The organism is Alkalihalobacillus bogoriensis ATCC BAA-922 (assembly GCF_000621445.1).
Lineage (GTDB): Bacteria > Bacillota > Bacilli > Bacillales > Bacillaceae_F > Bacillus_AO > Bacillus_AO bogoriense.
Window position 1 is genome coordinate 115,343 of sequence record NZ_JHYI01000013.1, and the last position, 57,671, is coordinate 173,013.

The following is a 57,671-nucleotide window of genomic DNA, read 5'->3' on the forward strand; positions in this document are numbered from 1 at the left end:
ATATCCGTATCAATAATGCCAGGTGAAAATGACATCACTTTAACAGGATAGGTCGCTTCAGATTGTTCCAATGCTACTGTTCTTGAGTATAAATCAAGGCCCGCTTTCGCACTGCAATATGCACTCCAGCCAGAAATTGGATGTTTTCCTGCTCCAGAAGAGATGTTAATCACTTGCTTTGTCCCATTAAACGATAGCGAACTTTTAATAAAAGTCGCTGTTAAAATAATTGGCGCAACTAAATTCACGTGAAAATGTGTTTGCACTTCTTCAGCTGTACATCGCTCTGCTCGTTTTATTGGCTGGACTATACCTGCATTATTGATTAACACCAATTCATCTACGTCTTGTTTCCAAATTTGTTCAAAAATCGACTTCATTGTGCTTTCTACAACCAAAGAATCGCTTAAGTCTACTTGAAACCAGTCTATGCGACAATTTTTAGTTTTAGCATGCTGAATTAGCTCTTCATTTTTTGACCTCGCAATACAATAAAGATGGTTCCCTGCTTCAATAAAAGTTGATGTTAGCGCTGATCCAAGTCCTCTTGAAGCGCCAGTAATAATAATATGTTTCACGTTTTATCCCCCCTTGAAACCTTTTCTTGTCTTTTTTTAACATATAAGAAATTATAAAAATTTTGGTATAGCAGTGCAGCTTTGAAAGCTTATTTCTAGAAGATCGAAGGCTCTACACTTCGCTTGAAAGAAAAGACGCTCCCGCGTTTTTTATTCATTACTTTAGACTTGCATTCTCTTAAATTTAGTACAAGTAAAGTTCGACAAAAGATGCAACTTCCCTTTATAATTTTCCGCAAAAAAACACATCTTTACAAAAGATGTGTCTTTTCACATAATTCCTATTTTTTTGTGTAGGTAAAATGAAGTGTTCTATCCTTTGACAGACCCTGCTAGAAGTCCCCTTACAAAGTATTTTCCTAAGACGATATAAACCAATAACGTCGGAAGAGCGGCCAAAAGTGCCCCAGCCATTTGTACATTCCATGCTACAATTTGACTTCCGGATAAATTTTGTAAGGCAACCATTACGGGTTGTTGCTTATTGGTCGTAATACTAACAGCAAATAAAAATTCATTCCATATATTTGTAAATTGCCATATCCCGACGACAACAAATCCAGTTATCGATAACGGGATAATAATTTTCCAATAAATTCGTAAAAAGCCTGCTCCATCAATTTGCGCGGATTCTAATAAGTCTTTTGGAATATTGGCATAAAAGTTACGGAACATTAGTGTTGTAATCGGAATTCCGTAAACAACATGAACAAATATCAACCCAGAAATACTATTATAAAGACCAATATTACGCAAAAACTCAATTAATGGAATAAGAATACTTTGATAAGGTATAAACATCCCAAACAGTAAAGCAGTAAAGACCCATTCTGACCCTTTGAACTTCCACTTTGATAATACATACCCATTCATAGAACCAACAAATGCTGAGATAATCGTGGCAGGAATAACTAAATATAAGCTATTTAACAAGTTTGGTGCTAATCGTTCAAACGCATACGCATACGAGCTGAAATCAAGCGCAGATGGTAAGTTCCACATATTAGCTAACGTCACTTCATCAAACGGTTTAAAACTCGTTATAACCATAACGTACAAGGGCATAATGAAAAACAAACTAAACATGAATAGAATAGTATACAATAACGTTCTTGTTCCTATTTTTTTTGCCATCATTATGCATCCCCCCGTCTGTTTTTAATTAAGTATGGTACGATAAAAATAGCGACAGAAAGAAGCATAATAATCGCGATGGCCGAACCATTCGCATAATAATTTCCACGGAACGTTGTTTCAAACATATAAATTCCAGGTACATCTGTTACAAAATTTGCACCTGAACCTGTCATGGCAAAAACTAAATCAAATATTTTCAGTGAAATATGTGCCATCACGATAATGACACTTACTGTAATTGGAGCTAATAAAGGAAAAATGACTTTTCTGTATATTTGCATTTCAGATGCGCCATCGACACGTGCCGCTTCTCTAACATCTTCTGGAATCGCCCGTAGCCCTGCTAAATACATGGCCACAGCAAATCCTGTCATTTGCCATACAGCTGCAATGACAACAGCTATCATGGCCACTGGTATACCAAACTCTATATGACCCCACTGTAAGGAAGGGATAATCGTCGTATCTATATACCACATCGGTTTTACACCGAAATTTTCTAAAAATAAGTTCACCCCTGTTGATGGGTTTAATAACCATTGCCACACGACCCCAGTTACGATAAAAGATAAGGCCATTGGAAAGAAAAAGATGTTTCTAAAAAACGATTCGCCACGAATATTTTGATCAATTAATATGGCAAGTAGCTGACCTAATATAATCACTGATCCAATAAATAAAACGGTAAAAAATAAAGTATTTCTCATATCTGACTGGAAGCGAAAATCATTAAATAAGTAAGTATAGTTTTTAAAGCCTGCAAATGATAAGTCTTGAACAATCGAATTCCAATTACTTACGGAGACATACCCCGTCCAACCGATAAACCCGTAAACAAAAATCCCGATTAAAATTATCGAAGGTGCAACAAATAGGATAGATAGAAACCGGTCACTCTTCCAGTTGATTTTACGTTTTTGTTTAATTTCTGTCGCTGTATTGAATTGTTCATTCACCTTCATAGCAACCCTCTCCCTTTACACGCATTCCTTATCTCCCTTGTATAAGAAAAACGCGGAGCGTCTTTTCTTATCTTTTAAATGAAGGGAAGAATCAAATCTTCCCTTCTCTTTCCTCTTTTTTATAGCTCACCAGCTGCATTCGTCAATTGGCTAATAAACGACTCAACGTTTTTCTGCGTGACAAACATCGTCATCGCATCATTGACTCTTGTTAAAAATCCTTCATTTGCCGCAGAACCGTGCGCTAAACTTGCTGCAAGACTATCTGATTTAAAATCTTCCATTGTCTCTTGACCATAACTATCATATTTTGAAACATCTGCATCAACGCGTGCAGGGATAGAACCTTTTAGTGGATTAAATGCATCTTGCCCTTCAACTGAAGCAAGTACTTTCAAAAATTGTTTCACTGTATCTTGATTGTCTACCCCTTTTGGTAAGCCAAACGTATCGGTGACTACCATAAATGTTCCTGCAGAATTCGGTGTCGGAGCCCATCCATAATCCGTACCAGCTTCTAATCCAACTCCATCAAAGTAACCTTTTGCCCAATCACCCATGACGTTCATTGCCGCATCACCTTCGGCTACTAATTGAGCAGCATCTTGCCAGTTACGCGCACTATGGTCATCATTAACATACTCAAGCATTTTCACAAAAATCTCAGCTGATTCAACAACACGCTGGTCATCAAAGGCAACTTCCCCTGTCCAAAGCTTCTCATAGTCTTCCGCTCCGAGGACACCTAATAAAATGCTTTCAAACAAATGTGTTGCTGTCCATGATTCGCGATCACCAAGGGCTAATGGAGTAATTCCATTTTCTTGTAATGTATCTGCTACTTCAAAAAATTCATCAAATGTTGTTGGTGCTTCCAACCCTAAATTATCGAAAACTTCTTTGTTATACCATAAAACATTTCCTCGATGGACATTAACTGGGACAGAATAGATTTCTCCGTCTTTACTGACTAAGTCAATTAAATCCGCTGGAAACTTATCAACTAAATCATTTTCTTCAAAAAACGAAGTTAAACTATCCATTTTTTCCGCTGCCACCCAGCTATCATTTAGCTCTGCTCCTCCATGAACTTGGAAGGTGGAAGGTGGATCTCCACCTTGCATACGACTTACGAGTACAGCTTTTGCATTTGTTCCAGCACCACCAGCGACCGCAGCATTTTCAACCTGGATTTCTGGATATTGCTCATTAAAGACATCAATGAGTGCTAATAATCCATCTTCCTCTCCTGCTCCAGTCCACCAACTAAAAATTTCTAACGTTCCTTCTGTTCCACCAGCTGCTGGTTCTTCTGTTTTTGTATCATCCCCAGCCGGTTCATTCGATGTCGGTTCTGTAGAAGAATCATTTCCTCCACACGCCGCAAGCATCAGTAAAGTTAGACCCATAAGTAAAACTAACCATCTGTTCTTCATAAATTTCATCCCCCTTTTTCGATTTATGGAAGCGTTAACAATTATGATTGTACCTTCTTTTTCTCTTTAAGAACTTGTAAAGGTTCTGTAACATATTACGTCTTGCTTACCATCTTTACGTCAATTCCTTGACTATTGTAAGCGTTTCATTTTTATTAGCATTTATTTATGTCTACTAGTAAAATATTGTGATTTTCAGATAAAGGACAGTCCCCTTTTATGCTCGCTTCTATTGAAAACCTCATTCGTCTCACTTCTTTTGTCCTCTATCCTTCCGATGAAGGACACTTCTTCTTCTTGTCTCACTTCTTTTGTCCTTCATACATTATCCGAGATGCCATCAAAAAAACGACCCTTCCGCATTTTAGAAGGATCGCAAAGCGCTAGTTCGATATTTGTTGGTGACGATAGTCGCTTGGTGAAATTCCTGTCACTTTTTTAAACACACGACTGAAATAGTTCGGGTCTTTATACCCGACGTCAAAGCATATTTCTTTTACATTCCGTTTCTTTGACTTCATCAGCTCTTTCGCTTTTTCTACTCGAAACTCTGTTACATAATCAATAAAAGATTGGCCGCACCTTTCTTTAAACACTTTACTAAAGTAGTGCGGACTTAATTCCACTTTTTCGGCAACTTCCTCTAATGTTATTGCTCGTTCATAATGCTGGCTTATATACTCTTGTGCACAAAAGATGACATCATGGCTTTTAGAAAAGTGCAAGGAATCGATGACTTGTGCTACTCTCTTTACTTCATCATACATCCCTTTTTGAAGCTCCAGCATTGATTTTGATTGAAGGAACGAACGATGTAATATAATTTCGGGATACATATCATGGACTTTACGGCTTACTAGCACGACTAATTCTAATAGATGTTCTTTAACGTTCTCTATTTTTCCATCACAACGAACCAACAGTTCATCCATATAGAGTCGATATTGCTCTTTCACTTTCTCAACATTCCCTTTGACTACTTGGTCGATTAACTGCTTTTCAAGCTGATATATAACATCCGTTTGAAAGGTTGCCTCGTTATTTAACGGTTCATAATACACACACATAAAGTCTCGTGGGGCTTGTGTTAAAGCGAATAAAGCTTCATGGTACGAGTGTACAAATTGTTCAATTTCATCATACGGAGTGCCAATTCCGATCGTCACTCGAATTTGAGGCGAAAGCCGCTTCGCTTTCTCCAAAAGTTCTTTTCCATATAAAAGCGTGCGACTTTTAATCGAGACTCCTTTTCCCTCATCACCTATTTGAACAAGAACAGGAATTTGGTCCATTTGAAATGTTCCGAGATAAACTTTCGGAAATACACGATTTAGCTGCGTTTGTATTAACGTCATCATTTGCTTTTTATCGACTGCATTTAACTTTTCCGCCGAATGTCCATACAAACACTCCAAGACAATCACAAAGCTTGTTTGGTCATACAACCGCAACCAATCCTCGCCTTCTAATTCATCTTTTGCTTCTGAATCCCCCACTAATAAACTCGTAATCACTTTTGATTGCACGATAGAAAGGGCCCGACGATAATTATCCTTTAATTCTAATGTCTCGTTCCGCTTTTCTCGAGCTAGTTCAATTTCACGGATCGTTTGCATTAGCGCTTCTTTAATTTCTTCTGTTGTACTCGGCTTTAACAAATATTGCTTTACCCCAATTTTCATAGCTTGTCTTGCATATTCAAACGTGTCAAAGGCTGAAACCATAATGACTTTTGTTGTTTGATACATTTTCATAATTTCTTCTGCTGCTTCAATCCCATCAATCCCAGGCATCTTAATATCCATAAATACAATATCTGGTCGGAACTGTTCAGCTTGTAAAATCGCTTTTCGTCCATTTTCTGCTTCTTCCATCTCAATAGTAGGAAATTGATCTTTTATTATTTTTCGTAACCCTTGCCTTTCAATAACTTCATCATCGACAAGCAATACTTTATACATCAACATCATCTCCTTCTATTCTCGACTTTGGTAACCGCAATTCAATGACTGTCCCGTCATGTACTTTAGAATAAATCGTAAACACATCTTCACGCTGATAATATAATTGTAATCTTCGGATGACATTGCCAAGGCCAAGCCCTGTAGAATGTCCAGTTGATACATGCTTTTTCTCTTGGTCTAAAAATGATGCACGAACTTCGTCTGTCATTCCAATGCCATTATCACGAATTTTAATTAACACATCTTGATTATCAATATAAGCTTCAATTTCAATATGACCTTCTTTTTCTAATGGTTCAATTCCATGAATAAAGGCATTTTCTACTAATGGCTGTAACGTTAAAATCGGTATGCGTAATTTACGACATGAGTAGTCTACATTCACCGAAAAGTTCACGCGTTCCCCAAAGCGGGTTTTCTGGATAAAAAAATATTCTTCAACAACTTTGATTTCATCTTCTAGCAATACAGGTTCTTCGATTCGGCTTAAATTATAGCGTAATAATTTAGAAATCGAATTGATAAGCTGATACACCTTTTCAGAACCTTCGATATAAGCAAGCTTCGCAATTGTATTTAATGTATTAAATAAAAAATGCGGGTTGATTTGACTTTGTAAGCTTTTTAACTCAATTTCTTTTACTAACTTGTCTTGTTCCGATTTATCTTTAATTTGTCTAACTAAATACACAAGGTCCTTCCTCATTTTGTTAAATGTCGACGTTAAAAATCCAAGCTCATCATTCCGATAAGACACAAGTTCTTTCCCATCTAATTTCCCACCCGCAATCTCTCTTGCTGCTGCGGTTAAACGATTTATCGGTCTTGTAATTCCGTTACTAAACAAGAGCGCAAATAAAAACCCCATAAAAAACGTTCCCGAAAACATCGCAAATCCCATCGATTGCATATAGTGATTGCGGTGATTCATTGCTTCATAATATGAGTGAAATTGTGTTAATTCATCATTAACAATATTTAACGTATTTTCTTGAATGAATCCTAATAGTTTTAAAGATTCTGCTTGTCGAACGGAATAACGTTCAATTTCCTCATTCATAAACATCCCGATTGTCATATCACTTTCTTCAATTAAACTTTCAATCATCCGTTGATAATTTTTTACGATGACATAGTTATTCGTATTCATTAATTCCGTATCTAAACGAGCTTGAGCGAGTTTCAACTGTTGTCGACTTTCATAAAATTGCTCTAAGTCTTCAGGTGTTTTTTTAATTAAATATGTATTCATCGAGTCATACGCTTCATTAGAAATTTGTGAAATATCATTCAATAAAAAGAAGCGATTTAATATATGATCATATTGCTCTACTGTTTGCTTATGATTAATAAATAAAAAGAGAGAAAGACTATTTAAAGTTAGAAACAGGAGAACAAAAAATAGCATGAGTTTTGTTTTAATTTTATTCATCCATCTCACCTACTCTCCTCTTTATAAATAACTTCTAGAGATGTATAATTTATTTTTGGAATAGGTTGACCTTTCATCGTTTCCACTAATAATGAAACCCCTTGATAACCCATCTCATAAGGTTCTTGTTTTAATGTCGCAAATATCTTCTCTTGCTCCATTAATTCCATTGTTTCCTCTAAATCGTCAAATGCAAAAATGAGGATGTCTTCTTGTAGGTTCGCTTTTGTAACTGCTTGTGCTATCCCAATACCATCTAGTGCACTAGTCCCGAAAAAAGCGGTCACCTCCGGATGATTTCGCAACATTTGATAGGTTTTTTCTGCTGCTTGAATTTGGCTTATATTTGAGCTTTCCATCGCCACTACTTCAATGTCTGGATAGTTTTCAATAACATCCAAAAACCCTTGAACGCGTTCCATTAAATTATTGGCATATAAAATCCCAGTAACAATCGCCACTTTTGCTTCTCCATTTGTCGCTTCTGCTAGAGCTTCCCCCATTTGTTTTCCAGCTTCATAGTTATTTGTTCCAACATAAGCGACTCTCCGACTATCTTCTAAATCCGTATCAATCGTAATAACCGGAATGCCTTTGCTAATGGCTTTATCAATCACTGGCTTAAACTCACGGTTTGTGAGCCCTTGAGTTAATATACCATCCACTCTTGCCGCAATCGCCATTTCAATCAATTTCGTATGTTCGTCAATATTCGTTTGTTTCGGTCCAATAAATTCAAGAAGAACATCATGCTCCTTTGCCGCCGTTTGAGCTCCTTCAAGCACTTTCTTATGATAAGGATTATCAAACTCCTGACCGATTAACACAAAATGATAGTCATGGCTTAGCTTTGCTTGTTCGGCTGTAACGGTTACAGTATAGTTAAGCGCTTTCATAAAGTAAAAACATGTAAAGCCAAAAGAAACGACAATACAAACCGAAAGAACAATATAGAAAACTAGATTCTTATTCATGGATTCTTCCCCCATTTTCTTTTTTTGTTTGAATCCATTGTTATCCAATAGTTTATCACGAAATGTAAGAAAACGAATAGAAATAACGACTTATATGTAAAAGATCCCACCTTCATTTTCACAAACAAAGGTGGGATAAACCATTATTGTTTCACAACGGAATGTTGTTCAAATACTTCTGTCAACAATGACATGCCTTTTTCTATTTTATCAGGAGTGGAATGTGTAAAATTCAATCGTAGTGTGTTTTCTTTTCCTTTCCCTGCATAAAATGGTCCTCCTGGAACATACGCTACCCCTTTTTCGACAGCAACAGAAAGCAACTCAGTTGTATCTACATGATCAGCTAACTCTAACCAGAAGAACATCCCACCTTTTGGGACGACATAAGATAACCCTGGAAGATTAGCCTTTTCTAATTCCCCTAACATCACTTTCATTCGCGCATAGTACTCTTTCTTTAGCCGTTCAATATGGCCGTCCAAATCAAAATCTAAACATAAATGATAGAGTGCTTGTTGTGCTAATGAATTCGAATGGAGGTCATTAGCTTGTTTTGCTTGAGCCATAATACGAATTAGCTGATATGGACCTGTAATCCAGCCTGTTCGTACAGCAGGAACCGCAGTTTTAGAAAACGTACTCGTGTAAAGAACATGTGTACCGTCATCTAAAGAAGCAATCGGATGATACACTTCCTCGTCATGAAATTGAATATCACCATACGGATCATCTTCAAAAATGACGACATGATATTTATGAGCCAATTCGAGTAATTGCTTTCTTCGTTCCATTGACCATACTTTCCCACTCGGATTGGAAAATGTCGGGACAACATACACACATTTCGGTCGATATCGCTTCATTTTTTCTTCTAAATCATCTGCAATCATCCCATGCTCATCTGATTCAACCCCAATGACATGGGCTTCGTAGGACTCAAATACTTGCAATGCTGCTAAATACGTCGGGTTTTCAGCTAAAATGACATCACCCGGATTAAAAAACACTTTAGCAAATAAATCAATCGCTTGTTGAGAACCTGTTGTTAATAACACATCATTAGCTGAAAAGTTGCTGATTCCTTTTCGTTTCATTCGATCAACAAGAACTTCTCGTAACGGCATAAACCCTTCTGTTTCATTGTATTGTAACGCCTTTTTCCCCGATGCAAAGGTTTTATTATATGCTTCTTGCAACCCTTCGAGCGGAAACAACTGCTCATCTGGTAATCCTCCAGCAAACGAAATGACATTTCCTTGATTCACGACTTTTAAAATATCACGGACCGCTGATGACTGTAAATGCCGAACTCGTTTTGAAAATGCGTATTTCATTACACACCCACCTTAATAATTTTCCGAATTTTAAAATAATACTACCTTAATTACAAGAAAAGTCAATTCTTTTTCGGGAAAAACTCTATTATTAGCAAAAGAAAGTCGCCTACATTTTCGCTGGTGCTTGTATGCCTAGTAATCGTAAGCCTTCTTTTAATACGACGGTAACCGCGTAAACAACAGCAAGTCTCGTAGATTTCTGTTCGGTCTTTTCTAGAATTTTCGTTGTCGCATAATATTTGTTAAATATTTGTGCAAGATCGACAACATATTTGGCAACAACCGATGGTTCATTATGACGATAAGATCGTTCAATTACTTGAGAGAACTTCATTAACTCCTTTAAAATCGGCCACATGTCATCCTCAACTTTAAGGTCTACTTCTGAAGGTGTATATTCTCCTTTCCGTAACAAAGAACAAGCTCTTGCATGTGTGTATTGTACATAAGGACCGGTTTCACCTTCAAACTGTAACATGTCTACTAAGGAGAACTCGACATCATTCATTCGTTCATTTTTTAAGTCATGGAACATAATCGCTCCAACACCAACTTGTTTTGCCACTTCCTCTTTATTTTCCAATCCTTTGCTTTTCACATCCATTTGGCTTTTCGCTAGAGCAATGGCATCGTCGATTACTTGTTCCAATAACACGACTTTTCCTTTACGTGTGGACATCTTTTTCCCGTCTTTTAACATCATTCCAAACGGCACATGAGTCATTCCTTGTGCCCACGAATATCCTGCTTTTTCTAATACTAAAAATAATTGTTTAAAGTGCAGGCTTTGTTCATTCCCTACAACATACAAGACTTTATCAAATTGATATGCTTCTTGACGGTATAGTGCCGCTGCGACATCCCTTGTAGCATAAAGCGTTGCTCCATCTGATTTTTTTAATAAACATGGTGGCAGGTTTTCGTCAGTGAGCTCCACAACTTTTGCCCCATCAGATTCAGTGACTAACCCTTTATCTTCAAGAATCGTTAACGCTCGGTTCATTTTATCATTGTAAAAGGCTTCACCATGATAGGAATCAAACGAAATTCCCATCAGCTCATAAATCTCCATAAACTCTTTTAAAGATTCTTCTTTAAACCATGTCCACAAATGCTGGGCTTCTTTATTTCCTTCTTCTAACTTTTTAAACCAGCTTCTTCCTTCCTCAACTAACGTTTCATCAGCCTCAGCTTCTTTATGAAATCGCACATATAAAGATAAAAGCTCCTGAATCGGGCGCTCCTTAACTTTCGTTTCCTCGCCCCAAAGTCGGTAGGCTGCAATGAGTTTTCCAAACTGCGTTCCCCAATCACCTAAATGATTGATTTTCACAACGTTAAAGCCACATTTTTCATAAATTTGTGCCAATGCATTACCAATGACTGTAGAACGTAAATGGCCCATGGAAAATGGTTTCGCAATATTTGGTGAAGAAAAATCGATTACCACTGTTTTTCCTTCACCTATTGATAATTGACCATACGTTCCTTTTGTTTCGATAATTTTCTTAACGATTGTTTCACCAACTTTTTTCTTTTGTAAAAATACATTCACGTAAGGGCCTGTAGCTTCAACTTTTTCAAATAGCGGATGTGTGATTTTATTCGCGATATCCACAGCAATTTGCTGGGGAGCTTTTCGAAGCGATTTAGCTAGACTAAAACATGGAAATGCTAAATCTCCCATCGTGTCATATTTCGGTCGTTCGATTGCTTCAAAGATGACTCCTTCCTCGATTTTGTTGTCACATGCATCATATACACATGTTGCGACGAGCTTTTTATAATCCATCTGTTTCCCTCCTTCAACATAAAAAAAACTCGCCTCTTCCTAAAGAAGAGACGAGTTTAATCGCGGTACCACTCTACTTGTAGTTTAATAACTACCAGCTTTCTTTAATAACGAGGATGTCCCCGGCAAGCTCTACTCCACTGTTCAAGCTGCTTCTCCAAAGTGCGCTTCATTATTTAGTGTACGTTAGGCTTCCACCGTCCCTAACTCGCTTTCGCATTTCTAAATAACTACTTTCTTTTTCATAGAATGTGTTCTTTTCATTTTCTGTTATTATACTCATTTCAAAAAAAATTGCAACTACAGAATTCATTCTTCTTTTTTCGTTAATGTAATGACATTTATTTCTGGAGGATTAAGAAACCGAAATTTCAAAAACGAAATCGCATCACTACTTCCTAAGCCAGCACTGACATATTGTTGGATTCCGTTGTACTCCCATAAGCCCTTCACCCGGTCTTGTGGAGGGAAATAGCCTGAATTATCATACCATGGTTCAGGAACAAAAAGTGCTCCAACAAACGGAAAGCGAATTTGGCCTCCATGATAATGTCCTGCTAGAATCAAGTCGAACTCTCTCATCGTTAACAACGGATCATCTTCAATCGCATTCATTCTCCTATCCACAATCGGATAATGGGTTAACCCTATCATCACATCGGATTTGGCTTGGTTATAAAAGCTGTTCATCTCGGTGGCTAATGTTTCATGATAGTCATAATACTCTTGAAACGTTTCAAATTCATACCCTATTTTTTTTGCAATTGCATCTAAGTAACTATCTTTCTCCTGGATCGCTAATTCAAATTCAACAAACGACAACCGTGCTTCACCGACATTAACAGAATAGACAGCATCAACCCAATGAACTCCTCTTTCTTCCATCCCAAGGCGAAATGGTGTTTTTTCAAATGGTTGGAGAGGGTGTGGTCGTGTGTATCCTAATGGATCTGTATTTCCAGGAACAAACAATGCTACGTCTTTGTTCGTTATTCCATCTAGTAACGTGAAAAACAACTCATATTGGTCACTTTCGCTATTATCAAGCATATCACCTGTAAATAAAATCGCATGGTAATGTTGTTCGTTAATGAGGTCGATTAACCTCTTCTGTTGTTTTCCAAACTCTTTTTCATGCAAATCTGATATTTGTAACAATGTAAAGCCTTCTAGCTGTTCTGGTAAATCACGGATTTCAACTTTTTCGTGAACGACGATTATCCGTTCATTATCCCAAATCGTATAACTAATTAGGAAAAGGATAAACCCTACGAACACTGTGAAAATTATTTTTGTTACTTTCCTCACCATTTCCTCCTAATATCTATGACATTAATTCCGCTTGTTTTGAAAGCAAATGGTTAAATCGGCCATGCTTTTCTTTCGCAAGAGCCTCAAACTCCCCTCGTTGTATGACTTGACCTTTTTCAAGAACAACAACTTGGTCAGCATGTCGGATTGTTGATAGACGGTGAGCAATAACAATAACGGTCATTTTTCCTGTTAATCGTTGCAATGCTTCTTGAATCTTCACTTCATTTTCAGTATCTAAAGCGCTTGTCGCTTCATCTAAGATGAGTACTTTCGGTTGGCGCAAAATCGCACGAGCTAAAACGACCCGTTGTCTTTCTCCACCAGACAAGCGAACGCCTCGATCACCAATTTTCGTATCTAACCCATGAGGAAGTTGCTTTACAAAATCAGCCGCTGAAGCAAACGATAACGCTTCCCACAACTGTTCCTCTGTCGTATTTTCATCTACAAGCTGCAAGTTTTCTCGAATACTCGCATTAAATAAAAATGGCTCCTGAGGAACGTAACTTATCGAGTTACGCCATGCTGGTAATGTGGACTTTGTTAAAGGTTGACCATCAATAAGAACTTCTCCCATTTGTGGTTGATTTAACCCCATTAACAAATCTATCAATGTACTTTTCCCGGCCCCTGACCGACCTACTACCGCTGTCATTTTCATTGACGGAAAAATCACATTAATATTTTCTAGCGCATAGGACGGACTCTCCTCATGATAGCGGAAATACACATGCTGACATTCAATACCTTCAGTTAATGCTACTCTTTCCTTTGATTTCCCTTCGATTTTATTCAGTTCTGCCGCTTGTTTTGTTTCTTGTTGTAGTCGAATGACATGACCGAAAGCGGGAATTGCCGAAGCAATATGTTCAAGCGAGGATTGAATGCCTGTTACCCTTGGCCACAGTCTCGAAAAAATGATGAGAATGACCATTAATTGTGCTCCTTGACTGTTAAATAACTGAACCGAAACAAAAATAAATAAAGCAATGAACAAGGTTGAGGCTACTTTATAATTAAATTGAGAAGCGGTTTTTAATTTCGTATACGCCACTTGCTCTTGATGCAATTGTTTTGTAATGTCTCGATACCAGTCCATCCTCGATGCTTCTAATGTATTGCTTTTTATATCTTTAATACCGTTCATTTGGTCTGTAATTCCACCTAAATAATCTTTCCCTAACTCATATGTTCTGTTTCCTAACGCAAGAGACTTCGATAAAAATTTACGTGAAAATAACAAAAGAAACATCCCACACAGTAAAACAAACACGGTAATCGATGGGGATAACCAAAACGCTAGTAATATTTGAATAATTGTAAAAATGAAGGAGGTTATAAGCTGTAAAAATGCATTTGTGCCAGCACTCGCTCGGGCAATTTCTGCTGTTATAATATTGATTAAGTCTGATTTCCTATTTTTTAAAAAATATCGCCAATTGGCATTAAGAAGGAGTTCATACGTTTGTACTCTTAGATGACGGAGAAACCCATGTTGGATTGCTGCATTTTTAATACTTACAACCCGTTGAATCCACTGATGACTTATCGATAGGACAATAAACAAACTTAATATAATAGCAAGACCAGCTGTTGTTGGTAATGCTTGAAAATAACGATAAGCCGCATCAAGTGGCGTTCCACTAAAATCTAATTGAACGAGTCCTGTCATCCCAAGTAAAGGAACTAATAATAATAACCCAATTCCATCAAGTAAACCAACAAAAATCATCGCTGCCATATTCCAATATAATGTTTTTCCCGCATACTGTTGGATTTGTTTATAAAAATAAAAAAGAGACTTCATTTTGCATACCTCCCTGTCGCGGTAGGCTTTTTCATTTTACGCCAAGCCCATAGAAGCGGACGTAGCGGGAAATATAAAAAGTGTAATGATTTTGGTAATGGTAATGTGGCTGCATCTTCTGGATAGGGGAAAAACCAGCTAGCAACATATAGTACTTTTCTTTCCATTGACATTAACGAATACAAATGACGACTATGAAAAAGTGAAACATCTTTTGGAAGAGGTGGGGTATGAAGATTGACCTTTCGTTCAAGATAAAACATCGCTTCTTCTGCAAGCTTTTGTACCCGTTCTTTTTCTAAAAACCACTGTAATTCTGTCGGTATTTTTGTATGAAACAGCTTGTTACTCAATAACATCGCCTGTCCAACAAGGTGAACGGCTTGTTGTTCAAACACCTGGTTTGTCTTCACGATAGAGTCCTTCACTTTTAAAAAACGGTCAATATCCGCTAACCAGCGCAGACGTGACCAACCATGCCTTGCCCCATGTGACACAAGAAAAATAAATAAATCTTCTTGACCTAAAAAGTAAACAGGAAAAGTCGTAAGAGTGCTTTGTTGTTTACGTTCCCACAATTTATAAAAATGAGGTTCTTTTCCTGGACCAGGATGTAACCTCCAATGAATTTCAAGTTTAATCCCTGTAACAGGGTGATAATACGTGACATGATGATGGCGCCACCGCCAATCTTCAAGTACCGTTTCAATATAATCATCTTTTTCATACCCTTGTTCAATAAGCAGTGCTTCCGCTTGTGGCAATTTTTGAATGGGGATTAAAAAATCTAAATCTCCTGATGTACGCATAGATATATCCCCGTATAAATACTGTGCAATTACAGGTCCTTTAAGAAATAGTAATTCAATCTGATTTTCTATAAATAATCGACTAACACGCTCCATTTCAGCACTTAACTGAAGCATTTGAATCGTATTTCTTTTATAATAGGAACCTAGTGTTTCAATAACAAACGAAGGTATAACAGTAGAGTTCAATTGCTTTACTAATCGATATAGCGACGGATATAGGCGGTGGTGTAAAGCGTAATCAATAAAAGTGTTCCAATCTATTTCTTTATCAGAAGCTAGTTTTTCGATTTCTGATATTGACGATTGTTTAATGATTTCAATTAATAATTTTACTTCTTTTGGTAGTGTTGAAAGGTTCACTTTTGCCTCGTTATTCATTTTGCACACCCACACCTTCTATCTTTTGATTAACAAATTTTTGTGCAAATGTCGCTACTACAGTAAATTGCTCTTTCCCCTCAGAGCCTGTAATCACGTATGGTCCACTTCGTAACCATGCGTGTGCGATCATATTTCCACCCTCGTCTTTACCCGTTCCTAAATAAAGGGTGCTTTCAATTTTTCGGCGTTTTAACATTTTCATCGCTGCAATCGCTTGGACAAGGCATTTACTTTCCCAAAACGTATAACGACTCATTATTGTAATCGTATCAGCCACTTGCATTTGTACTTCTTTCCTCTTGCCATCATGTGTGTAGCTCGTTTCATTCATATGTTCACCTAATGTAGGCGCAACCTTTGAAAATGGGACAAGCTTTATAATACGAGCCCAACCTAATAGAAAGTAGGCTTCTATCATCATTAGCTTTGTTGTTCTTTCTAATGATAAAAATGTCCTTAGTTTCTGCATCCTACTTCCTCCTTTTCCAAATGAAAATATAAGCTTCTCTATACGTTTGTTTCTATTAACCCTTCACTTTGTAGTTGATTTAAAAATGAAAGTACTTGTTGCTCACACACTTCTTTTTCCACGTCATAGTCAATTAGAAGACGAGACACAATATCTGTAATAGAAGTAGGTGTTGTAATAAGTTCCCAAATTTCTCCTCCCATCAACCCTAAGTTAAAATACTTTCCTTTCGCTACACTTAACATAACTTTTTCTCCGTCCATGTCAGTGACAATATTTCCTTGTCCTTGTACAACAGTATTTGATAATGTTAATCCATCAATTTGATTCACAATAATCCCCCATTTCAATCGTTTCTATAATCGTTTCTACTAGTTCATGTGCGGTAAAAACAGTTGATGAATTTGGGCGCTCTAGTTGATATAGGTCACAAGCTTTAATAATGTTGGCTGAAAACGCAAAATGCCAATCCATTAACTGTAATTGCGGGACCATAAAGCCTCGATACGTATGGTAGAAAAGCTTATGAAATCGTTCTAGCTTCGTAATCGGCTTCAATGTCACTCTATCCGTCTCTGTTTTCACAAGCTCAAATATCCCTTTTAACGGTAACGCTTTTTGTTCAAACTGTGATAAAACAGGAATCGCAAATTTCGTTTCTCGTTCTACGATCGGACGATATGCCTCCGCATCCATTCCAAATTCGTCTAAGCTTTGTATCCAAAGCTTTTGCTGTGGATAAGCAGGTGTCACTACAGGGGCTTTGTCAGAGGATAGTGAAAGTGCAATAACGTCATCAGTTAGGAGCTTATATCCTTTACTTAAAAATGCAGCCGCTAATGTTGATTTCCCCGCTCCTGAATCACCAACAATCGCATATGCATTTCCGTTTATAGCAATGGCACTTCCGTGTAAAGGGAGGACGTTTCGTTGCATTAACAAAATTCCCATGCAGGTGCCGAGTACATAAATTCTGATATGATCTTCTGAAACGCCGGGCATTGGAGAGATAGTGATTCGCTCCCCTTGTTGAATACTGTAAATCGCCACATCGGGTACATGAAATAAACATTCCGTTTCGTTTATAAAAAAGTAATCATCTGGACTTGCATTTTCATTCCAAACCGCTGTTAAATCTGACAGTGTAATATAAAGGTCAACATTCCCCAGTTCATAAACTGTCATTTTATGTAACTCTGGAAGAGGAAACTCACTTACAATGCGAAGTCCAAAAGCTTCATAGCCACAATTTTTTTTCGTTGTCTCTAGCATACAATCCCCTCCACTTCTTCTTTCTAAATTTTTTCCCTTATACTTTTTAAGTATAAGGGCTTAATTATCTCCTTTAGCTATCAAGAGGATTTCCTCCATTGTCTAAACAACTAGCATTAGAGCGACCAGGATGAGTTTCAGATTTCCCATCAGAAACATCAAAACAATCAGCATTGGCATTTCCAGGCCCATTAAATGTCATACTGACATCAAGTGTTTCTAACATTGGTTGGTTCCATGTTTTCTTCATCTTTATCACCTCCCTTCAAAAATGATGATGAAAAAAGCGAGCAACTATGAAACAACGAGTTGCGATTTTATATTCATCTTTTGTTATTAACTCTGGTTCTCTTTTTTTCTCAAGAACTGATATTGAGTTTTTTAGTTTTTTCATATCTATCATTTCTTTTAAAACAGAATCGTTAGATATTTGCTTTAATTCATGTATAAACTCATTCCAATGTGGTTGCATTCTTTGAATCGTATCCGCACCTTGAAACCCTCGTTGATGTTGGTTGGTGATAATTTTTTTCGGAAGTCGGTGATTCATCGCTCTTCGAATTAATGATCTTTCAATACCTTTAGCAACATATTGTTCTTCTGGGACAGCTAAACAAAACCGTATAACTCTTATATCATTTGTTGGGTCCCTATCCCATAACGAGTAGCGTAAAGATAATTTCGTTCCAGCTACCCCACTTTTATTCCAAGGAAACAGCTGTTGATAATACCAATTCCGATAATTGTTTAAGCCTTTGACTGTTACTCCAAATTGGTCCATATGATAAAGAGCTAATTTATCGTAAACTTTTGTTTTTAAAGAAAATCCTTCATTAATAATAGCTAAAGAGTTTTGGTCAGTTTGCTGTTTATATCCTCCTCCAAAGGGAAAAGGAAATGCTTTTTTTGCTATATAGGGTAGAACTATTGATTTCCCAGTTCGATGCTGGTGACAAAACTCGTTTAACTGTTGATTTAATCGCATCCACTTCAGCTTTTTTAGTAAATTAGTATAATACTCATATGTTAAATTCCAAGATCCCCAAGATATTGAGTGATTTCCTCGTGCACCATTTAAAAGCACTTTCACTCCCTTTTTATGGGCTCTAGAAGTGATTCCATGTAGCCAATAGGCATTTTCAAAAAATTTATAAGGCATTTCCAAGACAGATAGAAACTCTTCGACTTCTTCAAGCGGATTTTTATTCTCAAACGATAAATATTCATCTTCAATATTCCCTACAAAATTAACGGTTTCTTTTATCCACGATCTTTCATCTGGAATATAATCATCGGAAGTCCAATCCGTAAATCCTTCCATTGGAACAGAGCTAAACGTATTCAATTTCTTATTTTCCTGCTTTAATGCATTTGCTGCAAAATACACAACTGAACCTGAATCAAGTCCACCGCTTAAATGGGAACCAACATGGCCTAGCGTTCTTAGCCTACTTTTTACAGCCTGATTTAACACATCCCGAAAAGCTTCTTCATACTCTTCATTATTCTTAAAAGTTAGTCTTTCAGTTTCTGGGAAGGTGAAATATCTAGTAACGGTTACTCTTCCATCCTTCACTGACAAGCAATGAGAAGGGGGAATTTGATAAATCGATTGATACGGTGTCGCATTCATATCTACCGCTTCTACCATCGTTGGTATAGCTAAAAACTCAGCTAACCACTGTTCATTCATGCTCTTTTTAATAAAAGGTAAAGTGAATAGCGGATTTATTATCGTACAAAAAGCAAAGAAGTTTTTATTATTAAAGAAGTAAAGGGTTCGTGCTCCAGAAAAGTCTCTCGCACCAAACAACTTTTTTTCTTTTATATCCCAAATTATAAATGCAAAATCTCCAATAAGATGTTTTGGTACATCTTCTCCCCATTTTGCATAAGCCAATATAATAAGTTGACTATCTGGCATTGTTTTTCTCATTGAATGCGGGATTTGTAATCGGTCAAATAACTCATCACGATTATCAATGATTGCATCCGAACAAATGACAAGTTGCCTTTCACTATCGTAAAAAGGTTGTGGTTCATGTTTCGATTCCGGTGTAATCCATTGGTGTAAACAAGAGAGAAACACACCTTCATCTTCCCACTTATTAAAACTGTCAAAAGGAAAAGATGACATAACGTCCATTACATTAGAACCGTATGATTCAGGTATTGTTGAATGTTGGTGTGAGATGATTCCTAAAATGGCACTCATGTCTGTTTTCTCTTCCTTTCTCTCGTTCTTTTTTAAGAACATTCAAAGTATAAAAAATGGAGGTAATTACTTTATTACCTAAAGTCGCTTTTTAATATCTAATTTCTTTATATTGAACTACCAGATAAAAAATAAAATGTAAAATTATATCAATGATGTTCTTAATAAAGAATTCTATATTAATAAAATAACATAATTTCTAAACTTGTCAACAGGTATAATCAAATAAGAAAAACGCGGGAGCGTCTTTTCGTTTCAAGCGAAGTGTGGAGCCCTGCCCGCTTTTAACAGTGAACCCCAAGTGCTCTTCTAGAATAAGCTTTCAAAGCTTCACTACTAGACCAAATTTTTATGCTTTCTTATTTTTAAAAAAAGAAAGCCTCCGTAAGAGGCTTATATTTTATTAATGAAAAAAAATTACTCTTTAACTCCATGTCAAATCTTCTCTCGGTGTTCCATCTGGATAAGTTTGGTCAAGATGATCCCCATTATTTGGATTAGCCATCGTCATTTGTACTTCTAACACTTCTAGTGATGGTGTTTGCCATTCTTTTTTCATAACATCACCTCCTTTCAAGAAAAAGTTTTAATAAAACGAGATAATATAATCGTTCTCATTAATAATTTTATATGTGTATTCACAGCGTCATTAGAATCGAATTCTCTAGTAGCGATGTTCTCGCGTGCTTGCTCTATTACTTTAGCATTGACGTACTTAAATAACTCTTCATCCTCTTTCAACTCATCTACCTCTACTAAAAATTTTTCCCAATGTGGTTTCATTCGATGAAGCCAGTCAGTCCCTTGTACGCCACGATTTTTTTGATTTAAACGAATTCGATTAGGTAAGTAATGCTCAGTCGCTCTCCGTATTAATGCTCTATCAATACCGTCTTGAACATATTGTTCTTCTGGTACGGACAAGCAAAATTGAATCACACGTTTGTCATTTGTTGGATCTCTTTTCCATACTCCATGTTGTAATGACAGTTTACAGTCCAATGTATTTGTTGCATTCCAATGGAAAACATCTTGAAAATGCCTTATGCGAAGTTCAAACATATCATTCGATTGAAACCAACCAGTCTCACCTATTCCGAATTTCTTTAGCTTTTCATACACGTTTGTCCTCTCAGCAAAAGCAGGATCAATTATTGTGGGCAGTGTATAATATGAATTATTTGAGAACATTCTTTCTACAGAAGGAAAAGCTAGCTTCAATATTGTTGGAATTCTTCTAAATCGAGCGCCACCAGCACGTTGGCTATACATATGTAACTCTTTTGCAAGTCGAATCCACCTTAAACGCCTTACTAGCAAGGCGTAATAACTAAGAGCATGCCCCCAAGAAATCGTGAAATTCCCCCGACCGCCTGATAATAGAATTCCAATGTCTCTTTTTTGGGCTTCTTCAAACATCCCTTTGACCCAGAAAGAATTTTCAAAATATTTATAGGGCATTTCTATGTCTGATACTAACCCATCGATCATGGAGTATGAATCTTTTTGGTTAAAATCAAAATAAAAATCTTTAACTCCCCCAACAAAACGAACAGTTGATTGAACATTCGGCTTTTCATTTGCCACTAAATGTTTCGGAGTAAAATCGGTAAAATCAGCTGGTGGAATATAACTAAAGGTCATTAGTGATTGCTTTTTAGACTGTAACTCTTTTGCTGCAAAACTTACGACAGAGCCCGAGTCAAGACCGCCACTTAAATGGGAGCCAATTTTTCGAAACGTTCGCACTTTAGATTTCACCGCTTGTTGAAAGACATCATGAAAAGCTTCAACATATTCATGATCCGATTTAAATTTCATTTTTTTAGTTCGTTGAAATGAACAATACCTAATTTCCTTTACCTTATTCTCATTGCAAAAAATACTATGAGATGGTTGAACTTGATATATATTTTGATATGGTGTAATTGAAGCATTTGCGGTATCAACTACAGCTGTTATCGCTAAGTATTCTGCTAACCAATTTTCATTTAGAATTTTTCTTTGCTCAGAATAACAAAACAGCGGTTCGATCGTTGTACTAAAAACGATAATATCGTCATTGTAAAAATAATATAATGTTCGAGTTCCAGAGAAGTCACGAGCAGCAAAACAATTATTGTTTCGCTCATCCCAAATGACAAAGGCATAGTCACCAATTAAATGTTGCAGACACTGCTCTCCCCATTTGTCATAAGCTAGTAAAATTAACTCACAATCTCCTATGCTGTTTCTCCTCTTTCTTTCAACCTGCAGTAAATCAAATAACTCATCCCGATTATCAATAATTGCATCTGCTGTAATCGCTAATTTTCTTTCTTTGTCGTAATATGGATTTCGTTCATTAATTGATTCTGGCGTAATCCATTGAGCATGACAGCCGAAAAAAATCTTATTATTGTAAATTGTTTGGTGAGCGTTAGCCGGATACTTTTTAAAGCAAGCCATCATATTACTAGCCTTCTCTATATCGATGTCATTTTTTCTTCTAGAGAATATCCCTGCTATTGCACTCATCACAAACTCACTCCTTTGTCCAACCACTTTTCTTGTTCTTTATTAAGTACGACATTTCCATTAAAATTCCTTTTTAAATTAAAACTTTTTTTGTTACACGGATTGTATTTCTTTTTCATAGCCTAGTGGATTTGTTTTTTGCCAGCGCCATGCATCTTCACACATTTCATAAAGCCCTTTTGTTGCTTTCCAATTTAATTCCTCTTTTGCTTTAGACGGATCCGCATAACTTACTGCAATATCCCCTGGTCTTGGATCAACAATTTTATATGGAATAGGCTTTCCGATGACTTGTTCAAATGCTGAAACAACATCCAATACACTATAACCAATTCCTGTTCCTAAGTTATAAGCATGAACCCCGTTATTTTGTACAACAGATTCAAGTGCGCGTAAATGACCGTTTGCCAAATCGACAACATGAATATAATCTCTTACTCCAGTACCATCATGAGTCTTATATTGATTTCCAAATACTTTTAATTCTTGTAATCTACCAGATGCAACTTGAGTAATAAAAGGCATTAAGTTATTAGGAATTCCATTCGGGTCTTCACCAATTAACCCACTTTCATGTGCTCCTACTGGATTGAAATAACGAAGAAGAGCTATACTCCACTTTGGATTCGCAATGGACAAGTCTTGTAATATTTCTTCAATCATTTGCTTTGTTTTTCCATATGGATTTGTCGCTTGTAGTGGCAAATCTTCCGATAAAGGAACTGTTTCCTGTGCACCATAAACCGTTGCAGATGAACTAAACACAATCTGATGAACACCGTATTTTTCCATGACGTCACAAAGTAATAAAGTCCCCGTGATATTATTATGGTAATACAAGAATGGCTTTGCTACTGATTCCCCAACTGCTTTTAATCCAGCAAAATGAATCACCGCATCAATTTGATGCTGAGAGAAAATCGTTTCTAGTAATTGTCGATTAAGTAAATCGCCATGAAAAAACTTTATATCTTTACCTGTAATTTGTCTAACACGTTGTAGAGCTACATGACTACTATTCGATAAGTTATCAATGACTGTAACGGTATGACCCGCGTTTAATAACTCAATACAAGTATGTGAACCGATATAGCCTGAACCACCTGTTACTAGAATGTTCATGGACTTTTCCCTCCCCTTAAAAATAAAAAAGCTGTTATGTAATTAACATAAAGCTTTTTTAAACAGGTATTTTATTTAGAAGCTTTAACAATAACTTTTTAGGCCCTTGTTTCTTATAAATGCGTTTCCCTTTGTTATATAAATAGTCTACATTTTGACTTTTTATAGCCTGTAAATATTCTTCTGGCAAGACCTTATTAGCCGCTTCATTTTTTGTACACTTCAATACAATCGGATGATTACAATATTCTTTAATTTTCAACTTGATTTCACTTTCATTTTTACTACTTAAAAATAAATTATATAAACACGTTTCAAATGTATTTAATAACATGATACTAATTCCATTCATCTCTTTTTGAAATGTCGGTTGATAAAATTGTTGAATGACTTCTTCTTGGATTAAATATCCATTAATCATATCTTCAAAAAGATAGGGCATAAACTTACTCGTAAAACCACCTGTACGATAATAATAAAGTGGCTCATTAATAACTTTAACCTTGTTTACATTCAATAATACTTCCATATTATAAAACAAGTCTTCACCCATAAATTTTATTTTATCTAAATATCTACCAGATGTTATTAACTTCTCTTTTTTATAAAGTTTAGCGAATAGGGATGGTGAAAATGCATGCCCATGAAGAAAGGCTTCAACAAGCTTATCTTTAATTTCATTTCCTTCATAAACTTTGTTATTATAATAGTGACTTTCATTTGCTCGCTTAAAAATATAGCCATTACCGAATACTTTATATGTTTGACAAGCTGTAACATCTGCTTGATGGAGTACTATTTCACTGTATAGTTTTTCAGCCATTTTTCTATCTATCCAATCATCGGCATCGACAAACATTACATAAGGTGAAGTTGACTCCCCCAAACCCCGCCTTCTTGTTTTAATACTACCTTCATTCTTTTTTTCAATCAGTTTTATCCTTTTATCCATCCTTGCATACTCTCTACACAACACCGCACTGTTATCTGTCGACCCATCATTTACTAATATAATTTCAATGTCTTCTAAACTTTGAAACACTATAGACTCGATACATCTTTTTAATGCTTTTCCAGGGTTATAAATTGGAACAATAATGCTAACCTTTGTCATTTTCCCACTCCCTTACTTCCCTTCACCAACAGTCAAGAGGTGTTCTTCAAATTGTTTTATGGTTTTATTATAGGTGAAGTAACTACTTCTCTTTGCACTTTTCAATGCAAAATATTCAATTTCGCTAGGATTACTTAGAAAGTGTCTCATACCATCTCTAATACCTTTTTCACTATTTTCAGTTAGAAAACCGTATTCTCCATTGTTAAGAAGTTCAACAGACCCGCTGCAATTTGTACTAATAACTGGTAAACCTAAAAGGATTGCTTCAGCAATTGACATTGAAAACCCTTCTGTTAAAGATGGTGATATATATATATTAGCTTTCTTCATATATTTATAAGGATTTTCTTTAAAACCAAGGAAAACTACTATATTCCTTAAAATATTGTTTTGATTTACAAATTCCTCTAAGTTCCTCCTATCAGGTCCATCTCCAATTAGTAGTAAATTAAAGTTGTATCCTTCGTTTATCAGACATAAAGATGCCGCTAACAGCCTTTTAATCCCTTTTTCTTGACTTAATCTAGATGAACAAACAAATGTTACTTCTCCGTTAAATTCATAGTCTTTAACATTTTCATTTGCAATTTTCTCAAGTTCAGAACTGTTAATCGGATTATATTGAACATAACACCTTTCTTTTATATTAAACTTACTACAAAAATTAGCTTTTGCATTGTTAGTTAATAGCAATATTCTATCAAACTTATAGTAAGCTCTTTTTTTATTTATCGCTTTAATTGTGTTCCATAGAGATTTTTTTTCACTCCTAAAATGATCTAACCCTCCATGTACCCACATAATTTTTTTACATTTCAACAAGCTAATTGGATATGTAAAAACATCTTTTGTTGTTATGACAACATCATACTCATCTTTACATATAAGCCTTTTAAAGATACTTGGAAAAAACATTAAAAGGTAGTAAATAACCCTTTTCATATACCAAGCTACATCACCATTAAATAAGTATATAATTTTTATATTCTTTGGTAACTTAGATATATTGACCTTATCGCCATCTACTTTATATAAGATAAACAACGTAATATCAAACATTGTACCTTTCAAACCATTTAGTGTATTAACAAGTACCTTTTCCACACCACCAATTGCCATTACATCTGTTACAAAGAGAATTTTCTTTTTATTCACGTTATACTCCTTTTTTAATTAAAGTAATTACATTATTGACAGTTTATCTTTATATTGAGATGATATTAATTTTCCTTTATTTAATGTAAAAACAATATCACACTTCTCTATTGTACTAAGTCGATGTGCAATAATAATAAGCGTTTTATTTCCCGTTAATCCATATACAGCCTTCATTACCTCATTTTCTGTCTGATTATCTAACGCCGATGTTGCTTCATCCATAAATATAATTTGAGGATCATGATACAATGCACGAGCAATTCCAATTCTTTGGCGTTGACCACCTGAAAGTCTAACTCCCCTTTCACCTACAATTGTATTTAACTGTTCTGGGAGTTCTTTCACATAATCCATGAGTTGAGCTTGTTCAAGAGCTTTCCATACTGCCGATTCGTCAATTTTATCTTTATCTATACCAAAAGCAATATTTGAGCGAATGCTTTCGTCTGATAAAAAGATACTTTGAGGTATATACCCAATATTTTTTTGCCAGAATGATAGTTGAGTATCTAAAAGAAGCCCATCTACTAAAATTTCACCCTTATTAGGTTTTAGTAACCCTAATATAATATCCACTAATGTCGTCTTTCCCGCTCCGGATTCTCCAACAATACCAACTGAAGAGCCTATAGGAATTTGCAAATTAATCTCCTTTAACGAAGCAGTATTTTGTAAAGGGTATTTAAACGAAACATTCTTTAATTCTATCGAGTGCTTATATGAGGTCTTTTCTATTAAACCCTTATTCTCTTTTTTATCAAGCAATAAATTATTTGTGTATACCCCCTCATATAAATCCCTATACACAATAGATAGTGCAGGTTGACTATAACGGATTGTATTAACCATAGAGATCACTCTATTAATTGAAGGCATTAAACGAAACGCAGCCATCGCAAACAATGCTAATGTTGCCAAGAGATTCGATGTATTAGTTCCTTGAAAAATAATGATTACCATGGTTATTAACACAACAGTAACTACAATTGTCTCTATAAAAAGTCTAGGTGCATGTTCTAACATATTTTTGAATCGTAAATTATTTGCACTAATTTGACTATATTTAGTATATGCATTAACAAAAAACAACTCTTTTCCAGTAACTTTTACTTCTTTACTTGCACCTAAACCTTGGTTCACCCATTTAATCATTTTGCCCGTCACTTCTTGTTGCTCTTTCCCTAAACGTGAAACTTTTTTTCGGAAAAACTTAAAAAATAAAAAAACACTACCACCTAATAATAAAGTAGCAGTTAGTGTAGCTAATGGTGCTACTGTGAGTAATAAAATTAAAATACATATTATTACTAGGAATTCAGTAATTAAATAAAAAGATGACATAACAATCCCCTGAAAAACTTTAGGAACTTCCTCGTTTACATTTCTCAATAACAATGCCGAATTTTGTTGGATATGAAATAAGTAGGGCTTAGATAGATATTCTTGAAATAAATTTCTTGATAACTTCACTTGTTGATTTAGCACTACTCGATTCTGTATATAGTAGAAGAGAAGTAAATACAAATTCTTAATTATATAAATACTTAATAATAAAACTGCTAAGAAGAATGTAAAACTAGCTGTTGACTGAAAATTAAAATATTCATAGACAATGGACAACGCTCTTTGTTCTTGAATTATTTCAGGGTTGGTCACAACACTAACAAAGGGGACAATTAACCCAATTCCTACAGTCTCAAAAAAAGCAGCTATAATCATTAAGAAAAAAATAAGTATTAATTTCTTTTTTTCTTTTTTGTTAAATAACCTTAATAGTTTAATAAATGCTTTTTTCACTTTACACACCCTAACCTTTTAATTAATTTGTTGTCAAAAGGGCTTCAATTTTTAATATTTCACTTTCAGTTCCAACACTCTCATCCTTTAAATTTTCAATTATGTTAGAACATAGTTCCTTATTATCTATCAGCTCTTTTATCCCTTTATATAAGGATTCAAAATCCATATCTACTATTAAGCCGTTAGCTCTATTTTTTATCTGGTTTTTTACAACAGAAAAATTAGTAGCCACTATTGGCTTTTGTAAAATACGTGCTTCTGCAATCGCTAACCCGTATCCCTCATTTCGAGAAGGCTGAACGTATAAGTCACACTGCTTTAAATAGCTGTAAGGATTTTTAGTAGTTCCTAGAAATATAAAAGATTCTTCTAGTTTGTAATCCTTTACTTTTTTACTTAATTTTTCTCTAAGAGCACCTTCTCCTATTGCATACCATTTAACCTGATAACCATTCTCCTTTAATAAATGACAAGCTTTTATTGCCATATCATAACCTTTTTGATGAACTAAACGTCCTATGGTAAGAATTTTAATACAATCGGTTTTATCACTGAATCCTTTATCTTGATTTGTCATTTCTAAAATTAATGAAGGAGAAATAATATCATAAATAACCCTAACTTTTGACTTTTGACAAGGTAATTCCTGAACAAACACTTCTTTACATAATTCTGAAACAGCAACAATATTATAAAAATGTTTATAAAAATCTACGTCAAATCTTTTATTATAGTTTGCTACTTTGTAATTTGTATTAACCCAAGCTATTTTTTTTGTTGCAGTTACTTTTTGTGCAACATAGTATGTAGGCATTCCTTGACTATATGCAATAGCTATATCATATTGATTCTTATGGTTATCGACTTCAGATGAAAACCATTTCCATGTTATTTGCGACTTATGTAACTCTACAAATGGATTTCTGTAAAATATTGCTGCTAGTAATCTCAATATCCCCAACTTCATTTTTCTTTCAAAAAATAGTTTTTTTATCGGAACCGTAAACTTCTCCATAAACCTGGGCCTTGCTAGAACCTTTACTTCCTTGGGAAGTAAGGGCAAATATAACCCTTTTGGAACAAACATCAATAACTCAACGTCAAACTTACTATAATCAAACGAAGAGAGGAGAGAGATTAAGCTTTTTTCAGCTCCACCACTTCCTAATGAATCAATTACAAACAATACTTTCTTCCGCATTATTAAATCCTTTCTCATGATCAAGAACTTTCTGAAGAAATTTTTTTGACACCTCAATTTTATTAGCCATTATTTCTCTACAATCGTCAAAATCAATCGACTCATTAAGCAAATCTTCATTAAATGAATTAGTAATAAGTCTATCTTCTAAATTAAGGGCTCTTAATAAATCTCTCATCCTTGTATTAATTGCTTCTTTTCTATTTACAATCGCAAAGTCCTTCTCAAAGATGATAGAAAAAACAATTGAGTGGAATGAATTTGATATTACAAAATTTGCATCTCGGATTAAAGAAATAAAGACATCTGGTCCATCATATATAAAAGATTTATGAGCGTAACTCACCTTTGTTGATCCGATAGCATAAATCTTACATTTTCTTAACTTACTAATACTTAGTGCAATTTCCTTTATAATTTCACTATCTTCAAAATCATATACTACTAAGAATCTTTCAGACAATTTTGTTTGTGCAAGATTATTCCAATCATTTCTATTAAGCAAAAAAGCTGGATCGACAACATTCACAACATCTTTAATGCCCATTTTCTCTAATAGTTTAACACCACTTGATTCTCGTACACTAATGTAATCAAGGTTATTAACCCTTTCCTTAACAATTGGTTTATATTCATTTCGGATATCATCAGTTGCAAAACTAGCGGCGTAAGATGCCTTAATTTTTTCACTAGGAACAAATTGCAAATAAAATGCAGGATCTTTCCCATTTTCATGTAAACAATTCCAAATTTGGTCACTGCCACAAAGAAAAACATCGGCCTCTGGTGTATCCTCTTCTAATTGTGAATTGGTTTCGTATTTCTTCGATGTTAGCTTTAAATTGTTTGAGGTAAATTTATCGAAAGCTTTCTTTCTCTTCAATCCTGGTACTCTTAAAGGAATTTTAAGTGCCAAATAAGTATATTTTATAAGTATGTTTTTTTCCCACTTTGGGTTATCTACACTAAATAAATTATAATGATTACTTAAATAATTCGGTTTATAGTTAATTATCTCAACTTCATGTCCACAATTAAGAAGATATTTCATTAAGGCATACGCTTGTAAGGAAGCACCGTGGTTGTATACATCATGGCATGTTATCGTACATATTTTCACTAATTTCACTACCTTCTTTAATTAAATGATAAAGTCGATTTATCTCTTTTTCGTTCCCAAAACTCAGACTTAAACAATTTTTTATTATAGTCTCTCTTCTCTCTTTCTGAAGATATAGTTCTTCAATGGATTTTGCGATACCATTAAAAGATAACTCACCAATAATGCTACCATCAAATCCTTCTCGAACTTGACTAGCGGCTGTTTTATAATTTGTGATTAGTACTGGTATGGCTAAAATCTGTGCTTCCACTACTGTCACCGCCTTCCCCTCATACCGTGATGGCTGAACATACAAATCAGCAGCCTTCATATATGGATAAGGATTGACTTTTTTTCCGAGAAGGATAAAGCAATCTTCTACACCGTTTTCTTGAATCATTTTCCTTAACATAGCCTCGTCGCCACCATATCCAACGACATACCATGCAATATCGTTGTATCCTTTTTCCTTTAACTTTTTCATGGCCAATATCGCATTATCAATTCCTTTTGCATGAGACAATCGTGCGACTGTGACGATTTTAAATCTTGGGTCTGAATCCATTGGAAACGGTACATCTTTATCTGCCATTTTTTTAATAAATTGCGGGGACGTAAGGTTTTCCATAACGGAAACTTTCTTTTCAAGCATTGGATATTTTTGAAGAAAAGCATCCTTACACGCATCTGATACAGCGATTATATAGTCAAAGCGACTCCACATTTTGATATCTCGTTTCACATTTGTTGTAATTGTAGAGTAATCCGTATGAATCCAGGCAATCTTCTTTTTAGCCGCTACTTTTTCAGCAACAAAATCATGTGGCCATAAATAACTAATCGCTACATCATATTCTTTCTTTACTTTAGGTAAGAACGGTAAAGTATACTGCCACATGAGTTGCATTTGGATATACCCAGGTTCTTTTATCTTTTTCCGCTTTCCGTCTAGTTCAGCGTGGATTTTCGACAGCACTCTTGAGCAGCCAATTCCTATATAGCCATCCTTTACTGTTTCAGAAATGGATTTCCGAAACGTCGTATAAGGTTTACATTCTTCTAGTAGATTGACTTGCTGTGGTAAAAGTGGAAAAAAATCGCCTTGGTGGCGATGTAAGAACAAGTCAACTTTATATGTTTCATAATCAAAATTTTCTAGTAAACTGATTAAACTTCTTTCGACTCCTCCAATTTCCATGTCGTAAGAGGCGATTAGTATGTCCTTCATCTTTATCCTCCTACACTTTCGATACTATTTTGCGAAGGCGGGCTATATTCTGACCTCCGATGACTTTTGCTAATGTTGTTTTCATATTACTTTTCACTCTAGCTTTTAACGGTAGCCAGCTTTTGTAGTAGTGGTGCATCGCATAGGTTTCCTCGGTCTTAAACGTCTGACAATTAATATAGTCGTAAGGTGAAAAATAGGTTTGTGGATAAATAGTCCCTACGCCATCGATTGTTTGTTTTTGCCCATTTTGGACGAGACCTTTTGCTTTCAACATTTTCGTTACAACAGCTACATTCGTTATGTCATCGACTGAATGGTCTTCCTTTATAAATTCTCTTTTCTCATAGGAGTCGAGAAATGATTTAATAAAAGGGTGATGTTTTCGTGCTCCAATTGTACTTGTGGCAATGAAGTTTTCTTGTTCAAATCCCCAAAACGAATCTTCTTGTAAAAACGGGGTAAATGACTGAAAAACTTCTACATCAGTATCTAAATAAATCCCTCCATTGTGATATAGTGCGTGAACACGAATGTAATCACTAACAAAGGCATATTTTTTTTGGCTATACGCCTCTTTCACATATTGGTTTGAATCAAGATTGACATTCGATTCATTCCATTCTTTTATTTCATAGTCTGGAAGATGTTTTTCCCAACTTTCGAGACATTTTTTAACTAACGCTGGCTTATCATTTCCGCCAAACCAACAATAGTGGATGATTTTTGGGATTTGCTTCTCGTTTATAGCCATCTTCTCACACCCCTCTACTTAACCAACTTTTATATTTTGTTTATAAAATGACTTCACACAATGGATGACCCGCTCTAAATCTTCTTCACGTAAATTTGACCCTGATGGAAGACAAATGCCGGTTTCAAATAGTCGTTTCGCAATATCCTCATGTTTGTCATGTGAATAAAAACGAGTTCCCTCAAACAACGGTTGTAAGTGCAACGGTTTCCAAACCGGACGAGCTTCGATATTTTCTTCTTCCATGACGACTAGCAAATCAGAAACGGAAAAGCCGGTTAACTGTTCATCAATCGTTAATGCTGATAACCAACGATTAGATTTGGTTCCTTCTAGTTCAGGCATAAAAAAGAGCCCTGGAAGATGGGCTAAATGTTCATAATAATATTGAAAAACTTCGCGTTTCGCTTGAACCCGTTGTTCTAACACTTCAAATTGTCCTCTACCAATGCCAGCCAACACATTGCTTAAGCGGTAATTATAGCCGCGCTCAACATGCTCATAATGAATCGTTTTTTCTTTTGCTTGTGTCGCCAAAAATCTTGCTCTAACAATGGCTTCATTATCATTTGATACAAGCATGCCACCACCAGATGTTGTAATGATTTTGTTTCCATTAAAGGAAAAAATCCCATAATAACCAAACGAACCACTTGCCCTTCCTTTATATTGAGAGCCTAATGATTCGGCTGCATCTTCAATTAAAGGGATTCGATATATTTCACACAATGACATAATCTCATCCATCTTTGCACTTTGACCATATAAATTCACTACAATTATGGCTTTTGGAAGCTTTCCTTCACTCGCTGCTTCCTGTAAAGCTTTTTCTAATGCTTTCGGTGACATATTCCACGTTTCTGGTTCTGAGTCAATAAAAACCGGCTCTGCGCCTTGATATAAAATAGGGTTTGCACTCGCTACAAACGTAAGCGTAGAACAAAAAACGATATCCCCTTTTGTAATATTTAATAAAGAAAGAGCTAAATGAATCGCAGCAGTGCCCGATGTAAGAGCAACGGCCCCTTTTACTCCAACATAATCAGCTATTTCTCTTTCAAATTCATCCACATTCGGTCCGAGTGGTGCAATCCAATTTGATTCAAATGCTGTTTGAATGTACTTCTGTTCATGACCACTCATATGGGGGGAGGATAAATAGATTCTTTTTTTATCAACTTCATTCAACAACTTTAAACACCTCCCACTTTTGTGTGCCAATAATTTTTGCCGGTACACCAACCGCTGTAGTATATGAAGGAAGATTCGTTACAACAGCAGCTCCAGCACCAACAATGGTCCATTCTCCTACTGTAACATTTGGGATAACTGAAGCACCAACACCTAACTGCACACCTTCTTTTATTTCAACTGTACCTGCCGCTGTCGCATTTGGTGAAATATGAACATAATCTTCAATGATGCTATCATGTTCAATCACAGAATTTGTGTTTACAATAACATGTGAACCAACTTTAACACTCGCATTAATCGTCACATTTGCCATGACAACTGTTCCACTTCCAATCGCTGCACTTGGGCTGACAACAGCAGAAGGATGAACAAGAGTGACTACTTGAGCATCGGTAAGTTGAAGTTGTTGTACGATTTTTTTACGAGTTTTATTGTTTCCAATCGCTACGACTACTTTAGCAGGTGAACATAAGTGATGAATGTCTTTAAAAGCAGCTAATGGTCCATAATATAGACTATCTTGTTTGTCCATGTCAGGGAATTTATCATCGACATAGGCCACGATTTCATAACCTTTATTAGCTTCAATAATATCGCGAATTACTTTGCTATGTCCCCCATGTCCAATTACAATTATTCTCATCCCGATCCCTCATTTACAGATGAATTTCCACTGAATTTTTCGACTGTCACATGACCTTCCTGGTTAATCCCTTCCGACTTTATTACTTTAGCAACGGTCATAAACAAGATTTTCAAATCAAGTAAAAAAGAATAATGGTCTACATACCAAACATCGAGCGTAAATCGTTCTTCCCATGACACTGCGTTACGGCCATTGATTTGTGCCCATCCTGTAATACCTGGACGTACTTGATGACGTTTCCGTTGTTCTTCGGAATACAAAGGCAAATATTCCATTAAGAGCGGACGAGGTCCGACAAGACTGATATCCCCTTTTAACACATTAAGTAGCTGTGGCAATTCATCTAAGCTAAACTTTCGTAACAATAGACCAAATGACGTTACTCTCATTTCATCAGAAAGTAAATTTCCATCCTTGCCTCTTTCATTTGTCATCGTTCTATACTTAAACAATGTAAATGGCTTTTCATGTAGTCCTGGTCTAACTTGCTTAAATAAAATCGGTGTTCCTAATTTTACTCTTACTAATACTGTGACAATTAAAAAGAGTGGCAGCAGTAAAACAATTAGAAAAAAAGAAACGATAATATCAAATAATCGTTTCATGTCCATCCCCCTTTTTAATTTGTGACGTTCTGTTTTACCATTTGTCTTAGTCTTTGTTCAATTTCTTGTACAACATCTTTTGTGTTTACGTGCTCTTCTTTTGTTGATTTTTCATGAATTTCTATGAGTAATTCTAATAATTTTTGTTGTGTGATATTTTTTAATAGTGGCATATGTTGTTTCCTCTTTTTTTATTAAAATGAAAAGTAATTGCTTTGATATATAATATTTAAAGACATTGCTTGTTCATAATAAAAATATATAAAATAACAAACAAGTATCCCCAGGTAAATTAACTTTTGATCTTTATTAATAAATAGCTTTACTATCCATCCGATTAAAATTAATTGATATAACCCAAAATAGATTGCAAATCTTGCAAAAATCCAATTTTGTGTAGATACTATCATAAAAAGCATTGCAATAACCGACATATTCACAACTACATCACTATGTTTGAACATCTCTTTCAGCTTTTCTTTACCAAAAAAAGCAATTATGACAGGAGTAGCATAAACGACTACCCGTAATATATTTGCCCCACCTTCTTCAAAATTTTGATACCCTGCATATTGTGTATTACCTAAAACGTTAAATAAAACGGATAAAAACATTTCAAACCCAGCGACAATAATTATAGAGCAGAATAGCAATATAAATGTCATCTTCGACCAGGCTGGTTTTCGAACGATAAAATATATCGGAATTAATACAAGTGCAGACTGATGAATCGTTGCTGCCAGTAATACAACAAGTAAATATTTTTTAAAAGACCCTTCAAATAAGAATTTTGTTGCGGCAAATATGATGGCTGCTGCTAAATACTGTCGTATCCCATTCATCGAGACTAAAAAAAAACCTAAAGTAATATAGACATATAAACTAAGCTCAAACATTCTAGAGTAATGATATAACACTCCTACTATTAATGCATTTGTAATAAGAGCTGTTACAAAGAGTAAGATTTGAGGATCATTTGAAATTTGTTGTAATAGCATTTGAAGTAAATTAAATCCAAAATCACCTGTAAAATCAATATTTTGAAAAGTAAAATCGGTTATCGTGTAGGAATGGACATAATAATAAGTATCACCTATATTACTTCGAAGACCTGACACAAGTACAAGTGATAGTAAAGCAAATACTGCCAATAATATATTCGGTTTTATTTTTGTTTGTGTTAGCTCATTTTCTTTGGCGAAATATCTAGAAAACAGTGCCGTTACATAAACGGTCAAAAGGTTCATATACATAACTGTCATTTTTTACACTTCATTTCCTTTCATTTATTAAAAACGAAAGATAGATTTATGTGTTTTTTCGAACATTTCCAATCGTGTTTCTTTCTGTATTAATAATATATAAATACAATAACCAGCCTGCTGGTGAAAACAGAAACGTCGTAAATTTACAAGGTGACTCTGCAATATAATGAAAGTTCCTTATTAATAAGTTGCTTGAAATATAATGAATCGTTTCTCTTACTCTTTCTTTATATGTTGGTGCATACTTCATTGCAACCTTTCGAAAAAAAGAAAACCCTCGAGGATTTTTCTTATATTGATGAATCATATTCATACTTGATCCGTCTGTTTGGTAATCGACATAACAAACGATCTCATTCATTATTAATAACGGGCATTTTTGATCTATTAAAATATACTTATAACTTAAAGGACAATATTTTTCCCCAACGAATAAAGGATATGGTGGCGTTTCTTTCATTAACTTTGTTCGATAAACGAGCTTCTTATCACCTTTTATCTTGTACTTTCCATATAATTCAGTGAGAGTTGCTGCTGTAAGAGAAGTTGGCAGTGTAGTCCCAATTATTTCACCCGTTGGTGTCGCATCAAGTGCAACAATGCCTGCCAATAAGTCACTCCCATGTTTTGTCCAAAAAGAAACAATTTTTTCGACAGCATCGTCTGACATAAAGTCGTCCGAATCAATACAAACATTAAGTTCTGTTTCTATCTTTTCGTAGGCGGTATTATGTGCACCATGCATCCCTTGATTGTCCTGGTAGTAATAAGAAATTTTAATTTTGTCTTCTCTTATCCATTCCTCCACTAATAGTCGTGTATTGTCTGTAGAACCATCATCAATAATAAGCCATAAAAAATCTTGACTCGTTTGTCTTACAAGACTTTCATAACACTTATTTAAACAATAGGCTCGATTAAATGTCGGAGTAAATACCGTTAGAGTAGGATTCATGTTACGGCCTCCAACTTCGTACTTGTAAATTCCTTTTTACAATAAGCTGTATAATAACCAGTCAGCCAATCTGCCATTGTTGTCGTATCATACCCTTTTTCTCTCAAGATATGAAATGTATTCATATGTTCTGTTGAGGTCGATAGAACCTTGTTTGCCCAATCTGTTGCTGAATCTAGAAGTTTTACAAAATGTACATTTTTTGTTATTTTTGCTTCTTTTGTAATTGTATTTGATACAATACACTGTAACCCAGCGGCCTGAGCCTCAACTAATACAACAGGTAACCCCTCAAATAACGATGGAAATAAAAATAAGTCCATAGCTTGCATTAATGAGGCAATATCATTACGCACACCTAAAAATCGTACAGAATCTCCTAGACCTAAGTCATGGACTTTCTTTTCAATTTGCGGTCGCAAATGACCATCACCCACTAATAGTAAAACTGAGTGTGGTTTCTGCTTTTTAACCTGTTGAAAGATATCAATTAAAAAGGTGTGATTTTTTTGTTTGTTAAATCTACCGATATGCCCAATTACTAGCTTATCCTTTAAGTTCAGTTCTGTTCGGAGATTGTTTCTAACTTGCTCACTATATTGAAATTCTTTTGCATTGACAGCATTATTTAACACTTTTACTTTTTTCTTTCCAAACAACCATTCGCCTGCTTTTTCAGAACAAGCGAAATATTGGTTTGCATTATCTTTCATCATATATCTAGCATACATACGAAAAGGTAGTTTAATATCAAGGCCAAGATCACTTAAATGACTATGCGCAATTCTACACGGAACACCATGTTCTTTAGCTGCTTTTAACACAAAGCTACAGTTTTCATTTATGTGTGAATGCACCACTTTATACTCTGTATTATGTTTAAAAAAATCATCTAGTAATTGAAAATACCTTCGATAATGACCAGGACGTATAGAAGGCATAGTGATAATTCTTCCACCCATTGTAGTAATTTCTTCATCATAATGACCTTGTTCGTTTCGATGCACCATAAAATCAAACTGAATTTTCGTTCGATCCATTTGTCTATAATAATTCATGAGCATCGTTTCTAAACCGCCACGATTCATAATCGTCACTACTTGCAGTATTCGAAATGGCTTCAAAATCAACACCCCTATCTTACAATCTTTCTTAAATGCTCAATACTTTGAATCATAAAATAATAACCTAATGTAAATTTAAGTTTCACAAAAAAATAAAACACTTTCCAAATGAAAGGAAAATGCTTCATATCTAACGTCGAAACGGCGTGCTTAATCGTTTTATATTGGAGTATATTTTTCATATTTCTATATTTCTGTAATACTGAAGTTTCTCCTGATGCACTTATTTCATTTAATCCAAGCCCTAATGTATTTAAACTAATTCGATTATTTAAAGCTTTAACATAGTCATCACCTAACTGCTTTTCTTGTATAAACATTTCTATATGTTCATATAGATGCCCCCACTTCTTCATGAGGTCTGGCTTATACTTGGATGTAACAGATTGTTCATTTTGGCGCCAGTAATGATATAAGGGCTTGTTTAACAAAACAAACGCATTAGTATAATATAGTACTTCCATATTAAATAATGAATCTTCATTTGTTCCTATTATCGATAAATCTGTAAATGTAATAGTATTCTCTTTAATCAATGATGTTCGATAAAGTTTAGACCATACCGTACCATATGCATCTAATAGTTCTAGTTCTCTTATTTCAGCATTCAACGGACCAATGATTCTTCTCATGATCTGACTTTGTACATCCTCATTATAATAATATTGTTTTTCCTCTGTCAGAAACGTTTTCTCTTTAGAATGCGTACCAAATTCTCTTATATAGGTACACATAACCACATCCATTTTTTCTTTTGTAGCGATTTCGTACATCGTTTCGTACATGTGGTAATTCACCCAATCATCTGGATCAACAAAACCAATGAAATCACCTTTGACATAGTTTAACCCTTCATTTCGAGCAGAGGAAACACCAGCGTTTTCTTTATTAATCAGTACAATCCGTTCATCATTCTTCGCATAGTCCATGACAATTTTTTCACTACCATCCGTTGATCCATCATTGACTACAATGAATTCAATCTCACTCATAGTTTGATTGATAAGACTATCTAAACATCTTCCTACATATTGTTTAACATTATATAGGGGTATGATGATACTGATCTTTGGTTTCTTCTTCATAATCTTCTCCTAACATAAAAGGGGCATATACACTTTCTAGTTCTTTTTGTACTTTTACAAGTGAAAAATGACTAACCCGACTTCGACTTTCTTTTCCTAACTGTTGTTTTAAAGTTTTATTTTGATAAAGGGTTATTATCTTCTCCACAAACCCACTCACATCATCCCGCTCTACTAAATAGCCATTCACTTCATGTTTCACTAATTCACGGTGACCTCGATTCGTTACAGCAACAACTGGTAGCCCGCACGCCATCGCTTCCATGACATTTACCGGTAAGCCTTCTCTTAAACTAGAGGCTACAGCTACATCGCACATCGGTAAGAGCGTATCAATGTCATCGCGTTGTCCAAGAAAATCAACGGAGCTTGCAACACCTAACCGAAACATTTCAACTTGGCATTGTTGTAATGTTGGTCCTTCTCCTGCTAGCAGCAAGCGAACTTTTGGGATTTCTCTTTTGATTTGTTCAATCGCTCGCATTAGAAATTTTTGATTTTTGTTATGGTTAAATTCTGCCGCATAAATTAATAAAAACTCATCGTCTTTATAACGATAAGTTTCTCTAGTCGCCTTTTTTGTTTGTTCGTCCATCGGTATAAACCGTTCTGTGTTGACCCCCACACCATGAACATGTTCGATTAAACTCGCCTTAAATTCTTTTTCCTTCGCTAAAAGATAATCTTCCGTATTAATTGTAATTAAGCAATCCGTAATTTTCGCTAGTTGTTTTTCAATTGGATAATAAAGCATCCAATTAAAAGGCGATGCCCCTTTATAAAAATGGAATCCATGTGCAGTGTAGATAACTTTCGTTCCCCGGGCTCTCGCTTCTACCGCTGCTAACCGAGCAAGCACTCCACCAAGTGGTGTATGACAATGAATAATGTCATAGTTTTCTTGATTAATAATGGTTTTTAATTTTTGAAAAGCCAACATGTTGGAATAGCGAAAAGGAGAGCGGTGGATCGGAATGACAAATTTCACATCTGTATACGGAAGCTCTAATTGACCAGAAGCCGCGACATGTACTTCCCATCCTTGTTCTTTAAACCATTTCATATAAGGAATATGGAATTTTGTAAAATGATAATCAACGGTAGCACAGAATAATATTTTTCTCGGCATTCCCATCACCTACTCTTCTTATATATTTATTAACTTGGTATCGGGATTTTTTCCCTCACTGGCTTGCGATTTGTGAGTTCTAATAACTGAGCTTTTAAAGTCTCTTTATCCATAACTGAAAAGGATTGGAGAACAGTTTCAATTTCTTCAATAAAAATTTGCGCTGTTTTTCCAACATAGATTTTTGGATAAATTTGTTCATCGTGTATTTCATCTTCATTTAAAAGTTCCTCAAATAGTTTTTCACCAGGACGCATTCCCGTATAATGAATCCCAATTTCTTCTACACTGTATCCGGATAGTCTAATTAAATTTTGAGCTAAATCGACTATTTTTACAGGTTCGCCCATGTCCAAAACAAAGATTTCTCCTCCATTTGCTAAACTACTAGCTTGAATGACGAGTTTTGCGGCCTCAGGGATTGTCATGAAGTAACGAATCATATCAGGATGAGTAACGGTCACTGGTCCGCCCGCTTCGATTTGTTTTTTAAATAGTGGAATGACACTTCCTCGACTCCCTAATACATTCCCAAATCGAACAGCAATAAAGGTAGTCTGACTTGTTTGGCTCATATGCTGAATCATCATTTCAGCTAAACGTTTCGTTGCCCCCATGACACTCGTTGGGTTTACGGCCTTATCTGTAGAAATTAATACAAAGGTATCAACTAAACTGATATCTGCTGCTTTCGCTACATTCATCGTTCCAATCACATTGTTTTTTACGGCTTCTTCTGGGTTTCGTTCCATTAATGGAACATGCTTATGTGCTGCGGCATGATAAACGATATGTGGATGATATCTGCCCATCACTTCTTTAATTTTCTGTTCATCTTGCACATCACAAATTTCAGTAACAAACTGTATTTTTGTCGAAGAAAACAAAGGCTTTAGTTCCATTTCAATCGAATATATACTATTTTCACCATGTCCTAGTAAAACAAGAGTGGAAGGATTAAATCTCGCGACTTGCCTGCAAATCTCTGAACCAATTGACCCTCCAGCTCCGGTCACTAACACGACTTTCCCTGTTATTTTTTCTGAAATAGATTCAATATTTAATTCTATCGGATCTCGCCCAAGTAAATCTTCTACTTGAACATCTCGAAGTTGGTTTACTTCCACCTTTCCAGTCATAATATCCTCTAACATTGGCATCACTTGTGTTTTCACCGATGTATGAAGACATTTTTGAAAAATATCGTTCAATTTCCTACGTTGTAATGATGGGATCGCTATAATGATATGCTCAATTCCCATTTGATTAACAATCATTTGTAACTGGTTCATTCCCCCTACAACAGGAAGACCAAAGATGTCCAAATATTGTTTGTTTTCATTATCATCGATAAAAGCAACAGGCTGTAATTCAGCTTCGCGATTATAAAGTAACTGTCGCGCAACCATTGTTCCAGCAGCACCTGCTCCAATAATTAATGTTCGTTTCTTTTGCTGTTTGTCTTTTATCACGGTATCTCGAAACATTCTCCAACAAAACCGAGAACTACCAATCGTAAGTAAATAAACCATAAACATAATCACTAATAACCGAACATCAACTGTAGTCAGAAGAAACTGAACGATACCTACTATGAATAAGGAAAGGAATCCTATTTTAACAATGCTGATTAACTCTCCAATGCTGGCGTACTCCCATGCTTTTTTGTATAATTTATGAAAAAAAGAAAAGATATAATGACTCATTAACATGCCACATAGCACAACGATAAAGCTAGGGCTACTAACAAAGTGAAAATCATACATAATAAAACTACTAATAAAAACCGTTACAAAAATTAATCCTGTATCAATTCCAAGTAACATCGATAGACGCTGACGATAAGACATAAGCTTCTCCTCCTTTCAAAATAATATTTCGTTTCAAACGATGTGCGGAGCCCTGCCCGCTTTTAACAGTGAACCACAAGTACTTTTCTTGGGGTAAAACTCGCAGGTGCGCAGACATCGCTCTTCTAGAATAAGCTTTCAAAGCTTCATGGCTATACCAATTTTTTATCTTTTAAAATAAGGGCATCTAACCCTCCCTCACATCAACCCTCCGACGACGAGCATCAAGGTATTTCACCCTTAGATTGACCGAGTGCCTTCATTGATAACGGTAAGAAGACATCACCAATATATATTAAGAACATCATCGTTTCCAATAAAGAACGAACAAGGTAAAAAAATTAGGAAAAGAGTGACTTTGATTTCCCATTAAAAATGACACCAATCATATTCGCTTTTACAACATCTACTACAGCTTTCGCTTCTATAGCCAATTCACGTTCTGTTTTTCCATTTCGAACGACCATTATGACACCATCACAACGACTTGCGATTGTTTTCGTATCGGCGCCTTCAAGAATCGGCAATGAATCAAAAATGACATAATCATAAATCGCTTTTACTTTTTCAATAAATTCTACCATCGCATCTGAACTAAATAACCGTTCTGTATTGGATGGAACTGGGCCACTTGTGAGGACATCGACCTTTGAAGAATGAGTACGAATGATAGCTTCTCGATAGCTCACTTGCCCGATCAATATATTTGTTAATCCAACATCATTTTTCAACTTAAATATTTCATGTAGTTTACCTTTTCTAACATCAGTATCAATTAAAAGAACACTTTTTCCTTGTTTCGCAAATGAAAACGCCAGATTCGTTACAGCTAATGTTTTTCCTTCGTTCCTTGTTGGGGATGTAATTAAAATCGCTTTCGCTTTCGTCTCAAAGGCGGAAAACTCAAGATTGGTACGAATCGTTTCAAATTGCTCCGCGATAATAGAGTCAGGTTTTTTTAATGTAATGAGACTTTTTATAATATGATTACGAACCAATAGTCTCACCTCTTAAATTTTGTTTTTCTTGTTTGATTTGGTTCCCATCAGCTAACGACCGTTTTGTTATTTTTGAAATACTACCGATAACAGGAACTCCTAACAATTTTTCAATTTCTCTTTCTGAACGAAGGGTGTTATCAAGGCTATCGAGTAAAAACACAAAACCAATTCCTCCAACTAGTCCAACCATAAAGGCAACCAAATGAATTTTCCGATGGTTTTGATTAATCGGGTATACATTTCCAGAGGTTTGAGCTTCACTTAAAATGCTTACACCCGTAAAGTCAAGAAGGTCTTTTACTTCATCCTTATATACATGAGCAGTTTTATTGGCGATTAATGCAGCAAGCTCTGGATTTGTATCATACACTGTAATATTGACAATTTGCGAGTTATCGACGCTCTGAACAGCAATTTGTCCTCGTAATCCATCAACAGTTCGATTTAAATCAAGCTCATGAATCACGCGTTCCATAACAGCTGTTTCTCGAATAACAACTCGTAGTGTATTAAAATTATTCGTACTATCATTGATTATAATTCGTGAAGACGACTCATAAATCGGTGTCGTATGGTATGTCGTATAATACCAGCCTGCTGCTGAAAAGAAGAAAGTTATCAAGGCAATCATCCACCATTTTTTTTTCAGAAGCTGATAAATGGCTTTTATATTAATTTCTGTCGCTTTTCTTCCTACATGATTTTCCATAATTCGCCACCTTACGTCATTTTTCGTTCTTTATAATGTTACTTGCAAATTCTAATAAAATTATAAACCTTATATAGATAAGTTTTTTAACTTGTTTCAACATTTTCTTGTGTTTATTTTAGTTCGTAATAAAGAACATGTCAACAACTCTTTTAAAAAAATTAGCCTTCTACAATGAACTGTTCTTCTCAAACGCGCAGTACCAACAAAATAAGACATTATTAAAAAAAGCCAAACATTCTAAAGGAACATTTACGCGATTTTTACATATTTTTTTAGATTATAAGTCTAGTATTTTTTACCAGCTCCGTTATTCCTATGGTGGCGCAAATACGAGATGTAAAGACTATGATTTTTTTTCATATTTCTAACTCATCCCCCTTTATTCAGTGATCGAAAAATAAAGACTCTTATGTTGTATGGTACAATGGCACCTAACGATAAAGGAAAGGGGTTTTCTACTTGAAAAAATGGATACGCCAAATCGGAATCGTGTTCGCTATAACTACTTTACTTGCTGGATGTGGGGCATCTGATGAGGAAGCTTCGAATGGGGAAAATGCCACTGAGGTTCCTACTACAGAAGGAAATGTCATAGCTACTGTAAACGGAGAGGAAATTACAGAACAAGAATTTCAAGAAATCCTCTCATTCGTCGCTATGCAGTCTGGTATTGATATTCATGATGAAGAAGGACAAGAAGTACTTACCATGATGGAAGACCAGCTGCTAGATCAATTAATTGACCAGATGTTATTAACACAAGATGCTAAGGAAAAAGGCTTAGAAGCCAATGATAACGAAATTGCCGAACAAATTGACCTTATTAAAGAACAATCACAAGTCCAATCCGATGAGGAATTCCACGAGATGCTTGCACAACAAAACGTAACAATAGCTGAGCTGGAAGAACAATACAGACAAACACTAACATTTGATAATTATATGGAATCTATCCGAGCAGATATTGCGGTAACTGAAGATGAAGTAGAAAGCTTTCATGATGAATTAGTTACTCAGTATGGAGAAGAAGCGCTTGAACAAGATGAGATTAACTATGAGGAAGAGCTTATCAAGCAAAAAGTAAACAATGAACTGACAGCTATCATTACTGATTTACGAGAATCGAGCGAGATTATTATTCACTAGTTGGAAGCAGACCAAATTGGTAGTAAATTTGGTCTGCATTTTTGTTTTCACAATCATTATTTTTAAAATGGGTCCTATGCCCCTGTTATCATTAGAATAAAAACTCTAAACTAGAGTAAATACTCTAGTTGGAGGAATTGTCATGAAAACAAGAGAAAAAATTATCGCTACAGCAGTTACCCTATTTAACGAAAAAGGCTCCTCGGCAGTCTCTACTAATCATATTGCTGAAGCAGCTAAAATCAGCCCAGGAAATTTATATTATCATTTTAATAACAAAGATGAAATTATCCGAGTTATTTTCGAACAAATGGTTCAAAACTGGGACGGTATGTGGTTTAGCCCTCCCGAAAGCGAACTCTCTTTGACAGGCTTAAAAAACAGAATTAAAAAAAGCTTTCTTCTTGATTTACATTATGCCTTTTTCGCCAGAGAAATTAACTCCCTACTCCGAGCTGACCCGCTCCTCCGTCACCGTTATGAAGTTATTCAAGAGAAACGACAAAAAGAACAAGCTAGGTTTATTCAAGCATTTGTAGAAGCTGGCATTTTACAATTTAGTATTGCTCCAAACAAACTCAACCAATTGCTATCTATAAGCTGGGTTCTTAGCCAATATTGGATTCCGTTTTCTGAGCTTTCAAATGAAAACATAACAGACGAACAAATAGATGAAGGAGTTGATTTAATCATGATGTTAGTTGAACCGTATGTGAAAAGGAGTGAAAATGGAAATGACCGTCATGAATAAAGAGGAAACAATATCTCGACGTCAATTTCTGAAGAAAGCCGGCTCAACCGTACTCCTCCTTGCTGTTGGCGGGGTTCTCTTTCGTGCCTACACACAAGGCGTATTTCATACTGGAAAAGGGCCAGCTTATGAATTATGGAAAGATGAAAACTCCACGGGTTTAACTTCCATTGTCCATGCTGCTGTTTTAGCTTCAAACCCACATAATAGTCAACCATGGTTTTTTCATGTGTCAGACACAACGATAGACCTATATGCGGACAAAAGCCGGCATTTAGGTCCTATTGACCCCTTTTATCGTGAAATGTACATTGGCTTAGGTTGTGCAATTGAAAACATGATGCTAGCTTCAAAAGCTTATGGTTATAACCCGACCCTTTCCTATTTTCCTGACCCATTAAATGATACATACGTAGCGAAATTTTCATTTACAAAACAAAGCTCTGAAGTGTCTCCGTTATATACTGCTATCCGTGAGCGCCATACGAACCGTGGTGCTTACGATGCTACAATTGAAATTCCAAAGAAACATCAAACAGCTTGGCAGAAAGAATTAGAGGACCCAATTACCCTCTCTTTATTCACATCGCTAGAGGAGAAACAATTCATTAGCCAAAGTATCACAGATGCAACACAAGCTTTCATTTCTACAAAAGTGTTAAGTCAAGAAACAAACAAATGGTTCAGGCAATCTTGGGATGACCTTCAATCGTATCGGGATGGCATTACATTAGATGCGCAAGGCGAATCTTTTTTCATCCGTTTTTTTGGCAAAGTCCTTCCCCCATTAGACAATGAAAGCTCGGATCAGTTTTGGCTAAAAGCAACGAAAAAGCGTCATACCGATACCGCGTATGGCTATGGCGTCTTGTCTGTCTCTACTTCTAATCATCTTGTTGAGAATATCCAGTTAGGAAGAGTATGGCAACGCATTCACCTTCATGCTACAAATCAAGGAATTGCAATGCATCCTTTAAATCAATTAAATGAAATGGCTGACTTTGAAACACACTCAAAATCGCAACCACATTATTCTAATTTACTCGATCAAATTACTATCCCTAAAGGACAGAAAGCAAAATTCATTTTCCGGTATGGTTATCCGAAAGCAGAAGCAAAACCAAGTCCTCGTCGTTCGATTGAGTCGGTTATCGTCTAATCTGTGTCACACTTTTTACTTACGGACATCTGTTCCGTTAATCAAAGAAAAACATGTGTTTTTTCATTCCGTTCGGACATGTATTCCGCTATTTCCCCTCACCCACCCTAATTCACGTCGCTTTTGCTAGATTAACGGAACTGATGTCCAAACGGATGATTTTTAACAGTGAAAACAGTAAAATAGCGGAACGTATGTCCGATAGAAAACGAGGACCATCAGCATGGTCCTCGTTTTCGTAACGCTAATATATTTTCAATTTTTTCAATTGTTTCAGCAGTTAATCTAATTCCAGCCGCTTTAACATTGGCTTCAATTTGTTCTGGACGACTTGCCCCAACAATGGCACTTGCTACATTTGGTTGTCGTAATACCCAAGCTAACGCAAGTTCTGGTAATGTTAATTCCAATTCTTTAGCTAGTTTCTCCAAGGCATCAACTTTTTGTAATGTCGGTTCATTGATGAAGTTTGTCACCCACATATTTATATCACTGTTGGCCGCTCTACTGTTTTCTGGAACAGCGCCACCTTTGTACTTTCCTGTTAAAACACCTTGAGCTAATGGAGAAAACACCACTTGTGAAATTCCATTTTTTTCGGATACTGGAATGATTTCTTTTTCAATGTGACGGTATAACATATTATACTGTGGCTGATTGACGACAATACGGTCTAATAAAAATTTATCAGCTATATTTAGTGCTTCTTGAATTTGTGCTGCAGACCATTCACTTACACCTGCATATAAAATTTTTCCTTGCCGTAATAAATCATCAATCGTTCGTAATGTTTCTTCTACTGGTGTTTCAGGGTCATAGCGATGACAATAAAAAATATCGACATAATCAAGTTCCATTCTCTTTAAGCTCGCATGAAGCTGTTCAAACACATGCTTTCGGGATAAACCTCTATCATTTACCCCTTCACCCATTGGCCAAAACGCTTTTGTCGTAATGACATAAGAGGATCTGTCATATTGCTTTAATGCTTTTGCCATCACTCTTTCACCCTCGCCACTTTCATACACATTGGCAGAGTCAAAAAAGTTAATTCCTAATTCATATGCTTTATGTATAATCCGTTCTGCAGTGTTATTCTCAACAGACTTTCCGTATGTAAGCCAACTACCTAGCGAAATTTCACTTACCTTTAAACCCGTTTTTCCTAAACGACGATATTCCATTTTATTTCCTCCTTTATAACAATCAAACATAGTATCTCGATATGCCTTCATTTTAATGCAAGACTGTCGGAAAAGGAACTAAAACGCTTTCTTGTTTTAAAAAATTAAAAGCCACCTATCAGCTTAAACGATAGGCAGCTTTACTTGTTTACACAGCTTCTTTTTGAAGTCTTTTTTGTTCTAAACTTCGTATTTCAAGCCGAATGAGTAACGAAACTGTTAAAGCTATAGCAAACATTCCCGCAAAAATCATAAGGGTTCCTTGGTAACTCCCTGTTGTTTCTCTTATCCATGACGAGAAGATCGGACCAGTTAACCCTGCCGCAGCCCATGCGGTTAACATATAGCCATGGATTGCTCCTAATTGCTTTGTCCCAAACATATCACCAATATAAGCTGGGATTGAAGAAAACCCTCCGCCGTAACAAGTAATAATTAAAAAGACGACAATTTGGAATAACAAAAAATGTGTCATATTTGGCAAGAGGAAGAAGAGAACCATTTGGATGGCAAAAAAAGCTGTATACGTATTTGGTCGTCCAATGTAGTCAGAAAACGTTGCCCACCCTAGTCTGCCTAAGCCATTAAAAATTCCAATCAATCCAACCATCGTGGCTGCGGCAACAGTAGATAAGCCAGCTATTTCTTGGGCCATTGGAGACGCCACTGCTAAAATCGCAATTCCACAAGAAATATTAATAAACAACATTATCCACAACATCCAAAAGCGTTTTGTTTTCACTGCTTCATTGGCGGTTAATTGTGATAAATCTACTTTTATTCGGTTTGAAGCTGTTTTCGCTTTTTCTTTAAAACCAGCAGGAACCCAGTCTTTTGGTGGTGGAGATAAATATTGAGCCGAGCTGAAAATGATAATAAAGTAAGTTCCCCCTAATATCGCAAATGTGAGTGGAATACCGACTCCTTCTATTAGTCTAGCAATAATCGGGCTTGCAATCATCGAAGCAAATCCAAACCCCATAATAGCCAGTCCTGTCGCTAACCCGCGACGGTCAGGAAACCATTTCACTAATGTAGAAACAGGGGTAATATAACCTAGTCCAAGTCCTATCCCAGCAACAACACCATAAAAGAAATAAAGCAATAACAACGATTGAAGATGAACAGCTAAACCAGCACCTGCGATTCCAATACCGAAAAATAACGAAGCCATCGTCCCAGAAACTCTTGGTCCAAATTTTTCAACAAAATGTCCAAGAAAAGCTGCTGATAAGCCTAAAAATAAGATAGCAATACTAAAAGTTAAAGATACTTCTGTGTAGCTTAAATTTAATTCAGCCATCAATGGTTTTGTAAACACACTCCACGCATAAACAGAGCCTATCGAAATATGAATGCCTACACCTGATAACGCGATGAGCCAACGATTTTTCACATTACTCATGTCCTTCCACTCCTCTTTCTCTCACCTTATATAGTCTACACCCTTATCATATCGTGACTTTATGAAGTTTCAATGTGTCCACTCGTACAAATTTGTGAACTTTTTCACAAAGTAAGTTAAGTAGAAAAAAAGATGTTCTTGAAGTGGTAACTTTCGTCTTCAAAAACATCCGTTTTATTTATTATTTCGATAAGAAAACGTTACGAACTTTTGGAACAACATAACTACTCCCACCACGGTCTTCAACGCCTTCTACTACCATTAAGACGAGTAAATCTTTCGTTGTCGTATCCACTCCGATAAACCAACCGAATTCTTCACCTTCGTCACCTTGTGCTTCTTTATATTCCGTTGTTCCTGTTTTCCCAGCTAATACTTGATTGGAGATTTGAGCTCCTCTTCCTGTTCCATTCGGACTTTCTACAACGTCAATTAAAGATTCTAAAATTTCATTGGCATGCTCAGCGGAAATGATATTTTCCTTCCATGGATCAGATTCACCTTCATATAATTGTGGTTTGAGCATTGTCCCATTATTTAGTAATGTCGTATACATGGTTGCTAAATGTAGAGGATTTACAAGCATTTGTCCTTGACCATATGATGTATCTACAAGTTGAACGTCGCTAGAAATATCCTCATTAGCCCAACTTGATGTTCCCATTCCATAGCCAAATGGAAGGGATTCTGTAAATCCAAACGCCTCTAGTCCTTCTTTAAACGAATCAATCCCAAGGTCAAGCGCCATTTGGGCAAAGTAAATATTATCAGAATATACAAGGGCATCCTTTAAATCTACTTGCTCAATGTTTCCATTTACACGACGTACCGTATAATCTCCCCAATCAGAAGAATCTGGCTTCCAGCGTTCTCCAACAATTTCTCTTTTCTCCGATGGGTTCCATCCATTTTCAAGAGCAATTGCTGCTGTAATCGGTTTTATTGTAGAACCTGGTGCATACGTTTGTGTAAATCGATTTAATAATGGCTTTCGTTCATCCTCACTCCAATCTTGATAACTTGATAACCCTAGGATAAATTCATTCGGGTCATAAGCAGGCGAGCTTACTAATGATAATACCTCTCCAGTTGTTGGATGCATAGCTACGGCTGTCCCAGCATCTCCATTTTCTTCATATTGCTCATATATTGTTTGTTGGAGAGAGCTATCTATCGCTAGCATAATCGATTCCCCATCAACCGCTTCTTTTTCAGCAATAACTTTTTTCGTCTCCCCATTTTCATCTTCAATATAAATAACAGCTCCACGTTCACCTTTTAAACGGTCTTCCAACACTCGCTCTAAGCCAGCTTGCCCTAAATAAGAATGAGCATCATAACCTTCTCCTTTTAGTTCTTCTAGTTGCTCTGCTGTAATTAAGCTAATATAACCGGTTAGATGTGCCGCAGCCTCTCCTAAAGGATAAACCCTTCCGTTCGCTTCTCGATATGTAGCCCCAGGAATTTCCTCATACAAGCGTTGGACAAATGGTTGTTCGGTGATAGGAACAGAAACAATTGGGACAAATGTATCTGGTCCAACCCATGATTGGTCCAATTTTTTCTCAATGTCTTCTTCTTCCATATTTAATTCTGCACTAAGCGCTGCAATCGAAGTCTCCTCTTGCCCTTCCATCCGACCAGGGACAACTCCAATTTCATAAATGGTACCATTAGCAGCTAGAGGTTCCCCGTTCCGATCTAGAATTTCACCTCTTGTTGGATGAGAAGTTTGGACGCGAACACGCTCATTTTCCTCTAACCCTTCAACAAGTAGACTTGGAGTCCATTCGATCCTCCACTCTTTCTCTTCATCTTCATTTTCTTCTAACACGACAAGAACTTCGGGACGATATGAAATTTCCCCGGCAATCGTGTTCATTTTTTGAGCATATTGTAACATTACTTCGGTAATATCCTCTTCCCGCTCTACTTCTTCCTCAGGGAGACTATAATCAATTTCTATCGACTCTACTTCCATCCCACCATAAATATTCGTATAACGTTCTACAAACTCTTCTTTTGAAATTTTTGCTTTTGCAGAAGTGGTTAAATATTCATACATCTTTTCATAATCGCCTTGTTCGACAAAAGAAAGATACGATTGTAACGCTTCTTCTGGCAAAGGTTCTTTTTCAGAACAAGCAGACATGAGCAAGAAGATTACTACTAAAGGTAATAGCTTAAATAAATTACGCATAATGTCTCCTTTCTATTTCCATTTCATTTTTTACATTTTTCCCTATTATTCTCTTATATTGTATAATATTACGAAGAGTAGAAACAACTATAACAAAAACAATAGAAAAATCCCCTTACTATTCTTATAAGGGAATAATGGAAAATATGCTTTTAGGGGGAAACTAGCTTCACCGATTAAATACAATCGAATGCAGTAATGAAATGGGATTTTAATAATCAATTTAAAGGGTAACGTTATCCCCTCGAATTTTTTCCCTTTTTAATAAAACGTAATAACATGACCATTCCTGTAAGATTAAATAAAATGCTAAGTCCTATTAAAACTAACCATACTGTAGTTGGTATAGATATTGCTAGTGTTAAAATAAGCATAAAGTTGCCTAACATCACAAACATTAACCCGAGTATCATTTTATTGTTCATTTTGTACACGCTCCTTTTCTCTTATCATAGCAGTTTGATTGGTATTTTTCATTAGTGGAAATATTGAACGGTACATATTTTTCACTATTACTCGATAAGAAAAACACGGAGCGTCTTTTCGTTTCAAGCGAAGTGCGGAGCCTTGCCCGCTTTTGACAGTGAACCACAAGTGCTCTTTTTGGGTGAAACGCGCAGGTGCGCAGCCTTCGCTCTTCTTGAATAAGCTTTCAAAGCTTGGCTGCTGCTACACCAAAATTTTTAATACTTTCTTATCTTATAAAAAAGTGCCAAAAGGTCTACTCATCCACCTTTTGACACTTTTTAGAAAGCCTATAAATATTTCCGATGAATCTTTCGCCCATCATAGATAAAATCAATATCTTTATCATTTACTTTTGTTTCAATATGGACAGTTCTCCCCCATAACTGATAAATATTTGGTAATACTTTCTCTAAATATCCGATATCAAGTTCAATTCCTTCAAAATGATGGGTAATATACAACTCCCCATTTTTTAAATAGTCACCATCTGTCACTGTTAAATAAGGAAATCCTCCATTTACTCGTGAAGAAATCAATTGATCCCTGACTTGCTTCCAATCTTTATCAATAATTTTATAATCGGCACCTTGCTTTTGAAATAAGTACATATCCTCACGATTCACTAATTCTTTTGTCAAATAATTGCGCAAGAATGAAATATCGGATTCAATTTCTCGGACTTCAAATATTTTTTCTCGTCCAGAACTAGGTTTCACCCCTTGAATGTCCTGCATTTCTTTTGTAGGGTTATTATACCGTTCCTCAATATCTTCAAAAATTTTCACACCTAAATAATATGGGTTTATTTGCGTTTTTGTTGGTTGCACAACACCTGCATTAAGCTTTGCATATTCAATCGTTTCTTCAGATGTTAATGGCAACTCCCTCAAAATTCTCATATGCCAATAAGAAGCCCAGCCTTCATTCATAATTTTCGTTTCAAGCTGTGGCCAAAAGTATAACATTTCTTCGCGCATCATCGTTAGGATGTCGCGTTGCCATGGCTCTAACTCTCGACTGTACTCCTCAATGAATAAAAGGAGGTCCTTTTCTGGAGAAGGAGGAAATTTTTTCTTTTTCTTTTTTGGCTCTTCTTTTTTTTCTTCCACTTCTAAATCCCATAAATCTTCATAAGGGGTCCGCTTCTTCTGTTTTGGTTCCTCATCTTCATCTTCTAAAGACCAAGCTAATTTTGGACGAACAAGACTTGGATCAATATGCTCTTGAATGGACAATATAGCATCTAAAAATTTCTCGACTTCTTCCCGACCGTGAACCAATTCATAGTGAGCCACACGTTCTGCTGTTGCACTCATACTTTCAACCATATCTCTGCGTGTATTCGAAAAACGAACATTATTTTTAAAAAAGTCACAATGAGCTAAGACATGTGCGACAATCAGTTTGTTTTGAATCAAACTGTTTGAATCGAGTAAAAAGGCATAACAAGGATCCGAATTAATGACTAGTTCATAAATTTTGCTTAACCCAAGATCATATTGCAGTTTCATCTTATGGAATTGCTTCCCAAAACTCCAATGTGAGAACCGCGTCGGCATTCCATATGCACCAAATGTATAAATGATGTCAGCCGGACAAATTTCATAGCGCATCGGGTAAAAGTCTAACCCAAACCCCGTCGCAATTTCCGTAATTTCTTCAATCGCGTATTGAAGTTTTTGTTGTTCATCACTATTCATGTCGCTCACCCCTTTTAAGTCGCCTTATCACAATTTATGAAAAATGCCGCTCGTTCATGAGCATATTTATGAAAATCTCTCTATGCATCTGTCGCTCTTCACGAATGTTTTTCTTTCCATTACAATAACAACAAGGAGATGATACATATGAAAGAAGCCGCTTTAACATACTGGAATAACTATTGGGAAAAACTTGGACAACCTGTGCCAACTAATGTAAGTGCATGGCAGTTTGGTCCTAATCCTGATGAACTTACCCAACTCGTAATAGATGGGAAGAAAACGACAACTTGTTCTGGATATGTATTTTATGAAATCGAAAACGAGACATTACCCCAAGAAGGCGAATATAGTATTTTATTAAGCAAGGAAGATTTACCTTTAGCGATTATTCAAACCATAAAAGTTGAAATCACACCAATGAATAAAGTAACAGAGGAATTTGCCATAGCTGAAGGCTCTGATTCATATGAAACATGGTGGAACGACCATGAATCGTTTTTTTCAAGTGAATTAAAGAAAATTAATCAAACATTTACTGACGATATGTTGCTTGTTTGTGAAACTTTTACATTGCTTGATAAGAAATAAGCGACTAGGAACAGAACCGAAAAATACCCTATGTCAAGGACATTTTATAACTCTTCTAAGGTTTCGCATGATACAACAACAATAGCACCATTTAGTATTACTAAACTAAAATGGGTATATATGTTAAAATTGATATTAGGTCGCTACACACTGTACTTACACTAACGTAATCAGGTTGGGGAAGAACCATTAGATATATGGTTCCTAGTAGGAAATGAATTTAGGAAAAAGCATTTCATATATTGCAGTGAAGATAGTTGAATAGTTGGTGCATTTTATGTTTTTGAGAAAACTCATGAAAGTATGGGTGTATTAATGGATATAAAAACATTATGGGATTTAAGGGTTCAGAAATTTTATAGAAAAATGTTCAGATACTATTCAATCATTGGTGCGAATGTTGTTTATTTTTTTCTAGTCATTAGTAGTATTTTTATTTATTATTTTAATTTATTTCTTCAGTGGTTACCTCCCCAAATATCTGTAGAAATAATCTTATCACTATTTGTAACTATTATTTTAATACCGACAAAAGTTCGTACATTTATTAAAAAGGCAGATATAGTCTTTTTGTTACCATTAGAATGGAAATTAGAGTCGTATTTTATTAAATCAATTGTATATAGCTTTATTATTGATATTATTAAATTGCTTAGTTTAATTACTGTTTTATTAAGCCTATTTTTTCACACTATTAAAATAGATCTTTCCATCTTTATTTTAATAGCGGGAATTGTTTTTTATAATATTTTTATGAAATGGACGGAACAATGGTTAGAGAACTATGTACAATTTGTTTTACATAGGTTATATAGGTTTTTTTCAATATATTTAATGTGTTATTCTCTGTTTAAAAATGACTGGATTGTTGTGCTTGTTTTAATGAGTGTAAGTTTCGCCTATTTAATTAATTTTAAAAGAAAGAGAAGAAACCTGAATTGGCAGTGGCTAATAGCTGAAGAAGAAAGTGCGTTATTAAGAAACTTTAAATTTATTAATATTTTCATGGATGTCCCCAATCTTAAACGTTCTTTTCGGAATAGACGTTTGCTCACTATGCTTGTGAAAAGGTGTATCCCATATAGTCAGAATAGTACGTTCGTATATTTATACTTACTCTTATTTGTAAGATATAATGATTTTTTTTACCTTTATCTAAGACTAACTGTAATTGGTATATTTGTTCATTATGCTATGCCAACAAGTGGTTGGATTTTTACTCTCCCTATTTTATTTATGACTGGATTTCAAGTCATTCCTTTACAACATGAAATTAAAGAAAGTGGATTGCTTTATCCTATTTCTAAATCCCAGATGAATGAATCTTTCTTAAAGTTTGTCTTGGTTATATTATATGCACAATTTTTCATTCTATATTTCACCCTGTTTATTCATACTTCTACTGCTAAAATATACTATCTTGTCATTGGAAGTTTATTTGTTTATCTATTTGTATATTTCTTTTTATCAAAGAGAGTTAATATCTCAGGAAGTGCCTTTAAAGAATAACGGAATAACCGAAGAACTAATCCTATAACGTGTAACTACGCAAAAAGTTATACAGGGTACATTTTATTCAAGGAGGGGTTCTTTTGTGCAGTGCCACTCGTTACGGACATTTGTACCGCTATTCCTAAGAAAATCATATCTTCTTCATTCTTTACGGACATCCGTTCCGCTATTTGACCAAATGAGCGACAAACCCATTCCTTTTATCTCCTGTAACAGAACAGATGTCCGTTAGCCTTTAATAAACGGTACTTTTTATAAAAATAACGGAACGTATGTCCGTAAGAATCGTACATAAGCAGACTTTTCTTTACCACTTTCTTTTCTCGCGTTCTCCATTTTATTCTTTTGCAACATAAAGATGAGCTTCTAATTGTGACCGAATCCCCTCTGGAATTGTTTCTGATTTTTGACTTTGAAAATTAAAATTGACATAGGTCGCTTCTCCAGTAGCGCAGCATTTATTCTCTTGATAGATTTCTTCATACACCTTAAAGCTTGAATTTCCGATTCGTTTTATCCATGTTTTCACGGTGACAGGTCGTCCATAATAGATTTGTTGTTTATATTCGACTGCGATTTTTATAATGACACATTTCCAGTTCGAAAACGATAAGTCAGGCGTGAACATTTTAAAGATTTCATCTCGACCTGATTCGAACCAAACAGGAATCGTCGTGTTATTAATATGACCTGCGCCATCCGTTTCCGAAACTCGAGGTTCTATTCTTTTTTCAAACATTCCCTCACCTCCCTTTAGTAAACTTCATGTTATTTCCCCATGATACGCTGCTTCATAGATTCGATATACCATCTCTTCGTTGAGTTCGACAGGACTTCTTGCGAGCAATCTTGTTTGTTTCATTGCTTCTTCTGTTAAGGCAACTAGTGACTCTTTTTGCATGTCATAATATTGGAGAGAGGACGGGAGCTGCAAGCCTTGTACTAGATGATGAAGCGTATTTACGCAATCGGCAGCTAATTCTTCCTTTGACTTTGTATCGTCTACACCAGGGGCTAATGTTTTAACAACATTAGCTAATTTTTCCGTACAACCGTGTTGAATCTCATTTATCACAAACGGAAGTAAGACCGCATTAGATTCTCCATGTGGAATTTTAAATTGATTTCCGAGTGGATACGCTAATGCATGAACACCAGCTACTCCTGCATTATAAAAGGCAAGCCCTGCCATATAACTGGCCGTACTCATTTTTTCCCTCGCGATTGGATCACCACCATTTTCAACTGCGGTTGCGATTGATTCCCCTATTAATTTAATCGCCCCTAACGCTATACTGTCTGTTACAGGATTTGCATGAACCGATATATACGCTTCTATCGCATGTGTTAATGCATCAATTCCTGTTGCCGCCGTAATTCGTGGCGGGACAGATTGTGTTAAGGTTGAGTCGACAATCGCCACATCAGATAATAAATACGGATGTGTAATCACATCCTTTGTTGCTTTTAACGATAAAACTGCGATATCCGTAACTTCTGATCCTGTTCCTGCTGTCGTTGGAATCATGATTTTCGGAACACCATGGTTAACAATCGGTTTCGTTCCAGTTAAGTTTAAGTATTCATGAACTTCTCCTTCTTGTTTCATTAAGACAGCTGTTAATTTAGCGATATCTAGTGCACTACCTCCGCCAATCCCGATTACGAGTTCAAACCGCTTTTGTTTGGCGTACGCCACAACTTTTTCGGCACATGCAAGGGTTGGCTCTGGCATAATATCGGTATAAATATCGATATGATACTTATCAAATAAAGACTGTAACACAAGATCACAAATCCCAATAGACACAATCGTTTGGTCCGTAACGACAAGAATGGATTCGACGTTCCATTGTTTCACTTCCAGTAACAAATTTTCTTTCGTCCCTTGGCCAACATGACTTTTTAAAGGAAATCGCAATTGTGAACTCATCTTACTCCTCCTCGTTTACATTTATCATATAAAATTTTGTTTCTAACATCTCTTCAACTGCGTATTTTACACCTTCTCGACCATAACCACTTTCTTTCACTCCACCATATGGGAAATGGTCAAGTCTGAAGGTTGGGACTTCATTTATTAAGACGCCACCTGACTGAATCGC

At 35.7% G+C, this 57,671-nt stretch carries 51 protein-coding genes and 1 other annotated feature (2 of these 52 running past the window's edge); of the genes, 5 read left to right on the top strand and 46 right to left on the bottom strand.

The annotated features are described in order from the left end of the window. The 39 genes from T323_RS0106385 to T323_RS0106575 all read right to left on the bottom strand — a co-directional run. On the bottom strand, window positions 1-578 hold the 5' portion of the coding sequence (locus tag T323_RS0106385; RefSeq protein ID WP_026672531.1) for a (S)-benzoin forming benzil reductase. 178 nt of this gene lie to the left of the window's left edge; 578 of the gene's 756 nt are visible here — the first part of the coding sequence; it begins with the start codon at window positions 576-578; its stop codon lies off the left edge, out of view. Between the two features lie 312 nt (window positions 579-890). Then, window positions 891-1,712: a carbohydrate ABC transporter permease gene (locus T323_RS0106390; RefSeq protein WP_026672532.1), complete on the bottom strand. Its 822-nt coding sequence runs from the start codon at window positions 1,710-1,712 to the stop codon at window positions 891-893. 2 nt (window positions 1,713-1,714) lie between these two features. Then, a complete protein-coding gene (locus T323_RS0106395; protein WP_051556407.1) occupies window positions 1,715-2,677 on the bottom strand; it encodes a carbohydrate ABC transporter permease in 963 nt (320 codons plus the stop codon). Between the two features lie 119 nt (window positions 2,678-2,796). Continuing rightward, the gene (locus tag T323_RS0106400) at window positions 2,797-4,122 is read right to left on the bottom strand and encodes an ABC transporter substrate-binding protein (protein ID WP_026672534.1); all 1,326 of its coding nucleotides are present in this window, start codon (window positions 4,120-4,122) and stop codon (window positions 2,797-2,799) included. A 374-nt stretch (window positions 4,123-4,496) separates the two neighbouring features. After that, window positions 4,497-6,074 carry a response regulator gene (locus T323_RS0106405; RefSeq protein ID WP_026672535.1) on the bottom strand — a complete coding sequence of 526 codons (1,578 nt, stop codon included), beginning with the start codon at window positions 6,072-6,074 and terminating at the stop codon, window positions 4,497-4,499. After that, window positions 6,067-7,509, bottom strand: a complete 1,443-nt coding sequence (locus T323_RS0106410) for a sensor histidine kinase (protein WP_026672536.1) — start codon at window positions 7,507-7,509, stop codon at window positions 6,067-6,069. The genes T323_RS0106405 and T323_RS0106410 overlap by 8 nt, the downstream gene beginning before the upstream one ends. Window positions 7,510-7,514: 5 nt before the next feature. Then, window positions 7,515-8,483 (bottom strand): sugar-binding protein, encoded by a 969-nt coding sequence (locus tag T323_RS0106415; RefSeq protein ID WP_051556409.1) that lies wholly within the window; start codon window positions 8,481-8,483, stop codon window positions 7,515-7,517. Window positions 8,484-8,626: 143 nt separating this feature from the next. Beyond that, a complete protein-coding gene (locus T323_RS0106420; RefSeq protein ID WP_026672538.1) occupies window positions 8,627-9,820 on the bottom strand; it encodes an aminotransferase-like domain-containing protein in 1,194 nt (397 codons plus the stop codon). Window positions 9,821-9,929: 109 nt separating this feature from the next. After that, window positions 9,930-11,615, bottom strand: a complete 1,686-nt coding sequence (gene argS, locus T323_RS0106425) for an arginine--tRNA ligase (protein ID WP_026672539.1) — start codon at window positions 11,613-11,615, stop codon at window positions 9,930-9,932. 43 nt (window positions 11,616-11,658) lie between these two features. Beyond that, window positions 11,659-11,870 (bottom strand) — a binding site (T-box leader). Window positions 11,871-11,924: 54 nt separating this feature from the next. Then, window positions 11,925-12,923: a metallophosphoesterase gene (locus T323_RS0106430; RefSeq protein WP_026672540.1), complete on the bottom strand. Its 999-nt coding sequence runs from the start codon at window positions 12,921-12,923 to the stop codon at window positions 11,925-11,927. A 16-nt stretch (window positions 12,924-12,939) separates the two neighbouring features. Then, entirely contained in the window at window positions 12,940-14,736 is a 1,797-nt protein-coding gene (locus T323_RS0106435; protein WP_026672541.1) for an ABC transporter ATP-binding protein, read from the bottom strand. Beyond that, entirely contained in the window at window positions 14,733-15,926 is a 1,194-nt protein-coding gene (locus tag T323_RS0106440) for a nucleotidyltransferase domain-containing protein (RefSeq protein ID WP_026672542.1), read from the bottom strand. The genes T323_RS0106435 and T323_RS0106440 overlap by 4 nt, the downstream gene beginning before the upstream one ends. After that, entirely contained in the window at window positions 15,919-16,398 is a 480-nt protein-coding gene (locus T323_RS0106445; RefSeq protein ID WP_026672543.1) for a lasso peptide biosynthesis B2 protein, read from the bottom strand. Before T323_RS0106445 ends, T323_RS0106440 begins: the two co-directional genes overlap by 8 nt. Before the next feature lie 38 nt (window positions 16,399-16,436). Beyond that, entirely contained in the window at window positions 16,437-16,733 is a 297-nt protein-coding gene (locus T323_RS0106450) for a lasso peptide biosynthesis PqqD family chaperone (protein WP_373279326.1), read from the bottom strand. Next, entirely contained in the window at window positions 16,717-17,670 is a 954-nt protein-coding gene (locus tag T323_RS0106455) for an aldolase (protein WP_026672545.1), read from the bottom strand. Before T323_RS0106455 ends, T323_RS0106450 begins: the two co-directional genes overlap by 17 nt. A 73-nt stretch (window positions 17,671-17,743) precedes the next feature. Beyond that, window positions 17,744-17,920, bottom strand: a complete 177-nt coding sequence (locus tag T323_RS28735; RefSeq protein WP_156942406.1) for a paeninodin family lasso peptide — start codon at window positions 17,918-17,920, stop codon at window positions 17,744-17,746. A gap of 15 nt (window positions 17,921-17,935) precedes the next feature. Continuing rightward, a complete protein-coding gene (locus T323_RS0106465; protein WP_026672546.1) occupies window positions 17,936-19,885 on the bottom strand; it encodes an asparagine synthase-related protein in 1,950 nt (649 codons plus the stop codon). Window positions 19,886-20,309: 424 nt separating this feature from the next. Further along, on the bottom strand, window positions 20,310-20,444 hold the full coding sequence (locus T323_RS28740; RefSeq protein WP_156942407.1) for a paeninodin family lasso peptide: 135 nt from the start codon (window positions 20,442-20,444) through the stop codon (window positions 20,310-20,312). A gap of 14 nt (window positions 20,445-20,458) precedes the next feature. Then, complete coding sequence (locus T323_RS0106475; protein WP_026672547.1) at window positions 20,459-22,402, bottom strand: asparagine synthase-related protein; 1,944 nt, start codon at window positions 22,400-22,402, stop codon at window positions 20,459-20,461. Between the two features lie 93 nt (window positions 22,403-22,495). After that, window positions 22,496-23,524 carry a UDP-glucose 4-epimerase GalE gene (gene galE, locus T323_RS0106480; protein ID WP_026672548.1) on the bottom strand — a complete coding sequence of 343 codons (1,029 nt, stop codon included), beginning with the start codon at window positions 23,522-23,524 and terminating at the stop codon, window positions 22,496-22,498. Between the two features lie 58 nt (window positions 23,525-23,582). Next, window positions 23,583-24,638: a glycosyltransferase family 2 protein gene (locus T323_RS0106485; protein WP_026672549.1), complete on the bottom strand. Its 1,056-nt coding sequence runs from the start codon at window positions 24,636-24,638 to the stop codon at window positions 23,583-23,585. Window positions 24,639-24,650: 12 nt separating this feature from the next. Continuing rightward, complete coding sequence (locus tag T323_RS0106490) at window positions 24,651-25,796, bottom strand: glycosyltransferase (protein WP_245613695.1); 1,146 nt, start codon at window positions 25,794-25,796, stop codon at window positions 24,651-24,653. A gap of 27 nt (window positions 25,797-25,823) precedes the next feature. Beyond that, window positions 25,824-27,596 (bottom strand): ABC transporter ATP-binding protein, encoded by a 1,773-nt coding sequence (locus T323_RS0106495; protein WP_026672551.1) that lies wholly within the window; start codon window positions 27,594-27,596, stop codon window positions 25,824-25,826. A 22-nt stretch (window positions 27,597-27,618) separates the two neighbouring features. Continuing rightward, window positions 27,619-28,800, bottom strand: a complete 1,182-nt coding sequence (locus T323_RS0106500; RefSeq protein WP_026672552.1) for a glycosyltransferase — start codon at window positions 28,798-28,800, stop codon at window positions 27,619-27,621. Further along, complete coding sequence (locus tag T323_RS26145) at window positions 28,772-29,920, bottom strand: polysaccharide pyruvyl transferase family protein (RefSeq protein ID WP_051556410.1); 1,149 nt, start codon at window positions 29,918-29,920, stop codon at window positions 28,772-28,774. Before T323_RS26145 ends, T323_RS0106500 begins: the two co-directional genes overlap by 29 nt. Further along, window positions 29,892-31,130 (bottom strand): glycosyltransferase, encoded by a 1,239-nt coding sequence (locus T323_RS26150; protein ID WP_051556411.1) that lies wholly within the window; start codon window positions 31,128-31,130, stop codon window positions 29,892-29,894. Before T323_RS26150 ends, T323_RS26145 begins: the two co-directional genes overlap by 29 nt. Before the next feature lie 10 nt (window positions 31,131-31,140). Next, window positions 31,141-31,884 (bottom strand): glycosyltransferase family 32 protein, encoded by a 744-nt coding sequence (locus tag T323_RS0106515; protein ID WP_026672553.1) that lies wholly within the window; start codon window positions 31,882-31,884, stop codon window positions 31,141-31,143. A gap of 18 nt (window positions 31,885-31,902) precedes the next feature. After that, on the bottom strand, window positions 31,903-33,027 hold the full coding sequence (locus T323_RS0106520; protein WP_051556419.1) for a DegT/DnrJ/EryC1/StrS family aminotransferase: 1,125 nt from the start codon (window positions 33,025-33,027) through the stop codon (window positions 31,903-31,905). Between the two features lie 37 nt (window positions 33,028-33,064). Then, the gene (locus tag T323_RS0106525) at window positions 33,065-33,721 is read right to left on the bottom strand and encodes an acetyltransferase (protein WP_026672555.1); all 657 of its coding nucleotides are present in this window, start codon (window positions 33,719-33,721) and stop codon (window positions 33,065-33,067) included. Further along, window positions 33,718-34,329 carry a sugar transferase gene (locus tag T323_RS0106530; protein WP_026672556.1) on the bottom strand — a complete coding sequence of 204 codons (612 nt, stop codon included), beginning with the start codon at window positions 34,327-34,329 and terminating at the stop codon, window positions 33,718-33,720. Before T323_RS0106530 ends, T323_RS0106525 begins: the two co-directional genes overlap by 4 nt. Before the next feature lie 14 nt (window positions 34,330-34,343). Continuing rightward, on the bottom strand, window positions 34,344-34,502 hold the full coding sequence (locus T323_RS28745; RefSeq protein WP_156942409.1) for a YwzD family small protein: 159 nt from the start codon (window positions 34,500-34,502) through the stop codon (window positions 34,344-34,346). 21 nt (window positions 34,503-34,523) lie between these two features. Next, window positions 34,524-35,591 carry an EpsG family protein gene (locus T323_RS0106540; protein ID WP_026672557.1) on the bottom strand — a complete coding sequence of 356 codons (1,068 nt, stop codon included), beginning with the start codon at window positions 35,589-35,591 and terminating at the stop codon, window positions 34,524-34,526. 46 nt (window positions 35,592-35,637) lie between these two features. Beyond that, the gene (locus T323_RS0106545) at window positions 35,638-36,549 is read right to left on the bottom strand and encodes a glycosyltransferase family 2 protein (protein WP_026672558.1); all 912 of its coding nucleotides are present in this window, start codon (window positions 36,547-36,549) and stop codon (window positions 35,638-35,640) included. Next, window positions 36,546-37,673, bottom strand: coding sequence for a glycosyltransferase family 1 protein (locus T323_RS26155; protein ID WP_051556412.1), 1,128 nt, complete (start codon window positions 37,671-37,673; stop codon window positions 36,546-36,548). The genes T323_RS0106545 and T323_RS26155 overlap by 4 nt, the downstream gene beginning before the upstream one ends. An 11-nt stretch (window positions 37,674-37,684) precedes the next feature. After that, a complete protein-coding gene (locus T323_RS0106555; protein ID WP_035177917.1) occupies window positions 37,685-38,758 on the bottom strand; it encodes a glycosyltransferase family 2 protein in 1,074 nt (357 codons plus the stop codon). Then, a complete protein-coding gene (locus T323_RS0106560) occupies window positions 38,715-39,887 on the bottom strand; it encodes a glycosyltransferase family 4 protein (RefSeq protein ID WP_026672560.1) in 1,173 nt (390 codons plus the stop codon). The genes T323_RS0106555 and T323_RS0106560 overlap by 44 nt, the downstream gene beginning before the upstream one ends. Window positions 39,888-39,916: 29 nt before the next feature. Then, window positions 39,917-41,737, bottom strand: a complete 1,821-nt coding sequence (locus tag T323_RS0106565) for a polysaccharide biosynthesis protein (protein ID WP_026672561.1) — start codon at window positions 41,735-41,737, stop codon at window positions 39,917-39,919. Window positions 41,738-42,078: 341 nt separating this feature from the next. After that, on the bottom strand, window positions 42,079-42,735 hold the full coding sequence (locus T323_RS0106570) for a CpsD/CapB family tyrosine-protein kinase (protein ID WP_169737876.1): 657 nt from the start codon (window positions 42,733-42,735) through the stop codon (window positions 42,079-42,081). Continuing rightward, complete coding sequence (locus tag T323_RS0106575; RefSeq protein WP_026672563.1) at window positions 42,725-43,447, bottom strand: YveK family protein; 723 nt, start codon at window positions 43,445-43,447, stop codon at window positions 42,725-42,727. The genes T323_RS0106570 and T323_RS0106575 overlap by 11 nt, the downstream gene beginning before the upstream one ends. A 462-nt stretch (window positions 43,448-43,909) precedes the next feature. Here T323_RS0106575 and T323_RS0106580 point away from each other — a divergent pair, with 462 nt between their 5' ends. The 3 genes from T323_RS0106580 (at window position 43,910) to T323_RS0106590 (ending at window position 46,506) form a co-directional block, all read left to right on the top strand. Further along, the gene (locus tag T323_RS0106580; protein WP_026672564.1) at window positions 43,910-44,596 is read left to right on the top strand and encodes a SurA N-terminal domain-containing protein; all 687 of its coding nucleotides are present in this window, start codon (window positions 43,910-43,912) and stop codon (window positions 44,594-44,596) included. 142 nt (window positions 44,597-44,738) lie between these two features. Then, window positions 44,739-45,347, top strand: a complete 609-nt coding sequence (locus T323_RS26160; protein WP_051556413.1) for a TetR/AcrR family transcriptional regulator — start codon at window positions 44,739-44,741, stop codon at window positions 45,345-45,347. Then, window positions 45,331-46,506, top strand: coding sequence for an Acg family FMN-binding oxidoreductase (locus T323_RS0106590; RefSeq protein WP_169737877.1), 1,176 nt, complete (start codon window positions 45,331-45,333; stop codon window positions 46,504-46,506). Before T323_RS26160 ends, T323_RS0106590 begins: the two co-directional genes overlap by 17 nt. A gap of 218 nt (window positions 46,507-46,724) precedes the next feature. On the opposite strand, the gene T323_RS0106595 is transcribed toward T323_RS0106590, so the two are convergent. From T323_RS0106595 to T323_RS0106615, 4 genes are all read right to left on the bottom strand, one after another. Next, on the bottom strand, window positions 46,725-47,690 hold the full coding sequence (locus T323_RS0106595) for an aldo/keto reductase family protein (protein WP_026672566.1): 966 nt from the start codon (window positions 47,688-47,690) through the stop codon (window positions 46,725-46,727). A 148-nt stretch (window positions 47,691-47,838) separates the two neighbouring features. Then, a complete protein-coding gene (locus tag T323_RS0106600) occupies window positions 47,839-49,095 on the bottom strand; it encodes an L-lactate MFS transporter (protein WP_026672567.1) in 1,257 nt (418 codons plus the stop codon). 181 nt (window positions 49,096-49,276) lie between these two features. Then, window positions 49,277-51,295: a penicillin-binding transpeptidase domain-containing protein gene (locus T323_RS0106605; RefSeq protein ID WP_026672568.1), complete on the bottom strand. Its 2,019-nt coding sequence runs from the start codon at window positions 51,293-51,295 to the stop codon at window positions 49,277-49,279. A gap of 755 nt (window positions 51,296-52,050) precedes the next feature. Further along, the gene (locus T323_RS0106615) at window positions 52,051-53,463 is read right to left on the bottom strand and encodes a SpoVR family protein (protein ID WP_026672570.1); all 1,413 of its coding nucleotides are present in this window, start codon (window positions 53,461-53,463) and stop codon (window positions 52,051-52,053) included. A gap of 147 nt (window positions 53,464-53,610) precedes the next feature. On the opposite strand from T323_RS0106615, the gene T323_RS0106620 reads away from it, so the two are divergent. Both T323_RS0106620 and T323_RS0106625 read left to right on the top strand, forming a co-directional pair. Continuing rightward, entirely contained in the window at window positions 53,611-54,054 is a 444-nt protein-coding gene (locus T323_RS0106620) for an ASCH domain-containing protein (RefSeq protein WP_026672571.1), read from the top strand. A gap of 315 nt (window positions 54,055-54,369) precedes the next feature. Then, on the top strand, window positions 54,370-55,563 hold the full coding sequence (locus T323_RS0106625) for an ABC transporter permease (RefSeq protein WP_026672572.1): 1,194 nt from the start codon (window positions 54,370-54,372) through the stop codon (window positions 55,561-55,563). Window positions 55,564-55,903: 340 nt separating this feature from the next. Here T323_RS0106625 and T323_RS0106630 read toward each other — a convergent pair whose 3' ends face one another. The 3 genes in view from T323_RS0106630 to T323_RS0106640 are tightly spaced (at most 24 nt apart) and all read right to left on the bottom strand, a layout consistent with a single transcriptional unit that may run on beyond the window. Beyond that, on the bottom strand, window positions 55,904-56,305 hold the full coding sequence (locus T323_RS0106630) for an acyl-CoA thioesterase (protein WP_026672573.1): 402 nt from the start codon (window positions 56,303-56,305) through the stop codon (window positions 55,904-55,906). 24 nt (window positions 56,306-56,329) lie between these two features. Continuing rightward, a complete protein-coding gene (locus tag T323_RS0106635) occupies window positions 56,330-57,499 on the bottom strand; it encodes an iron-containing alcohol dehydrogenase (protein WP_026672574.1) in 1,170 nt (389 codons plus the stop codon). Between the two features lies 1 nt (window position 57,500). Further along, window positions 57,501-57,671, bottom strand: the 3' portion of a protein-coding gene (locus T323_RS0106640) for an aldehyde dehydrogenase family protein (protein WP_026672575.1). The gene runs 1,269 nt beyond the window's last position; only the last 171 of its 1,440 coding nucleotides appear in the window; its start codon lies beyond the right edge, outside the window; the stop codon is at window positions 57,501-57,503.

Bases quoted from the DNA above. Each gene is read 5' to 3' on its own strand.
- T323_RS0106590 (WP_169737877.1), top strand. From the start codon at position 45,331: ATGACCGTCATGAATAAAGAGGAAACAATATCTCGACGTCAATTTCTG.
- T323_RS0106395 (WP_051556407.1), bottom strand. From the start codon at position 2,677: ATGAAGGTGAATGAACAATTCAATACAGCGACAGAAATTAAACAAAAA.
- T323_RS0106545 (WP_026672558.1), bottom strand. From the start codon at position 36,549: ATGAATCCTACTCTAACGGTATTTACTCCGACATTTAATCGAGCCTAT.
- T323_RS0106565 (WP_026672561.1), bottom strand. From the start codon at position 41,737: ATGTCTTATCGTCAGCGTCTATCGATGTTACTTGGAATTGATACAGGA.
- T323_RS0106415 (WP_051556409.1), bottom strand. From the start codon at position 8,483: ATGAATAAGAATCTAGTTTTCTATATTGTTCTTTCGGTTTGTATTGTC.
- T323_RS0106515 (WP_026672553.1), bottom strand. From the start codon at position 31,884: ATGGCTATAAACGAGAAGCAAATCCCAAAAATCATCCACTATTGTTGG.
- T323_RS0106445 (WP_026672543.1), bottom strand. From the start codon at position 16,398: ATGCAGAAACTAAGGACATTTTTATCATTAGAAAGAACAACAAAGCTA.
- T323_RS0106485 (WP_026672549.1), bottom strand. From the start codon at position 24,638: ATGACAAAGGTTAGCATTATTGTTCCAATTTATAACCCTGGAAAAGCA.
- T323_RS0106390 (WP_026672532.1), bottom strand. From the start codon at position 1,712: ATGGCAAAAAAAATAGGAACAAGAACGTTATTGTATACTATTCTATTC.
- T323_RS0106500 (WP_026672552.1), bottom strand. From the start codon at position 28,800: ATGCGGAAGAAAGTATTGTTTGTAATTGATTCATTAGGAAGTGGTGGA.
- T323_RS0106620 (WP_026672571.1), top strand. From the start codon at position 53,611: ATGAAAGAAGCCGCTTTAACATACTGGAATAACTATTGGGAAAAACTT.
- T323_RS0106405 (WP_026672535.1), bottom strand. From the start codon at position 6,074: ATGTATAAAGTATTGCTTGTCGATGATGAAGTTATTGAAAGGCAAGGG.
- T323_RS0106525 (WP_026672555.1), bottom strand. From the start codon at position 33,721: ATGAGAATAATTGTAATTGGACATGGGGGACATAGCAAAGTAATTCGC.
- T323_RS0106435 (WP_026672541.1), bottom strand. From the start codon at position 14,736: ATGAAGTCTCTTTTTTATTTTTATAAACAAATCCAACAGTATGCGGGA.
- T323_RS0106630 (WP_026672573.1), bottom strand. From the start codon at position 56,305: ATGTTTGAAAAAAGAATAGAACCTCGAGTTTCGGAAACGGATGGCGCA.
- T323_RS0106455 (WP_026672545.1), bottom strand. From the start codon at position 17,670: ATGCTAGAGACAACGAAAAAAAATTGTGGCTATGAAGCTTTTGGACTT.
- T323_RS0106615 (WP_026672570.1), bottom strand. From the start codon at position 53,463: ATGAATAGTGATGAACAACAAAAACTTCAATACGCGATTGAAGAAATT.
- T323_RS0106555 (WP_035177917.1), bottom strand. From the start codon at position 38,758: ATGAAGAAGAAACCAAAGATCAGTATCATCATACCCCTATATAATGTT.
- T323_RS0106475 (WP_026672547.1), bottom strand. From the start codon at position 22,402: ATGAGTGCAATAGCAGGGATATTCTCTAGAAGAAAAAATGACATCGAT.
- T323_RS0106625 (WP_026672572.1), top strand. From the start codon at position 54,370: ATGGATATAAAAACATTATGGGATTTAAGGGTTCAGAAATTTTATAGA.
- T323_RS0106520 (WP_051556419.1), bottom strand. From the start codon at position 33,027: ATGAGTGGTCATGAACAGAAGTACATTCAAACAGCATTTGAATCAAAT.
- galE (WP_026672548.1), bottom strand. From the start codon at position 23,524: ATGAACATTCTAGTAACAGGTGGTTCAGGCTATATCGGTTCACATACT.
- T323_RS0106465 (WP_026672546.1), bottom strand. From the start codon at position 19,885: ATGAGTGCCATTTTAGGAATCATCTCACACCAACATTCAACAATACCT.
- T323_RS0106575 (WP_026672563.1), bottom strand. From the start codon at position 43,447: ATGGAAAATCATGTAGGAAGAAAAGCGACAGAAATTAATATAAAAGCC.
- T323_RS28735 (WP_156942406.1), bottom strand. From the start codon at position 17,920: ATGAAGAAAACATGGAACCAACCAATGTTAGAAACACTTGATGTCAGT.
- T323_RS28740 (WP_156942407.1), bottom strand. From the start codon at position 20,444: ATGAAAAAAGAATGGCAAACACCATCACTAGAAGTGTTAGAAGTACAA.
- T323_RS0106400 (WP_026672534.1), bottom strand. From the start codon at position 4,122: ATGAAATTTATGAAGAACAGATGGTTAGTTTTACTTATGGGTCTAACT.
- T323_RS0106605 (WP_026672568.1), bottom strand. From the start codon at position 51,295: ATGCGTAATTTATTTAAGCTATTACCTTTAGTAGTAATCTTCTTGCTC.
- argS (WP_026672539.1), bottom strand. From the start codon at position 11,615: ATGGATTATAAAAAGCTCGTCGCAACATGTGTATATGATGCATGTGAC.
- T323_RS0106410 (WP_026672536.1), bottom strand. From the start codon at position 7,509: ATGAATAAAATTAAAACAAAACTCATGCTATTTTTTGTTCTCCTGTTT.
- T323_RS0106540 (WP_026672557.1), bottom strand. From the start codon at position 35,591: ATGACAGTTATGTATATGAACCTTTTGACCGTTTATGTAACGGCACTG.
- T323_RS0106560 (WP_026672560.1), bottom strand. From the start codon at position 39,887: ATGCCGAGAAAAATATTATTCTGTGCTACCGTTGATTATCATTTTACA.
- T323_RS0106530 (WP_026672556.1), bottom strand. From the start codon at position 34,329: ATGAAACGATTATTTGATATTATCGTTTCTTTTTTTCTAATTGTTTTA.
- T323_RS0106595 (WP_026672566.1), bottom strand. From the start codon at position 47,690: ATGGAATATCGTCGTTTAGGAAAAACGGGTTTAAAGGTAAGTGAAATT.
- T323_RS0106635 (WP_026672574.1), bottom strand. From the start codon at position 57,499: ATGAGTTCACAATTGCGATTTCCTTTAAAAAGTCATGTTGGCCAAGGG.
- T323_RS0106600 (WP_026672567.1), bottom strand. From the start codon at position 49,095: ATGAGTAATGTGAAAAATCGTTGGCTCATCGCGTTATCAGGTGTAGGC.
- T323_RS26160 (WP_051556413.1), top strand. From the start codon at position 44,739: ATGAAAACAAGAGAAAAAATTATCGCTACAGCAGTTACCCTATTTAAC.
- T323_RS28745 (WP_156942409.1), bottom strand. From the start codon at position 34,502: ATGCCACTATTAAAAAATATCACACAACAAAAATTATTAGAATTACTC.
- T323_RS0106420 (WP_026672538.1), bottom strand. From the start codon at position 9,820: ATGAAATACGCATTTTCAAAACGAGTTCGGCATTTACAGTCATCAGCG.
- T323_RS26150 (WP_051556411.1), bottom strand. From the start codon at position 31,130: ATGAAGGACATACTAATCGCCTCTTACGACATGGAAATTGGAGGAGTC.
- T323_RS0106440 (WP_026672542.1), bottom strand. From the start codon at position 15,926: ATGAATAACGAGGCAAAAGTGAACCTTTCAACACTACCAAAAGAAGTA.